Raw genomic sequence first — 57671 nt, forward strand, 5'->3', positions numbered from 1 at the left:
AGGAGATGGTGTTCCCGTAGCGTCCGAGCCAGGTCTCGCCGCGCTCCTTGGCCACCTCGACGATGCGCGTGGCCTGCTCCTGGCCGCCGTGGTGCTTCCACAGCTTGACCCAGGCGTGGGGCCGGTTGCGGAACTCCTCGAGCGTGCACAGCGGGGTGCCGTCCTCCTTGGCGGCGACGACGGTCGCGGAGGTGAAGTCGATGCCCACCCCGACGACCTGGTCGGGCGTGATGTCGGCGTCGTTCATGGCCGCGGGCACGGCCTTCCTGAGCACGTGGATGTAGTCGTCCGGGTCCTGCAGCGCGAACTCGGGCGGGAGCTTCGAACCGTCCGCGGCGTCGAGCGTGCGGTCCATGACCGCGTGCGGGTAGTCGACGATGATCGAGGAGCCCTTCTCGAGGCCGTCGCTGACCCGGATGATGCTCGCGCGTCCGGAGAGCGTGCCGAAGTCGATACCGATGACGAACTTGCTGTCCTTGGTCACGATGATGCCTTCCTCCCGGCGCTCAGGATGACGCCGACGTGGGTGGCGGGAGCGGACGAGCGCGGTCGGCGGGGCCCGGCTCCCGCCGGTCCGGGCCCCCGACCGTTCAGCGTGCGTCGTCCCGGGCCCAGTAGCCGTCCGGCCCGAAGAGCTCCTCGACGCACTCCTCGAGCAGGCCGACCTCGAGCAGGAGGTCGAGGATCGTGTAGCGCGAGCGGATCGTCTGCGCGCGGTAGTAGGTCAGCCGGAACCGCTCCATGTCGATGTCGATCTGCTCCGGGTGGTAGACCGCCCCGACGGCCCGGAGCATCTCGCGGGCCTCGGCGGCCGGGACGAGCTGCTCGCGGCAGCGGCTGACGATGGTCGGCCACTGCTCGACGACGAGCTCGAGCCGCGCGCGCAGCTCCTCGGGCTCGAGGTACTTCTTCAGCGTCTGCTCCACGGCCGGCTCGACGAGCGGCGCGGCGCGCTCCGCCGTGTGCATGGCGCGCACCCGGGCCTCCATCTCCTCGCGCGAGGGCCAGGCGGTGACCAGGGCGTCGATGTTGATGCCGGGAACGTCCTTGGTGAGCGCCACCTCGAACAGGGCGCAGATGGCCACCGTGCCGAGGCCGACCTTGAACCCGTGCGAGAGGGGCGGCTCCCAGTCCAGGCCGTGGCCCTCCATCTCCCAGGTGTGGGAGAACTGGTGGCCCGCGCCGGAGGCCGGCCGTGAGCTCTGGTGGGCCTGCATCGCCAGACCGGACATCAGCAGGCCCTCGGCGAGGCCGGCGAGCGCGTCGGGGTCGGAGGTGGCCAGGTCGGCGGGACGCGAGAGGGACTCGCGCAGCGGGCCCTGGACCAGGCCCCACACGTACTCGTCGACGGGCTCGACCCCGAGGATGTCGGAGACGATCCAGTCGGCGCCGGCGGGGACCTTCTCGACGAGGTCGCCGAACCCGGTGGCGGTGAGGCGCTGCGGGGCCGTCGCCATGAGGTCGAGGTCGGCGACCAGGGCCGTCGGTGCCGGGCAGTTGCGGGTGATCTTGAAGCCGTCCTTGGTGATGGACGAGCCGAACGCCGCGTAGCCGTCCATCGAGGCGGCCGTGCAGACGTTCATGTAGGGGCGCTCGAGCTCGCCCGAGGCGAGCTTGACGATGTCGTTGAGCGTGCCCGCGCCGATCGAGCAGGCGACCGCGTCGGTGCCCCGCAGGTGCTCACGGATCAGCTCGACGTTCTCGTAGCCCGCGTACAGGGTCGGGACGCCCGGGAACACGTAGGGCTCGTCGAGGTCGATACCGGCGGCGCGCAGCGACGCCGTCACCGCCTCCCCGGCGAGGTCCCACGTGTTGCCGTCGGCCACCACGATGCCGCGCCGGCCCGGGAACTGCTCGGCGAACACGTCCCCGGTCCGGTCCACCACCCCTCGTCCGTGGACGATCGCCTTGGTGTCGGTGGCGGTGCTCAGTGCGGTGGCGATCAGGTCCTCGGTCATGACAGCTTCTCCTTCTCGGCGTGGGCTTGGTGGTGCGCGGCGGTTCAGCCGGCGACGTGGTCGACGGTGTCGTGGATGAGCCCCTGCAGCGCCGGGTACTGCTTCGCGTACTGGTCGACGTAGAAGGAGTACTCCTCGTGGCGGGCCTTGTTCGGCTCGAGCCGCGCGCGCGTGTGCACCATCGCCTCGGCGGCCTCCTGGACCGAGGGGTGCAGGCCTGCGCCGGTCGCGGCGAGGATGCAGGAACCGAGGGTGACGGCGTCGCCGACCTCGGTGAGCGTGATCGGCACGCCGGTGACGTCGGCGTGCATCTGGATCCAGTCCCCGGACTTCAGCGCGCCGCCGGCGGCGACGAACTCCTCGACCTCGAGGCCGCCCTCGCGCAGCCCCCGCATGTTGAGCTCGACGCCGTAGGCGACCGACTCCTGGACGGCCTTGTACAGGTGTGCCCGGGTGTGGGAGAGCGACAGGCCGGAGACGGTGCCGCGCGCCTTGGAGTCGGAGTACGGCGTGCGGTTGCCCTGGAAGTACTCGGTGAAGATCACGCCGTCGGACCCGGGCGGGATGTCGCGCGCCTGGGCGTTGAGCACGTCGTAGGGGTTGAGGCCGGTGCGCTCGGCGGCGTCGACGATGTCCTGGCAGAACTCGTCCCGGAACCACTTGAGGACGGAGCCGGAGGACGTCAGCGAGGTCTCGACCGTGTACTGGCCGGGGACCACGCCGTCGACGTACCCGCCGAAGAACCCCGGTCCCGAGATCGGCTCGGCGCTCTGGCCGGACATCACGTGGCTGGAGCCCGTCACGAGGGTCATCTTGCCGGGGCTGAGGACGCCCAGGCCGATCTGGCCGTGCCAGGCGTCGCCGCCGCCCTGCGCGACGGGCGTCCCCGGCGTCAGCCCGAGCTCCTCGGCGGCGTGGGAGGTGAGGCCGCCGACTGCCACGCCCAGGTCGTTGACGGTCTCGGGGAGCTTGTCGAACACGTCGCCGGCGCCGGCCGCCTCGTAGAGGTCCACCGGCCAGCCGCCGTTGTCGCGGTCGTAGTAGGACCGGTGCGCGGCCGTGTTGATGTTGAGGGTCCACTGGCCCGTGAGCTGGTAGGTCAACCAGTCGGGCGCGTCGATGAGACGGTACGCGGCGTCGTACGTGTCGGGCTCGTTCTCCTTGAGCCAGGCCGCCTTGAACGGGTACCACTCGGCGGTCGGCGGGAGCGTGCCGTCACCGGTGTACCGCGTGGCCGGCGAGGGGTGCCCGACGACGCGCTGGGCCTGCTCGGTGGCCCGCACGTCCATCCACATGATCGCGGGGCGCAGGGCCTTGCCGGTCCGGTCCATGGCGACGACCGTCATCGTCGTCGCGTCGTAGGAGATGCCCTTGATGTCGCGACCGGCCAGGCCGGACTCGCGCATCGCCTTGGCGGTCGACGCCTTGAGCGCCTCCCACCAGTCGGTCGGGGACTGCTCCGCCCAGCCCGGGCGGGGGTGGGTCGTGCGGTAGGTCGTCGCCGCGAAGACGACGGGCCGACCGACGAGGTCGAATATCCCGACCCGGCAGCTCTCGGTGCCGAAGTCGATGCCCATGACGAACGGGCCGGTGGGGGTACGAGCAGACATCGTCGCCTCTCTTCGCTGGACGTCCTCCCGCGCGACCTCGCGCGGGCGGTCGGTGGGGGTCGGCGCGGCCGCGCCGGATCTGGTCGGTCGGTGCCTGGTCAGTCGGTGTCGTCGTCGGTCCAGCCGAGCGCCTCCCGTTCGGCGGCGGGGATCAGGTGGTCGATGCGGCTCAGCGCGAAGGTGGGCTGCTCCTCGGCCGGCAGCGCCTCGGCGTCGTCGAGGGTGTTGTCACCGGTGAGGACGAGCGTGGACGCCATCGACGTGCGCACGGCCATGCCGATGTCGGTCGCGAGGCGGTCGCCGACCATCATGCAGCGCGACGGGTCGACGTCGAGGCCCACGAGGGCCGCCTCGAGCATCGCTCCCTCGGGCTTGCCCATGTTGGCCTGCAGCGTGGCCCCGGTCGTCGCCTCGATGGCGGCGACGATGCCGGCGGCGTCGGGCTCGCCACGGCCGCCCGGGAACGGGCAGTAGCGGTCGGGGTTCGTCGTGATGAGGAACGCCCGCTCGTGGAACCAGATCGCGTCGAACGCGATCTGCAGCTTGCGGTAGTCGAAGGTCCGGTCGTAGGACGCGATGACGATGTCGATCTCCGCGGGATCCTCGGATCGCCGGATCCCGGCGGCGTCGAGCGCCCGCAGGAGCGGGGGCTCCGCGATGGGGAAGACGGTCGCGTCGGGGTGGTGGGCCTGGAGCCACCGCACGGTCGTCACGACCGTGTTGGCGATCTCGTCGACCGGGGTCGGCAGCCCGAGGCCCTCGAGCTTGGTCGCGTACTCGGCGGGGTCCTTGGTGGGGTTGTTCGACAGGAACCGGACCGGGAGCTCGCGCCGGTGGAGCTCCTCGATGAGTCGCTTCGCACCCGGGAGGAGGTGGTCGCCCAGGTAGATCGTCCCGTCCATGTCGAAGACGTAGGCCTCGTAGAAACCGGTGGGACCGGCCTGGTCGATCATGTGGTGCTGCCCTTCTGCGTGTGCGGTACGGCGGACGTGGCCCGGCGGCGCGCGTCCCTGCGGTGCCGGGACGACTCCGGGGCGAGGGCCTCGGCCCCCGCCCCGGAGCGGTGATCAGATCGTGGTGACCAGGTAGATGAGCGTGGTCCCGATGAAGATCGCACCTGCCGGCGGGTCGATGTGCGTGTCGCCGCGGGCGTTGAAGATCCGCGAGAACGCCTCACCGAGGACACCGCCGAAGAGGCCGGCGAGACCACCGACGACGACGGCGACCCATGGGTCCGTGCCGACGACGGTGAGCAGCTGGACGGCCGCGAGGCCGGCGAGGATCGTCATGTGGTGCGTGACCGGGGTCTTCAGCCCCAGGCTGAGGAAGATCAGCGAGATGGCCGAGATCGCCCAGCCGATGAGGAACACCTGGCTGACGATGTTGGTGTAGGCCGGGTTGTCCGTGGGGACGTTGCCGATGAGCCACACGGCGACGAACGCGAAGAGCAGACCGGAGGTCAGGCCGTGCAGGGCCGACATGCTCCACTTCTCCTGGTGCTCGACCCAGTGCGTGCCGTCCTTGAGCGAGAGCGGGCTGTGCCCCTTGAACGGACCGACCAGCGAGCGCGACTTCACGCCGAACACGAGACGGGCGACGACGGCGACACCCACGACCGACAGGGCGACCGTGTCCGTGGTGAACAGCAGTCCCTCGCCCTCGGGGGCCCAGAGGCCGAAGAGCCAGATGAAGAACTGGTTCATGACGTAGCCGAGGATGCCGAAGACACCACCGACGATGAAGATGTCGGCCTTCGGGTAGCCGGCGAGCGGCGTGACGATGTCGCGGCCGTTCACTCCCTCGGGGAAGTATCCGCGCTTGGCCGCGTAGGCCGCCGCGGCCGCACCGCCGGCGAAGGCGATGTGCGGGCCGAAGACCGGGCCGAACGCGAACACACTGATGAAGTCCTGCGCCACCGGCACGCCGCCGAGCAGGGCGGAGAACCCGAACAGGAAGGCGAAGCCGGTGAAGATGAATGCGGTCTGCCCGCCGATGGCGGCGCCGAACGCACCTCCGGCAAAGGCGACGATCAACCAGACGATGTCGATTTCCACGTCGGTGGTACCTCTCTCTTCCCCCACGGCGTCGTGGGGAGTGTCGTGACTGCGGTGTCGGACCGCCGACGTCGGACGATGACGATGGCGGATCCGGGCCGCGCGGGGGGACCCTGCGACCCGAGGTCCGCGCCCCGACCGGTATACCGGTCGGGGCGCAGGGGTCAGGAGGCGGAGGAGCCCGCCTGCTGGTTCTTGCTCTCGTAGTCGCTGAGCACGGCGACCTTGTCGGCGGACGCCGAGCTCTCGTCGAACTCGTGGCCGAGCCACTCGCCGGCGAGCTTGCGCGCCAGCTCGAGACCGATGACGCGCTGGCCGAAGGTGAGGACCTGCGCGTTGTTGGACTTGATGAGACGCTCGACGCTGAACGAGTCGTGGGCGACCGAGGCCCGGATGCCCGGGACCTTGCCCGCGGCCATCGCCACGCCCATCCCGGTGCCGCACACCAGCAGCGCGCGGTCGGCCTCACCGCCGGCGACCTTCTCGCCGGCCGCCGTACCGATGTTGGGGTAGGGGTTCGCGTCGGCGTTGTCGCCGACGCCGACGTCGATCACCGAATCGACCCTGGGGTCCGCCTCGAGGTCGGCCTTGAGGGCCTCCTTGTACTCGTACCCGGCGTTGTCCGAACCGACAACTATCCGCCAGCCCATGTCGCCTCCCGTTCCGGCGCCTGCGCGCCTCTCGGGTGACGGTTCTCGGGCTCCGTCACCCGTCGCACCCGTGCGGCGCGATCTGCTTCGGGACCCTACCAAAGGGCTCGACAGATGCTCACCCATGGTGAGCGGAAGTGCACGGGTGTCGTCGATGCGTGCGAATCTGCGCGTGCCCCGTCCCTTCGGGGGTGCGGTTCGTGCCCGTCGGACCCCTCCCTCACACCGGGGGCAGCGGCCTGCCGCGCGCCAGCCCGGACCTCGAGATGCGCTCGGCGAGCGCCCGCAGGGTCGGCTCGTCGATGACGAGGTCGGTCACGGCACCCGCACGCAGCGCCCCGAGCGTGGGGCGGACCTTCGCACTGCCGGAGACCACGCACACGCGGCGGCCGATGCGCCGCAGCGCCGCGGGCGACGGCCCCGACGCGCGGGCGTTCGTCGCGATGTCCGCGTACGTACCGTCCTCCCGCAGCAGCACGGTGCAGATGTCGCCGACGACGCCGGCCGCCTGCAGGCTCGCGATCTCCGTCTGGTCGAGGTAGCCGCCCGCGTAGACCTGGGAGCTGAGCGACCCGGTGAAGGCGCCGACGCCGAACAGCGCGACGTCGGTCCGTGCCTGGAGCGCGCGGACCGCGGCGAGCGACCGTTCGCGCCACATCGCGAGCTTGGTCTCCGGGTAGTCGAAGAAGGCCGGCACCGGGAAGTGGTGCACCGAGGACTCGAAGGCCCGCGCAGCTGCCTCCATGATGGCGCCAGCGTACGGAATGCCCGTCGTCGTCGGGTTGGCCGCGCCGTTGAGCTGGACGACCGCCGACCGCGGCGCGGCGCGGGCGACGAACTGCGCGACCACGGCGGCGATGGTGTTCCCCCACGCGATGCCGAGCACCGAGCCGGGCTGCATCCAGCCCGACACCAGCCGGCCGGCCACGCGGGCCACCTGCTCGAGCCGCTGCACCTCGGTGGACGCCGGCCGCACCGTCACCACGTGCGTCTGCACGCCGAACAGGTCGCGCAGCACCATCGACTCCCGCGTCCCCATCTCGGCGGGCGGGTGCAGCTCGATGCGCACCATGCCCGAGGCGCGCGCCTGCTTGATCAGTCGCGAGACGGTCGAGCGCGACACGCCCGTGCGCCGAGCGATCGTCTCCATGGTCTCGTCCTGCAGGTAGTACATCGAGGCAGCCTCGAAGACCTCCCGCTCGCGGTCACGCTCGTCCACCGGTCCTCCGTCGTCGTGCACGTCCGCCCACCTGAGTTGTGCGGATGTGCGATGGCGACCATCCTAAGGATCAACACGACGCGGTGGACGCGATCCTCAGGCGTCGACGCACGAGCCGATGGAGGAGCGAGCACGTGAACACGACAGCACTCACACCCGAGTCGCGCCAGGACGCTCTGGAGCAGATGGCCACCAAGGAGCTCGACGTCCTGGTCATCGGGGGTGGAGTCACCGGGGCGGGTGTCGCCCTCGACGCCGCGACCCGCGGCCTGACGACGGGCATCGTGGAGATGCGGGACTGGGCGTCGGGCACCTCGCAGTGGTCGTCCAAGCTCATCCACGGCGGCCTGCGCTACCTGTACCAGCTCAACTTCGCCCTCGTGTCGGAGGCGCTGCGCGAGCGCGGCATCCTCCTCACCACCACGGCCCCCCACCTCGTCTCGGCCCAGCCGTTCCTCTGGCCGCTCAAGCAGCGCGTCATCGAGCGCGGCTACTCGGCGGTCGGCGTCGGCATGTACGACGCGTTGTCGATCATCGGCAACCGCGGCGCGACCGTGCCCATGCAGAAGCACTACTCGCACAAGGGTGCCCTCGACCTCGTCCCGAGCCTGGACCCCGAGACCCTCATCGGCGGCATCCGCTTCTACGACGCCCGCGTCGACGACGCCCGCCTGGTCATGACCCTCGTGCGCACGGCGCAGGGCTTCGGCGCCCACGCCGCGAGCCGCTCGCAGGTCACGTCGATCGTCACCGACGCCTCCGGGCGGGCCACCGGCGCGATCGTCCGTGACCTCGAGACCGGCCGGGCGATCACCGTCCGCGCCAAGCACGTCATCGGTGCGACCGGCGTGTGGACCGAGGAGACCGAGAGCCTCGGGGGTGCCGAGGGCGGGCTGCAGGTCCTCGCCTCGAAGGGCATCCACATCGTCGTGCCCAAAGAGCGCATCAAGGGCCGGACCGGTGTCTTCCTGCGCACGGAGAAGTCCGTCCTGTTCATCATCCCCTGGCAGCGCTACTGGGTGATCGGCACGACCGACACCAAGTGGACGGAGCAGGTCGACTCCCCCGTCGCGACGTCGGAGGACATCGACTACGTCCTCGAGCAGGCCAACGCCGTGCTCTCCGACAAGCTGACGCGCGAGGACATCATCGGCACCTACGCCGGCCTGCGGCCGCTGCTGCAGCCGGTGGACAAGGGCGACGGCGAGTCGACCAAGGTCTCCCGCGAGCACACCGTGACGAACCCGCAGCCAGGGCTCACGGTCATCGCGGGCGGCAAGCTCACCTCCTACCGGATCATGGCCGAGGACGCGGTCGACCACGCGCTCGGCAAGGCCCGCGCGAAGGCGAAGCCGTCGATCACCGCGACCACCCCGCTGGTCGGCGCACCCGGCCTGGAGGCCACCCGCCGCCAGCTGCCGCGCCTCAGCGCCCAGTACGACCTCAGCCGCGAGCGCGCCGAGCACCTCGTCTCGCGCTACGGCTCCGAGCTCCCGGACGTCCTCGCGACGATCGACGCGGACCCCACCCTGGCCACGCCCCTGGAGCACGCGCCGGACTACCTGCGCGCCGAGGTCGCCTACGGCGTCACGCACGAGGGCGCTCTCCACCTCGAGGACATGCTCCTGCACCGGGTCCGGCTCGACTTCGAGCTTCCGGACCGCGGAAAGGCGGCGGCCCCCGAGGTCGCCGAGGTCATGGGCGCCCTGCTCGGCTGGGACGACGCCCGGCGCGAGCGCGAGGTGCAGAGCTGGGTCGACCAGGCGGACGCGATCCTCGCCGCCCAGCAGACCGACAACGACGCGGCGGCCTCGGCCACGCGCACGGCGGTGCCCCAGCTCGTCCCCGTCGTCGAGATCGATCCGGCACACTGACCCCAGAGCGGGCGGGCGAGGGCCCTCCGGCCCCCGCCCGCCGTCGAACCCCCGAAGGACCGGTCGCCGGAAACCGCCGACGACCGGAAGCACATCGACATCGCCGTCGAAAGGAAACGCCCCCACCATGAGCGACCAGAAGTACGTCCTTGCCATCGACCAGGGCACGACGTCGTCCCGGGCCATCATCTTTGACCACTCGGGCCAGATCGTCTCGGTCGGCCAGCTCGAGCACGAGCAGATCTTCCCCCGCGCGGGCTGGGTCGAGCACGACCCCAAGGAGATCTGGAACAACGTCCGTGAGGCCGTGGGACTCGCCCTGTCCAAGGCCTCCCTCAACGCCGGCAACATCGCCGCCGCCGGCATCACCAACCAGCGCGAGACCACCGTCGTGTGGGACAGGAAGACCGGGGAGCCGGTCTACAACGCGATCGTCTGGCAGGACACCCGGACCGACAAGATCATCAAGGAGCTCGCCGGGGACGAGGGCGAGGAGAAGTACAAGTCGCGCGTCGGCCTGCCGCTCGCGACCTACTTCTCCGGCCCGAAGATCAAGTGGATCCTCGACAACGTCGACGGCGCCCGCGAGAAGGCCGAGGCCGGTGACCTCGTCTTCGGCAACACCGACGCCTGGGTGCTGTGGAACATGACGGGCGGCGTCGACGGCGGCCTGCACGTGACCGACGTGACCAACGCGTCGCGCACCATGCTCATGGACGTCACGACGCTCACGTGGGCCGAGGACATCGCGGCCGACATGGGGATCCCCGTCTCGATGCTCCCGGAGATCCGCTCCTCCTCCGAGGTCTACGGCAAGGGCCGCCAGCAGGGTCTGCTCGCCGACGTGCCGATCTCCGGCATCCTCGGCGACCAGCAGGCCGCCACGTTCGGCCAGGCCTGCTTCCAGGTCGGCATGGCCAAGAACACCTACGGCACCGGCAACTTCATGCTCATCAACACGGGCACGGAGCCGGTCTTCTCGGAGAACGGGCTGCTGACGACCCTCGGGTACAAGATCGGCGACCAGCCGGCCGTGTACTGCCTCGAGGGCTCGATCGCCGTCACCGGCTCGCTGGTCCAGTGGCTGCGGGACAACCTGGGGATCATCTCCTCGGCGCCCGAGGTCGAGGAGCTCGCCAAGACGGTCGAGGACAACGGCGGCGCCTACTTCGTCCCGGCGTTCTCCGGCCTGTTCGCGCCTTACTGGCGGTCCGACGCCCGCGGTGCCCTCGTCGGCATGACCCGGTTCGTCAACAAGGGGCACATCGCCCGCGCGACCCTGGAGGCCACGGCCTTCCAGACGCGCGAGGTCCTCGACGCCATGAACGCCGACTCCGGGGCCGAGCTGGCCGAGCTCAAGGTCGACGGCGGCATGGTCGCCAACGAGACGCTCATGCAATTCCAGGCCGACATCCTCGGCGTGGACGTGGTCAAGCCGGTCGTCGCCGAGACCACCGCCCTCGGCGCGGCCTACGCGGCCGGCATCGCCGTCGGGTTCTGGAAGGGCGAGCAGGACGTCATCGACAACTGGGCCGAGGACAGGCGCTGGAAGCCGCAGCTCGACGAGGCGGAGCGCGAGCGCACCTACCGCCTGTGGAAGAAGGCCGTGACGAAGACCTTCGACTGGGTCGACGACGACGTCAGCTGACCTCTGGCGAGCGACCCCCGCTCGACGAGTGAGCGGAGTTCTGCTCGACGGTGAGCGGAGTTCTGCTCGACGGGTGAACGCACTCGTCCAACGTGCGAGGGGCGCGCGGTCTTCACGGCCGCGCGCCCCTCGTGCGTGTTCGACCCGACCTCGTCGTGCCGGTCTCAGCCTCCTGAGACGGACAGCTCGGCCTGGGCGAGCACGGCGGCCCAGGCGTCGTCGACGTCGCGCGAGGCGAGCCAGGCGTCGGGCAGGTGGGCGCGCTTCGGCCCCCCGGCGCGGCCTCGCTGCCCCTCCGCGCCCTCGCCGGGATAGGGCGAGTCGAGGTCCAGCTCGGCGACCAGGGCGTCGAGCTCGGCGAGGGTCGAGACGAGGGCGAAGGCGCGCCGGGCGTCGCCGCCCACCGGGTAACCCTTGAAGTACCAGGCCACGTGCTTGCGCATCTCGCGCAGCGCGCGGTCCTCGTCGCCGAGGTGCTCGACCATCAGCTCCGCGTGGCGGCGCAGCACGCCCGTCACCTCGCGCAGCCCCGGTCGCACCCGGGCGGGCGAACCGGTCGCGGCCGCGACGAGGTCGGTGAACAGCCAGGGACGGCCCTGGCAACCGCGTCCGACGACGACGCCGTCCGCCCCGGTCGTCGCCATCATCTGCGCGGCGTCCTCGGCGGACCACAGGTCGCCGTTGCCGAGCACGGGCACCGTCCGCACCGCCTCCTTCAGGCGCGCGATCGCCTCCCACCGCGCGCTGCCCGAGTAGTGCTGCTCGAGCGTGCGCGCGTGAAGTGCCACGGCGGCGGCGCCGGCCGACTCGGCGGCCCGCCCGGCGTCGAGGTAGGTGAGGTGGTCGTCGTCGATGCCCATCCGCATCTTCACGGTCACCGGCACCTCGTGGCCGCGCCCCCTGCTCGCCGTGCGTGCGGCGTCGACGGCGCCGCGCACGATGTCGGTGAACAGGTCGGCCTTCCAGGGCAGCGCCGCTCCCCCGCCCTTGCGCGTGACCTTGGGGACCGGGCACCCGAAGTTGAGGTCGACGTGGTCCGCCCGGTCCTCCTCCACGAGGATCCGCACGGCGGCCGCGACCGTCACCGGGTCGACGCCGTAGAGCTGGACCGAGCGGACCGGGTCGGTGGGGTCCGGGGTGATCATGCGCATCGTGTCCGGCGTGCGCTCGACGAGCGCCCTGGACGTGATCATCTCGCAGACGTACAGGCCCGCGGGAGCATGCGTCCCGACGGCGTCGCTCACCCGGCGCTCGGGCGCCAGCGCAGCCTCGCCCGCCTCGCGGCACAGCTGCCGGAACGGCGGCAGGGTGACGCCGGCCATGGGGGCCAGGACGACGGGCACGCCGACGCGAACCTCCCCCACCTGGAGTCCCACCCCCTCGTCGAGGGTGCGGTTCGTCGTCGTCGACCGTCGGGTCCCCGACGGGGCACCCCCACCTGCCTCGGTCACCGTGCCGGTCATCCGCCCGCTCCTGCTCGTCCGTCCTCCGGGTCCGTCGCGCCCGACGGGCTCTCCATTGTGCGGCACCCCGCCGGCGCCCCGGGTGGGACGGTGCTCACGGCTCGTTGCTCACGGCTCGGTGCCCACGGCCACGCGGTCCTCACCTCGGTGCCCACGGCCGCGCGGTCGTCACCTCGGGTGGACGGCCACGCGGTCGTCGCGTCGCGCCGACCGCAGCCGGTTCGTGGGGCCGGGGCGGCACCCGGCGCTCATGTGCTCGTGGCCGCCGCCCGCCCGGCGTCGGGTGCGGCCAGGAGTGCGCGCAGCGCGGCGTCGAGCACGGCCTCGGGGTCGACCGCAGCGCGGTCGTGGTGGCGCGCATACGTCGGGGCGGCATCGTCGTCGACGGGGGTCGTCGGCTCCGTCCGGGCAGCGCCCGCGGTGAGGGCGCTGCCCAGCACGAGATTCGACACCGCGTAGGCGAGCGCGAGCGGGTCGCCCCGACCGCTGCTGCGCAGCCGGCGTACGAGCTCCTCCGACAGGGCCAGGTACGCGGGGCCCCGGGGCGGGCGGGCGGCGAGCACGTGGATGGCCCACGGGTGCCGCAGCAGGTGCCGGTAGAGCGCCAGCGCGAGCTCACGTACCTCGCCGGCGCCATCGACGGCCTGCCGCACCTGACCGGCGCCATCGACGGCCTGCCGGACGTCGGCGTCACGGGCGAGGGCGTCGTCGAGGGCGAGATCGTGGGCGTCGGCAAGCCCGTCGAGCCGCGAGTACAGGCTCGCGGGCGCCACCCCGAGCGCCCCGGCGAGCCCGCGCAGCGTGAAGCCGGCGAGGCCCGACTCGTCGAGCAGCCGGACCGACGCGGCCGCGATCGTGCCCGGGTCGATCGATCTGCGCCGCTGCACCGTGCGGACCTGATCCCAGTAACCCATCTCACCCCTTAACCATCGCGTGTTAGTTTAGCAGGATGATCGACGCACGGACCCTCCCCCTGGGCGACGGCTCCCGCACCCTGCGACCGCTCGCCGAACGGGACGCCGCGCGTTACGCGGAGGGCACGCGCGACGAGGCGGTGATCAGGTGGGCGCACCTGCCCGAGCCCACCTACACGACGACGTCGGTGGCCCGGATCGCGCGTGACGTCGTCCCCGCGGGACTCGCCCGCGGGGACCTCGCCCTCCTCGCCGTCGTCGACCAGGACGACCTCCTGGTCGGCAGCCTCGTGCTGTTCGGCGTCACGTCGACGACCGGCGAGGTGGGCTTCTGGCTCCGCGCGGACGCCCGCGGAACGGGGCACGCGGCGGGCGCACTCGCGCTGGCCCGCACCCTGGCGGTGCGCTGCGGTCTGACGACGCTGACGGCGCGTACCTCGCCGGACAACGCCGCTTCCGGCCGTGCGCTCGCACGCGCGGGGTTCATTCCCGTGCGCACGGACGTCGACCGGGCTCCGTCCGGCGCGTCGGTCCCCCTGATCCACCACGAGCTGAGGCTGACGGCGTCGTCGGACCAGGCACCGTCCGACGACGTCGCGGGATGAGCGCCGGGGTTCACTCGCCGGGCATGGGCAGAACCCCGCTCACTCGTCGGGCAGAACCCCGCTCACTCGCCGGAACGTGCGTCAGGCGCCGACGAGGCGCTGCGCGAGGTAGCCCGCGACCTGGTCGAGTGCGACCCGCTCCTGGGTCATCGTGTCGCGGTCGCGCACGGTGACCGCCCGGTCCTCGAGCGAGTCGAAGTCGACGGTGAGGCAGTAGGGCGTACCGATCTCGTCCTGACGGCGGTAGCGGCGCCCCACGGCGCCGGCGTCGTCGAAGTCGACGTTCCAGCTCTGGCGGAGCTCGGCCGCGAGGTCCCGCGCCATCGGGGACAGGTCGGCGTTGCGGGACAACGGCAGCACGGCGGCCTTGACGGGCGCGAGCCGGTGGTCGAGGCGCAGCACGGTGCGCTTGTCGACCCCGCCCTTGGCGTTCGGGGCCTCGTCCTCGGTGTGCGCCTCGACGAGGAAGGCCATGAGCGAGCGCGTGAGCCCCGCCGCCGGCTCGATGACGTAGGGCGTCCAGCGGGTGTCCTTCGTCTGGTCGAAGTAGGACAGGTCCTTGCCGGAGTGCTCCGAGTGCGTCGAGAGGTCGAAGTCCGTGCGGTTGGCGATGCCCTCGAGCTCGCCCCACTCCCCGCCGGCGAAGCCGAACCGGTACTCGATGTCGACCGTCCGCTTGGAGTAGTGCGAGAGCTTCTCCTCGGGGTGCTCGTAGTGCCGCAGGTTCTCCCGGGCGATGCCGAGGTCGGTGTACCAGGCGGTGCGCTGCTCGATCCAGTACTCGTGCCAGTCCTCGTCCGTGCCGGGCTCGACGAAGAACTCCATCTCCATCTGCTCGAACTCGCGGGTGCGGAAGATGAAGTTGCCGGGCGTGATCTCGTTGCGGAAGGACTTGCCGATCTGGCCGATGCCGAACGGTGGCTTGCGGCGCGCGGAGGTCATGACGTTGGAGAAGTTGACGAAGATGCCCTGGGCGGTCTCGGGCCGCAGGTAATGCAGGCCGGACTCGTCCTCCACCGGGCCGAGGTGCGTGCGCAGCATCATGTTGAAGTCGCGCGGCTCGGTCCAGCGCCCGCGGGTGCCGCAGTTGGGGCAGGGCAGGTCGGTGATCGCGACGTCGTCGGGGTTGTCGATGCCCTTGCGCTGCGCGTACTCCTCCTGCATCTGGTCCACGCGGTAGCGCTTGTGGCACTCGAGGCACTCGGTGAGCGGGTCGGTGAAGGCGCCGACGTGGCCGGAGGCGACCCACACCTTGCTCGGCAGGATGATCGACGAGTCGATGCCGACGACGTCGTCGCGGGACGTCACCATGCGGCGCCACCACTGGCGCTTGATGTTCTCCTTCAGCTCGACGCCGAGAGGTCCGTAGTCCCAGGCGGAGCGGGTACCGCCGTAGATCTCGCCGGACTGGAACACGAAGCCCCGTCGCTTGGCGAGGGCGATGACGTTGTCGAGTGCGGTGGCGGCCATGTGGTCTCCGTACTTCTGCCGCGCCGTGCGCGACGGTCGAGCCGCACCCGGGTGGTGCGGACGGGGACCACCGTAGACGCCGGGGCCGGGTGGGGCGACGCGCGTCCGGGCATCGCCGTCCCGTCCGTGCGTCACGCGCGGCAGCGCACCCGCCGCGTGCAGCTCCGGCGCGGGTAGAACCGCGCGGACGCGGATCGGACCGCCGCTACATGTCCTGGTACATCGACGGCACCTCGTCCGGGACGGCCAGCACCCGTCCGTCGCCGATCGCCAGCGTCGCGGGCCCACCGTCGGTCGAGGTGAAGGCGACCTGGAGCACGTCGACACCGGTCACGTCGAGCTCCAGCTCGACCGCCTCGCTGAGCGTGACCTCGCCGCTCCACAGCGTGGCGCCGTCGCCGATGACCTGGACACGGACGACGCGGGCGTCGAAGGCCGCCTCCTCGTCGGGCAGGACGTTCTCGTCGTCCCACCGGCCGATCGTGCCGATGAACGTGCGGAAGCCGCCGTCGAGGTCCCAGGCCAGCGTGTCCGCATCACGGCCGGCGCTCGTGAGGATGCCGTACGGGAAGTTCTCGCCGGCGATCTGGACAGCATCCGTCCTGGGGTAGCCGTAGCTCTCGCCGTCGGCGGGCTCCTCGAGCGACTCGAGGTAGAGCCGCGTGCTCGGCTGCGCCACCTCGACCTCCACCGTGCCGTGGTGGGTCTCCCCCGCCGCCGGCTCCTGGCCGACGATCGTGCCGACCGCCTGGCCGTCGGCCAGCACCTGGGTCGGGACGATGTCTGCACCGCCGAGCTCGCTCTGCGCCTGCTCGACCGTCTGACCCGTGAGGTCGGGCGTCTCGCCACCGCGCAGGAACACCAGCCAGACCACCAGCACGACGACGAGGAGCGCCACCAGAGCGCCACCGATGATCACCGGCATGCGCGACCGGGTGGCGCCCCCGGAACCACCGGTGCCCGTACCGCCCGCCGCACCCGGTCCGCCGTATCCGGTCGCGCCGTAGCCCGCGGCACCGCCGGGTCCGCCGGGTCCGCCGGGTCCGGACGGACCGCTCGTGCCGTACACCTGGCCGGTCGTGCCGGGTCCCGGCCCGCCGTACGGGGCCGATGCCGGCGAGCCGGCACTCGTGGCTCCCGGGCCCACCCACGGCTGGCCCGCCGCGCCCGGACCGGCCTGCCACGGCGCCGCCTGGCCGGGCATCCCCTGGGCCGGCCCACCCTGCGCAGGCTCCCCCTGGCCGGGCGTCCCGTGGCCAGGCACCCCGGGTCCGGGCGCGGCCTGAGCAGGCATCCCGGGCCCTGGAGCGACCTGCCCCGCGGGCGCGATGCGAGTCTGCCCCTCGCCCACCCGCTCCACGAGGGCGGGATCGACCTGCCTGGTCTCGTCGCCCCCGGTCGCCGCGGCGGCGGTGCGCCGGCCGAGGTCCGTCGTGCCATCCTCCTGCGGCCGCCGCGGGGCGGTCGGTCCGGGCGGTGGGGCGTCGAGCTTTCCCAGCGCAGGCAGGCCGCGGAGCTCCTCGGCCAGGTGTCCGAGCTCCTCCGCCACGTCGGCGGCGCCCGGCCGGTCGGCCGCGTCCTTGGCGACCATCCGCCCGACGGCGGTCCACAGCTGGTCGGGGAATCCCTCGGGCCGCCCCGGCAGGTTCTCGGAGTGCCGGCGCAGCACCCCGTACGTCCCGCCGGGCCCGGCGAACGGCGTCACGCCGACCACCATCTCGTAGAGCATGACGCCGAGCGCGTAGACGTCGGTGGCCGGGCCGGGCGGCTCCTCCTCGATGATCTCGGGTGCCATGTACAGCGGGGTACCGAGCATGGCGGTGGAGGTGGTGGCGTGGAGGGCCTGCGTGACGCGGGCGACGCCGAAGTCCGACACCTTGGGCACCATCGTCCCGTCCGCGCCGCCCTCGGCGAGCAGCACGTTGCCGGGCTTGACGTCGCGGTGAATCACGCCGCGCCCGTGGATCGCCTCGAGGCCGCGGGCGATGAGCCGGCCGTACCAGCAGGCCTCGCCGGGTGGGAGCGTGCCGCGCTCGTCGAGCAGTCCGCGCAGGTCCCCGCCGGGGACGTACTCCATGACGATCGCGAGGGTGCTGCCCTCGACCACCAGGTCGTGGACCTGGACGACGTTCTCGTGCAGGACCCGGACGAGGAAGGAGCGCTCCTGGATGAAGCGGTGGACGATCTCGGCGTCGTCGGCGTACTCGGAGCGCAGGATCTTCACGGCGACCTGCTTGCCGTCCTCGTTGCGGTGCCCCGCCCACACGGCGCCCATCGCGCCCTTGCCGACCTGCCGGTCGAGCGTGTAGCGGCTGCCGAGCGGCCGTGACGTCATGGATCCTCGAGTCTCGCTGGAGTGGGTCGGGTTCAGGCGAAAGGGTACCGATGCGCCGCTGCGGTCGCGGCGCGCCGCCACGGCGCGGCTCAGCCGTCGCCGTACCGCGCCGGCAGCTCGCCGGGCGGGGTGAGCACGCGGCCGTCACCCACGGCGAACGCCGCCGACGTCGAGTCGCCCCCGCTCGTCAGCGACCAGCTGATGACGAGCTCGTCGACCCCCTCGACGTCGAGGGTCACGTTCCTCGGCTCGTCGACGGTCACGGAACCGCTCCACAGGATCTCGCCGTCACCCGTGACCTCGACGGCGACGACCCGCGACTCGAACCTCTCCTGCTCCTCCGGGTCGGAGAAGCTCGCGGGCCACCGCCCGAGGGTCGCACTGAAGACGTGGAAGCCGGAGTCGAGGTCCCAGCCCCAGCTCCCCGACGGCTCGCCGGGCTCGGAGGTCACGCCGTGCAGGAACGAGTCGTCGCCGATGTCGACGGCCTCCTCCTCGAACCCGGAGTACTCCTCGCCCGTGAGCGGGTCGAGGTCCTCGACGCCCCGGCGGGCGCTCTCCCGGGCGATCGTCACCTCGACCTCGCCGTCGTGCTGCTCGTCGCGACGGGGCGACTGACTCATCACGGTGCCGACCTCGTGAGAGTCGGCGAGACCGTCCTCCACGACGACGTCGACGTCGCCCAGCTCCTCCTCCGCCTCCTCGAGCGTCATGCCCCACAGGTTCGGCGTCGGGCCCGGCTCGGGCTCGTCGAGGTACCGGGTGAGCCAGACGGCGCCCAGCGCGACGATCGCGACGACCACCAGAGCGAGCACCGCCGGCATCACGAGGCGTCGGCGGCTGCGCACGGGCGCGTCGTCGGGCGCCTGCACCACCGTGCCGCGCACCGGAAGGCGCGTGGCTGCCGCGGGGACGGACCCGGACGGCTCCCGCAGGACCGTCGCCTCGTCCGCGTCCTCGGGGACGGGCTCGCGCATGCCGCTCGCCGACGAGGTCCGGGCCAGGTCCGTGCCGGGCGACGGCGCACCGGACGGACGTGAGCCGGACGACGGCGTCCCCGTCGGCGGGTGCACGAGCCGCGTACGGGCAGGAAGGTCGGCGAGGGGGGCGACCAGGCCGTCGAGCTCGTCGGCGAGCCGGGCGGCGTCCGGCCGGCTCCCGGGCTCCTTGGCGAGGGTCCGTTCGATGACGTGCCACAGCTCGTCGGGCAGTCCGTCCGGACGCCCCGGCATCATCTCGGTCTGGCGCCGCATGACCCCGTAGGTCCCGCCGTCGCCCGTGAACGGGGTGATACCGGTGAGCATCCGGTAGAGCAGGATCCCGAACGAGTAGACGTCGCTCGCCGGGGTGGGCGTGCGCTCGTGGATGACCTCGGGCGCCATGTACAGGGGCGTCCCGACCACCATCGTCGCGCTCGTGGCCTCGGTGATCTCGCCGTGGGTCACGCGGGCGACGCCGAAGTCCGTCACCTTCGGCACCACCTCGTGCTCGGTGCGCTCAAGGAGGATGTTGGCCGGCTTGACGTCACGGTGGACGACCCCGCCGTCGTGGATCGCCGCCAGCCCGCGCGCCACGCCCGCCCCGTACGCGGCGGTGTCAGCCGGCGTCAGCGTCCCGCGCCGGTCGATCTCCTGACGCAGGTCTCCCCCGTCGACCAGCTCCATGACGATGGCGAGCGTGCTGCCCTCGGCCACGAGGTCGAGCACCCGCACCACGTTCGGGTGCACGACGTTCGTCAGCAGGGTCCGCTCCTGGATGAAGCGGCGGACGATCTCCAGGTCCTCGGCCACCTCCGCCCGCAGCCGCTTGATCGCGACCACAGTCCCGTCGTCGGTGCGGTGACCTCGCCAGACCGATCCGACGGCCCCGCGGCCGATCTCCCGATCGAGCGTGTATCGGCTGCCGAGCGGCCGACCGGACATGCAGCCTCTTCTCCGTGCTCCGAGGGCGCCCGCGTGCGCGGGCGATTGAATCGTGGACAGGGTAGCGACCAGGTCCGCAGGTCGCAGGCGGGGAGGTCGGGCGGCAGGGCCCGTGGGCGGGTGGCATGTGGCGGCGACGGGGCCCGATCGGTGCGGCGGCCGGAGGCGGAGAGGTCGGACACACGACGGTCCGTCAGATTGACACCCGTTCTCGAGCCTCATGAGAATGAGTCTCATGCTCCGTCCCTCCCGCGTGGTTCTCGCGTCCGCCGCGGCTGCGCTCGTGCTCGCCGGCTGCTCCGGCGCGGACCCCGACGACGACGCGGCGGTCGAGGTCGGCACCGCCGCGTACGCCTTCGAGTGGCTCGTGGAGCAGGTCGGCGGCGAGCGCGTCGCGGTGACGAACGTGACCCCGCCGGGCGCGGACGCGCACTCCCTCGAGCTCGCACCCGCGCAGGTCGTCGATCTCGAGCAGGCCGACCTCGTCGTGCACCTGCCGCAGTACCAGGCGGCCATGGACGACGCCGTCGGCCAGCTCGGAGAAGGCGCCGTGCTCGACGCCGCAGGCCCCACCGAGCCGCTCGCGCCCGAGGAGCTCGCGGAGCAGGGCGGCGACGACGCCCATGACCACGACGACGAGGACGAGGGCCACGACCACTCCCACGCCGACGCGGCCGACGACCACGCGGCCGACGACCACTCCCACGACGCCGAAGGTCACGACCACTCGGACCACGGCGCGGCCGACGACCACGCGGGCCACGACCACGGCGCGCTCGACCCGCACGTGTGGCTCGACCCGGAACGGATGATCGCACTGGCCGAGACCGTCGCGGACCGGCTGACGGAGATCGACCCCGACGGCGCCGACGCCTATGCGGACGGCCTCGACGCCGTGGTCGCCGACCTCGAGGACCTGCGCGAGCAGATCGCCGACCGGCTCGGGAGCTGCTCGGTGGAGACCGTCGTCGTCGGGCACCAGGCCTACGGGTACCTGCTCGCCCCGCACGGGTTCGTCGAGACCGGCCTCGCCGGGATCGACGGCGGCACCGAGGTCAGCCCGGCCCGCATCGCCGAGCTCTCGGCGCTCGTCGAGGAGTCGGGTGCCACGGCGATCTACCGCGACGCCAACGCGCCCGACGACGCCGTGCGCGCCGTCGCCGAGCAGACGGGCGCGGACGTCCAGGTCCTCGATCCGCTCGAGATCGCGCCCGCCGACGGTGACTACCGTGACGCCATGCAGGCGAACATCGACGCCCTCGCGACCGGACAGCAGTGTGGCTGAGGCGCCCCCCACCTCCGTCCGACCCCTCGAGGTCGACGACGTCCGCGTGACGATCGACGGCCAGCGCATCCTGCGTGGCGTGTCCCTGACCGTGGCAGCCGGTGAGTGCGTCGCCCTCATGGGGCCCAACGGGTCGGGCAAGTCGACGCTCGTCCGATCGATCGTCGGCGTGCGCCGACCGACGTCCGGCGCGGTCCGTCTCTACGGCCGGGACATGGCCGGACGCCGGAGCTCCGTCCCGTGGCCGCGCCTCGGGTACGTGCCGCAGCGCGCCTCCGCGGGCTCCGGCGTGCCGGCCACGGCGCGCGAGGTCGTCGCCGCCGGCGACCTCGCGGGCTGGCGCTGGCGACCGCGCAGCGGTGCGGACGCGCGTGCGCGGGCGGCCCTCGCACGCGTCGGCCTCGACGACCGCGAGAACGACCCGGTCCACGTGCTCTCCGGCGGCCAGCAGCAGCGGGTCCTGGTCGCACGGGCGCTCGTGCGCGACCCGGACCTGCTCGTCCTCGACGAGCCGCTGTCCGCGATGGACTCCGCGTCCCAGCGGGCCACCACCGACCTCCTCGCCGACTTCACCGCCCGGGGTGGCGCCGTCGTCGTCGTGCTGCACGAGCCCGGCCCGCTGGCCCCCCTCCTCGACCGGGCCGTCGTCCTTCGCCACGGGGCCGTCGTGCACGACGGCGCTCCACCACCGCCGGCCCCCGGGCACGACGAGCCCGACCACCGTCACCACCACCACGAGGACACCACGGAGGACGCACCTGCAAGGGCCGTCCTCGAGCCGGGTGCACCACTGCCCGCACCGAGAGGGGCGATCTGATGGGGATCGTCGAGACGCTGAGCGAGATGCTCGGCAGCCCGCTCATGCGCCGGTCGCTGGTCGTGGCGGTGCTCGTCGGGGTCGCGGCCCCGGTCATGGGCACCTACCTCGTCCAGCGCCGGCTCGCGCTGCTCGGCGACGGCATCGGTCACGTAGCGCTCACGGGCGTCGCGCTCGGCTGGCTCGTCGGGTCGCTCACCGGCGTCTCCCCGATCGACCGGTTCGCGGTACCGGGGGCGATCGTCGCCTCGGTCGCCGGGGCGCTGCTCATCGAGCTGGTCCGGGCCCGCGGCCGGACGTCCGGCGACGTCGCGCTGGCCATGCTCTTCTACGGCGGCATCGCGGGTGGCGTCCTCATCATCACGATCTCGGGCGGGTCGAGCTCGACCCTCACCGGCTACCTGTTCGGCTCGATCGCGACGGTGTCCTCGCTCGACATGTGGCTCGCGCTCGTGCTCGCGGTCGTCGTCATCGGGGTCGGGGTCGGGCTGCGACCCGCCCTGTTCGCCCTGTGCCACGACGAGGAGCTCGCCAGGTCGTCGGGCCTGCCCACGTGGCTGCTGTCCGCACTCGTGTCGGTGATGGCAGCCCTCACGGTATCCGTGTCGATGCGCGTGGTCGGCGTCCTGCTCGTCTCCGCGCTGATGATCGTGCCGGTGGCGGCCTCGCAGCAGCTCACGCGGTCGTTCGCCGGCACCATGCGCCTCGCGATGGGGATCGGCCTGGTCGTCACCGTCGCCGGGCTCGTCGTCACCTACGTGCGGCCGTGGTCGCCGGGCGCCACGATCGTCGTCCTCGCGATCGGGGCCTACGCCCTGGCGGCGGTCGCGCACCCCGTGGTGGAGGCGCGCAGGCGCCGCCGCGAGGCTCCGCGGGACCCGCACCCCGAGCACGACGACGACGTCACGGTCGGCGACGCGGCACCGGCTGCCGGCTGACCGGGTCGGCGACGCGGCACCGGCTGCCGGCTGACCGGGTCGGCGTTGCGGCGGTGGATCTCCTCACGTCGGCGTCCGGTGGGCGGCTCGACGGGTGACAATGACCGGGTGCCCGACTTCCTCAGCGGATGGCCCTTCTGGGTCGTCTTCGCCTTCCTCTACGCGGGGGCGACGCTGCGCGGACAGTCGATCTACTGGCTCGGCCGGTGGGCCACCCACCTGACGGTGAACCACACCCGCCCGACGAAGGGCTGGCAGCTGCGGGCGCACGGCTGGCTCTCCGGCGAGGGGCCGCAGCGAGGGATCGATGCCCTGCGCCGCTGGGGCCTCGTGATGGTCCCCCTCGGCTATCTCACCGTCGGTTTCCAGTCGATGATCATGGCCGGCGCCGGAATCCTGCGCATCGCCTGGTGGAAGTTCTCGCTCGCACAGATCCCCGGCTCGCTCGCGTGGGCGGCGATCTACTCGACGATCGGATTCGCCGTCTGGGGCGCCGTCATCGCCGCCGCGGCCGGATCGCCGCTCGGGATCGCGGTGATCGTCGCCGTTGTCGTCCTCCTGGTCGCGACGTTCGTCGCCCACAGGCTGCGGCGGCGGACAGCGACTCCGACGACCGGGGCGACGCTCGAGACCGAGGCCGGCACCGTGGTGAGCGCACCGGCCGCTCGGACCGAGACCACGGCCCTGGACGGCGCCGTGGCGAGCACGCCGGCCACTCGGAACCAGACCACGGACCTGGACGGTGCCGAAGCCGTGGTCGACGTCGACGAGAACGCCGCGGCCTCCTGACGCAGCCGCCCGCGCGCCTTACTCAACCTTGTGGTTGACAGCGGCCCCTGCACACCCCTAGCGTCTTCTTCAACCATACGGTTGACAAAGGAGTGCACGTGCAGGACGACAGGCTCGACAAGGTGTTCGCGGCGCTGGCGGACCCGACCCGGCGCGAGATGGTCGCCCGGCTCGCGGACGGCGACGCCACGCTCACCGAGCTCGCCGAGCCCCACGCGGTCTCGGTCCAGGCGATCTCCAAGCACCTCAAGGTGCTCGAGGAGTCCGGACTGGTCTCGCGCACCCGTGAGGCGCAGCGCCGACCGGCCCACCTCGAGGCGGAGGTCCTCTCCCTCATGACGAAGTGGATCGAGCGCTACCGCCGAGCGGCGGAGGAACGATTCCAGCGTCTCGAGGAGGTGCTGGCTGCCATGGACGACGACACCACCCGACACGCAGCAACCACGAAGGAGCAGGCATCATGACCACGCAGATCCACCACCCCGAGACCACCATCGAGGCGAACCCCGACCTGCCGACGATCCGGATCGTCCGCGAGCTCGACTTCCCGGTCGAGAAGGTCTTCCGCGCCTACACCGACCGCGAGCTGTTCGCGCGCTGGATCGGCCCCCGCTCGCTCACCACCGAGATCGAGCACTGGGACTGCACCACCGGCGGCGCCTACCGGTACTCGAACGCGGACGGTGACGAGAGGTACCGCTTCTACGGCTCGTTCCACGAGGTGCGCAAGGACGAGCGCATCGTCCAGACGTTCACCTTCGAAGGCTTCCCGGACGGGGTCTCGCTCGAGACCGGCACGTTCGAGGACATCGGCGACGGGCGCACGCGTCTCACGCTGCTCTCGGTCGTCGACTCGATGGAGATCCGGGACGCCATGCTCGCCTCCGGCATGGAGGTCGGGGTCGTCGAGGGCTTCGAGAAGCTCGACGAGCTGCTCGCCGAGGGCGCCACGTGAGGGACGACGATGCTCCCGCGGACCTTCACCGACAGGTGGCGGCAGGCTTCTCCGCCGTGGTCGACGGCGTCGCGCCGGGCGCGTGGGATGCGCCGTCCCCGGTGGAGGGCTGGGCCGCGCGCGACGTCGTCGGGCACCTGACGACCTGGTTGCCGACCATGCTCGCCGCGTCCGGCGGTCCGGCGCTGCCGGAGGGCCCGGACGCGGACATCGACCCGGCCGGCGCGTGGCACCACCAGCGCCGGGCCGTCCAGGCGATCCTCGACGACCCGGCCTCGGCCGACCAGGTCCTGATCAACCCCAACTTCGGCGAGGTCCCGCTCCCAGGGGCGATCAGCCGGTTCTACGTCGGCGACGTCTTCATGCACACGTGGGACCTCGCTCGGGCCACCGGCCAGGAGCCCGGGCTCGACGCGGAGCTGTCGGAGTCGCTGCTCGCCGGCATGGCGCAGATGGAGGACGTCCTGCGCTCGTCGGGCCAGTACGGCCCCCCGGTGCCGGTGCCGGGCGACGCCTCCGCCCAGGACCGGCTCGTCGGGTTCATCGGACGTGACCCGGCGTGGGAGCCGCCCGCCGACCGGTAACGGATTGCCGCCGACGCTCCCGTTCGCCCACCTGGACCGTGCCGGGTCGAGCTCGACGTCGCACGGTCATGCTCGACGTCGCACGGTCGTGCTCGACGCCGCACGGTGCGTGACGCTCAGGCCGACAGCTGCTCCGGACCGTTGTGGTGCCGGCCGATCGGCACCATGAGGGGCCGCCCGGTCACCGGGTCGGGAACGATCGTCGAGCCGATCCCGAACACCGACTCGACGCACTCCGACGTGAGCACCTGCTCCGGGCTTCCGGCGGCGTGCACGCGCCCGCCGGCCACCGCCACGAGGTGGTCCGCGTAGCGGGCGGCGAGGTTGAGGTCGTGCAGCACCATGACGATCGTCGTGCCGCGCTCGAGGTTGAGGTCCGTGAGCAGGTCGAGGACCTCGACCTGGTGGGAGACGTCGAGGAACGTCGTCGGCTCGTCGAGGAGGAGCACGTCGGTCTCCTGGGCGAGCACCATGGCGATCCACGCGCGCTGACGCTGGCCGCCAGAGAGCTCGTCGACGGGGCGGTCGGCGAGCTCGACGGTCTGCGTGGCGGTGAGCGCACGGGCGACGGCCCGGTCGTCGGCCTCGCTCCAGCGCGCGAGCATGCCCTGGTGCGGGTGCCGGCCACGACCGACGAGATCGGCCACCGTGATGCCCTCGGGCGCCACGGGGGTCTGCGGGAGCAGGCCGAGGACCTGGGCGAGGCGGCGGGCGGGGATGCGGTGGACGTCCTTCCCGTCGAGCACCACCTGGCCGCGGCTGGGGGCGAGCAGCCGGGACATCGCGCGCAGGAGGGTCGACTTGCCGCAGGCGTTGGCGCCGACGATCGCGGTGATCCGCCCCGGCGGGACCGCGAGGCTGAGGTCCTCGATGACCCCGCGGTCGCGGTACCCGACCCACACGTGGTCGGCGGTGAGCTGTCGGTCGGTCACAGGGAGCCTCCGGCCCGGTCGGTGCGTGCGATGAGATATACCAAATACGGCGCCCCGAGGACGCCGGTGATGACGCCGGCGGGGAACCTCGTGCCGAACGCGTACTGCCCGGCGAGGTCGGCGACGAGCACGAGGACCGCGCCGACGAGTGCGGCAGGGACGAGCAGGGAGCGCCCCGGCCCCACCACGCGCGCCGCGATCGGGCCGGACAGGAAGGCGACGAACGCGATCGGGCCGGCCGCGGCGGTCGCGAACGCGATGAGGCCGACGGCCGCGACGACCAGGGTCAGGCGCGTGCGCTCGACCCGCACGCCCAGGGCGCGGGCCGCGTCGTCACCGAGCTGCAGGGCGGAGAGGTTGCGGCCCCGGGACAGCAGCACCGGGCCGAGGACGGCCAGGGCGATCGCCACGGGGACGACGGCGGACCACGTGGTGCCGTTGAGGCTGCCGACGAGCCAGCGCATGGCCTCCTGGAGGTCCCACTGGGCCGCGTTGTCCAGCAGGTAGCTCGTCACGGAGTCGAGCATCGCCGCCACGCCGATGCCGATGAGGACGAGCCGGGTGCCGGCCACCCCGCCGCGGTAGGACAGCAGGTAGATGAGCACCGCGATGCCGAGACCCGCAGCGACGGCCACGACCGACACCTGCCCGCCGTCGAGGTCGAGCACGATGATCGCGAAGGCTGCGGCCGCGCTCGCGCCGGCGCTGATGCCGATGATGTCCGGGCTCGCGAGCGGGTTGCGGAGCATGGTCTGGAAGGTGACGCCGCCCAGTCCCAGGCACAGGCCGGCGACGACGGCGAGGGTCGCCCGCGGCAGGCGGAGCCGTCCGACGGTGAAGCTCGCGCCCTGGACCTCCTCCCCCGTCAGCACGCGCCACACGTCGGCGGGCGGGTAGAACGTACGGCCGACCACGAGGGACGCGCACCACAGCCCGACGACGACGGCGAGCAGGACGAGCGCCACGACGAGCCCACGGCGCGCGCGACGTCGGCGTGCGGCGGCGAGCGCTGCCACGGCGTCGTCGGACGGCGGACGGGTCGGGTGGTCCGCAGAGCCGGTCCGGCGTGCGGTCCGGACCTCTGCGTTCTCGGCGAGGGCGCTCATAGCTCGCGGATCCTCGTGCGGCGGACGATGGCGATGAAGACGGGGCGCCGACGATCGCGGTGATGATGCCGACGTCGATCTCGCCGGGGCGGGCGACGATGCGGCCGAGGACGTCCGCGGCCACGAGCAGCCCGGCCCCCGTCAGGGCGGAGAACGGCATGAGCCAGCGGTGGTCGACGCCCACGAGCAGCCGGCACAGGTGCGGGACCACGAGGCCGACGAACCCGATCGGTCCGGCGACGGCCGTCGCCGCCCCGGTGAGCACGACCGCGCCCACGGCGGCCACCAGTCGCGTGACGCCGACCCGGACGCCGAGGCCCGCCGCCACGTCGTCGCCCAGGGCGAGCGAGTTGAGGCTGCGTGCCGAGGCGAGGCACACGAGCAGGCCGACGACGAGGAACGGCAGCACCTGCGCCGTGGCCTCGTGGCTGGCCCCGCCGACGCCGCCGACCTGCCAGGAGCGGATGCTGCCGGCGATGTCGCCGCGCGGCAGGGCGACGGCGGTGATGAAGGAGGCGAGGGCCGCGGAGGTGGCCGCGCCGGCCAGGGCCAGGGTGAGCGGCGTGGCGCCGCCCCGGCCGACCGAGGCGACGACGTAGACGAACACGGCCGCGAGGCCGGCCCCCAGGATGGCGGTCCAGATCATGCCCGTCCGGGTCCACAGGCCGAACCAGGCCATGCCGACGACGACGGCGAGCGAGGCACCCATCGTCACGCCGAGGATCCCGGGGTCGGCGAGCGGGTTGCGGGTGACGCCCTGCATGGCGGCGCCCGCGACGCCGAGCGCGGCCCCGACGAGCAGGGCGAGGAAGGTGCGCGGCACGCGCGTGTAGACGGCGGCCTCGCCGATCGAGTCGGTCGAGCCCATGATCCCCGCGACGATCTCGGGCACCGTCACGCTGCGCGAGCCGATCGCGACCGACGCCATCGTCAGGACGACGACCGCGCCGAGCACGACCATGAGCCAGAGCAGGCGCGTCCGGGCCGGACGGCGGAGGACGCCGACGTCCGGCCCGGCACCGGGTGAGGAGGATGGAGTCCCCCCGGCCTCCTCGCGGGCGGGGGCCTGGGTCACTGGGACCCGGCTGCGGCCTCTGCGAGAAGCGCGACATAGTCCTCGAGGACCCAGGAGATGGACAGCGGCGTGGGGTTCGCCGCGGTGCCCATCGGGCCGGATCCGTCGAGGAAGACGATGGCACCGGACTCGACGGCCGGCATCTGCGACAGCAGGGGGTCGGCCTCGAGCGTGTCGACGAGCTCCTGGTCGCCGTAGGTGACGATGAGCTCGACGTCCTCGAACATGTCGACCTGCTCGGCGCTGATCGAGCCGGAGAACTCACCGGAGGCGGAGGCCTCCTCGACCGCGGCCGGCGTGCTCAGGCCCAGGTCCTCGAAGAAGGCGGCGCGGGTGTCGTTGGCCGTGTAGAAGTTCACGGTGCTGAGGTCGGAGACGTCGACGTGCGTCATGAACATGGTCGAGACGCCCTCGAGCTCGGGGTGCGCGGCGACGGTCTCGTCGATCTCGCCCTGGAGCTCGGTGATGAGCTCCTCGCCCTCCTCGACCATGCCGAGGCCCGCGGCGTTGTAGGTGATGACGTCCTGCCAGGAGGTGCCCCACGCGGTCTCGGGGTAGGCCACGACGGGCGCGATCTCGGTGAGCGTGTCGTAGTCCTCCTGCGTGAGCCCGGAGTAGGCGGCGAGGATGACGTCCGGCTGGGTGTCGGCGACGGCCTCGAAGTCGATGCCGTCGGTCTCGTCGAACAGGACGGGCGGCTCGGCGCCGAGGGTCTCGAGCTCCTCCTCGACCCAGGGCAGCATGCCGTTGCCGTCGTCGTCGCCGAAGTCCGCGGAGGCCATCCCGACGGGCACGACGCCGAGGGCGAGCGGCACCTCGTGGTTCGCCCAGTTGACGGTGGCCACGCGCTCGGGGACCTCCTCGATCACGGTGGTGCCGAAGGCGTGCTCGATCTCGATCGGCAGCTCGGCGCCGGAGATACCAGTGGCGCCCGCATCGCCGGAGTCGTCCGCGGCGTCGTCGCCGCCGTCGCCGGACGCGCTCTCGGAGCCGGACTCGGCGTCGTCGGAGGCGGACTCCGAGCCGGACTCTTCGTCGCCCACCGCCGGCCGGTCATCACTCTCTTCTGTCGTCGGCTCGCCCGTCGCGTCGTCGGAGGACTCGTCGGAGCCGCCGCAGGCGGCGAGGGTCAGTACCGCGACCGTGGCAGCAGCAAGGACGCGGAATCGGTGGTGACGCAAGTGGACCAGCTCTCGTTCGGGGCGGGCGCGGTGCCTGACGACGCCACGCCCGCGCATTACGCTAGGTTTGCGTGTCGAAAAGTTACCGACGCACAGTAGATCAGGCAAGCCTTACCTGCGTGATCCACCCCATAGGCGGGGGGCCGAGCCGGCGATTCACTCGGCCCGGTCCTGCGCTCGGAATCCCACAGCCCGGGCGCCCATGCTCCCCGAACGATTGTCAGCCGCCGGGCCGGGCCGCCGCGTCGACCGCCCCGCCCCACCGCCGGTCGCGGCGCGCATACTCCTCCACGACGCGCCACAGCGAGCGTCGGTCGACGTCGGGCCAGGCCTCGTCGGTGAAGACGAGCTCGGCGTAGGCGGACTGCCACAGCAGGAAGTTGCTCGTCCGCTGCTCCCCGCCGGTGCGCCACAGGAGGTCGACGTCCGGGACGTCGGGCTCGTCGAGATAGCGGGCCAGGGTCCGCTCGGTCACCCGATCGGGGTTGACCCGCCCCGCCGCGACGTCCCGGGCGAGGCCCGCGGCGGCGTCCGCGAGCTCGGCGCGGCCACCGTAGTTGACGCACATCGTCAGCGTCGCGGTGGTGTTGCGTCGGGTCATCTCCTCGGCGGTCTCGAGCTCGCGGATCACCGAGCCCCACAGTCGCGGCCGGCGTCCGGCCCACCGCACCCGCACGCCCCAGGAGTGCATCTCGTCGCGTCGCCTGCGGATGACGTCCCGGTTGAAGCCCATGAGATAGCGGACCTCGGCGGGCGAGCGCTTCCAGTTCTCTGTGGAGAACGCGTAGGCACTGATGTGGGTCACGCCGATCTCGATCGCACCCGCCACGACGTCGAGGAGCGACGCCTCCCCCGCCGCGTGCCCCTCGGTCCTGGGCAGCCCGCGGGCGTTCGCCCACCGGCCGTTGCCGTCCATGATGACCGCGACGTGCGCGGGCACGAGCTCGCGCGGAATCGCGGGCGGACGGGCACCGGACGGGTGCGACGGCGGCGGGACGGGCGAGGTCATGCGCGCTCCACGAACGGCAGGGAGCGCAGCCGGCGCTCGAGGTGGTACTGCAGGTGGGCGGCGACCAGGCCGGACGCCTCGGTGCGGTGGCGTGACACGGAGGCGTCGGCGACGGGCCAGTCGCCGGAGAGCAGGGCACCGAGCAGGGTCATCGTCTCCTCCGCGGGCGAGGCCGACCCAGGGGGCCGGCACGAGGAGCACATCGCACCGCCCATCTGCGTGGACCAGGCGCGGTGCGGCCCCTCGGTCCCGCAGCGGGCGCAGTCGTAGCAGCTGGGGGCCCACCCGGCGACCGCCAACGAGCGCAGCAGGTAGGAGTCGAGGACGAGGGTTGCCGCGTGCCGGCGCATGCTCATCGCGTGCAGGGCGCCGACGAGCAGGATGTACTGCTGCGGCGCCGGGACCTCCTCCGCCTGCGTGAGCTGGGTCGCGGTCTCGACCATCACGGTCGCGGACGTGAACAACGAGTAGTCGGCGGCGAGCGAGCGCCCGTAGGGAGCGATCGTCTCGACCTGCGTGACCGTGTCGAGGTTGCGGCCGCGGTGCAGCTGGACGTCGACGACCGTGAACGGCTCGAGCCGCGCGCCGAACCGCGAGCTCGTGCGCCGCACGCCCTTCGCGACGGCGCGCACCAGGCCGTGCTCGCGCGAGAGCATGGTGACGATGCGGTCCGCCTCCGACAGGTCGTGGGAGCGCAGGACCACCGCCTCGTCCCGGTAGAGCCTCACCGGTCCATTCTCCCCCCTCGGCCCGACATACCGGAGGACCACCACGGCACGCACCGCGCGTATCGATCACGCGAGGTGCATGGCTGGGGGTATGGCGCGTACAACGTTCGACCTGGACGACGACCTGATCGCTGAGGTCATGCGCAGGTACGACGTGCGGACCAAGAGTGAGGCGGTCGATCTGGCACTTCGCCGGCTCGTCGGACCGGTGATGAGCCGCACGGAGATGCTGTCGCTCGAAGGAACCGGCCGGGAACGTGACCTCCGGCCGATGCGGACCGACCGCGTGGCTCGTCAGTGATTCTGGTGCTGCGTGCAGGGTCGCCACGATCGGCGCCCCTGCACGCGGCACCGCGAGTCAGGCGGTGTGCCCACCCAGCTCCCGCACGTCCGCCACGATCGGCGACACCTCCGTGATGCCGCCGTCGACCGGGATCACGTGGCCGTTGACGAGCGCGGCCTCGTCGGAGGAGAGGAACACGACGACGTCGGCGATGTTCTGGGGTTCCGCGCCGCTCGTAGAGACCATGTGACGGAGATAGACGTCGGCGAACTCCTGCGAGGCGTACTGCTTGTTGTTACGCGTGTTGACGAAGGCAGGCGCGATCGCGTTGCAGCGGATCCCCTGCTTCCCGTACTGCACGGCCACCTGCTTCGTGAAGTGGATGACCGACGCCTTCGACATGCCGTACGCGCTCAGCGACGACTCGCCCGCCATACCGGACACGGACGCCATGTTGACGATGCTGCCCGCGCCCTGGTCGAGCATCGTCGGGAGCCCGTGCTTGGTCACGAGGAACATGCCGACCAGGTTCGCGCGGAACGTCTCCAAGAGGACATCGGGGTCGAGGCTCGAGATGTCCGCGTCGTTCGCCGTCAGGTCGAGGCCCGCGGCGCGGATCTCGGACTCGACGAGCAGCGAACGCTCCGCACGACCGACCGCCCACCCGGGTCGCACCTCCCGACGCCCGGACGCAGGATGGAGGAGGACCACCGAACGACGGCCACGAGAGGCGGCACCTCATGACCGAGACCATCGCCGGTATCGAGATCCCCGACAGCACGATGACGAAGGACGCCACCCAGCTCGTCCGCGACGTCGCCACTCCCGTCGTCTACCACCACTGCCGACGCGTGTTCCTCTTCGGCTCCCTGCGCGCCCAGGACCAGGGACTGAACCACGACCCCGAGCTGCTGTACGTCGGGGCCATGTTTCACGACCTCGGCCTCACCGAGACCTACCGCCGGACGGATCAGCGCTTCGAGATCGACGCCGCCGACGAGGCCCGCCGCTTCCTTCGCGGGTACGGCGTCGACGGCGAGGCCGCGGACCGGGTATGGACAGCCATCGCGCTGCACACCACCCCGGAGATCCCCCTGCACATGGCTCCCGAGATCGCGCTGGTCACCCGCGGTGTCGAGCTCGACGTCCTGGGTGTCGGCTACGACGCGATCACCGACGAGCAACGCGCGGCCGTCGTGGCGGCCCACCCGCGCCCGGACTTCAAGAACCAGATCCTGGCCGCGTTCACCGAGGGGCTCCAGGACCGGCCGGAGACCACGTTCGGGAACGTCAAGGCCGACGTGCTCGCCCACTGCCTGCCCGGTTTCGAGCGGATCGACTTCGTGGAGACCATCCGCGGCTTCGCCTGGCCCGAGTGACCGCGATCCGGCCCTGACGATCGAGCAGCCGCCGGTCGAGGAGCGCGCTCACCGACGCTCCGCCAGTTCGACCGTGTAGCGGCGTTCGATGTGGGCCGTGGCTCGGCCCCACTCGCTCGCCGCCGCACGCTCCTGATGGCCGGCGAACCCGGCCTCGTCGGCGAACAGCTCGACGACCTGCCAGACGAGTGGATCGCTGGTCGGGCGTACCTCGAACGAGAGGCAGGCGGGCCCGGACCGGGTGAGCGCCGTGTGCCCGGGCAGGTACCGCTGCACGAGCTCCGCCTCACCGGCGGACGCGCACACCAGCAGACCGCTCAGGCGCACCTGCGCCGTTCCACGCACCCGTTCCGTTCCGCTCACACCGTCGCGATCCCCCCGCCCGGCTCCGCCCGGACACTCGCGTGCGCCCCGTCCCCGCCCCGTCAGCGCGGCTCGCCGTCGACCGGGACTCCGCCCGTCACCCCGCGTGCCGCGCGGTTGACCGCGGAGATGATCGCCTGGAAGGAGGCGGTCATCGTCGACGGGTCCACGCCGACGCCCCACACCACCTGGTCGCTCGTCTCGACCTCGAGGTAGGCCGCCGCCATCGCATCGCCGCCCGCGGACAGGGCGTGCTCGGCGTAGTCGAGGACCTCGACCCCGACGTCGATGGTCGCCAGTGCGTGGACGAACGCGTCGATGGGGCCGTTGCCGCGGCCGGAGAGCAGCCGCTCCTCCCCACCGTCGTCGAGGACGACCGTGAGGTCGGCGTCCCCGCCCTCCCCGTGGGAGGTCAGCGAGGTGCTGCGGAGCGTGTAGCGGCCCCACGGCGCCAGGCCGTCGGTGGTGGTGTAGGGCAGGTACTCGTCGACGAAGATCGACCACAGCCGCTCGGCGTCGATCTCGCCGCCGTAGGCGTCCGTGTGCTTCTGGACGATGCCGGCGAGCTCGATCTGCAGGCGCCGAGGCAGGTCGAGGCTCCGCGTGGAGTGCAGCAGGTAGGCGACGCCGCCCTTGCCGGACTGGCTGTTCACTCGTACGACGGCCTCGTAGGTGCGGCCGACGTCCTTGGGGTCGATCGGCAGGTAGGGCAGGTCCCATACGACGTCGGCGTCCGCGCCGCCGGCCTCGGCGACCTTGCTCTCCCGGACCTGGAATCCCTTCTTGATGGCGTCCTGGTGCGAGCCGGAGAACGAGGTGTAGACGAGGTCGCCGCCGTAGGGGTGGCGGGCGTGCACGTCCATCTGGGTGCAGCGCTCGACCGTGCGTCGGACCTCGTCGATGTCGGACAGGTCGATCATCGGGTCCACGCCCTGGGAGTACAGGTTCATCGCGAGCGTGACGAGGTCGACGTTGCCGGTGCGCTCGCCCTGGCCGAACAGACAGCCCTCGACCCGGTCGGCGCCGGCGAGCATGGCGAGCTCGGCGGCGGCCACGCCCGAGCCGCGGTCGTTGTGCGGGTGCACGGACAGTGCCACGTGCTGACGGCGGGACAGGTGCCGGCTCATCCACTCGATCTGGTCGGCGTAGACGTTGGGCGTGGCCCGCTCGACGGTCGCCGGCAGGTTGAGGATGATCTCCCGGCCGTCCTCGGGCTGCCAGACACCCATGACGGCCTCGCTCACCTCGAGCGCGAAGTCGAGCTCGGTGTCGACGAAGATCTCCGGGCTGTACTGGTAGCCGAACACGGTCTCCTCCCCGAGCACCTTCTCCGCGTGGGCGAGGACCTCGCGGGTCCCGTCGACGGCGAGCTCGCGCGTCCCCTCGCGGCCGGAGCGGAAGACGACGTCGCGGAACACCGGGGCGGTCGCGTTGTACAGGTGCACGGTGGCCCGCGGGAACCCGACGAGCGACTCGACCGTGCGGTGGATGAGCTCGGGCCGCGCCTGGGTGAGCACGGAGACGGTGACGTCCTCCGGCACGGCGTCGTCGTCGACGAGTGAGCGGACGAAGTCGAAGTCGGCCTGCGAGGCGGCGGGGAAGCCGATCTCGATCTCCTTGTAGCCGAGGCGGACGAGCAGGTCGAACATCTCGCGCTTCTTCTCGGGGCTCATCGGCTCGATGAGGGCCTGGTTGCCGTCGCGCAGGTCGGTCGAGAGCCACCGGGGAGCGACCGTGACCTGCTTGTCGGGCCAGGTGCGGTCCGGGAGGTGGACCGGATTCGTCTCGGCGAACGACCGGTACTTGGTCACCGGCATGCCGGAGGGGCGCTGGAGGTTCGTGGTGCCGCGGGTCTTCATCGTCTGGGTCTCCTCGTCTGGGTCACGTGCGGCCAGCACGACGTCTCCCGCGACGAGGAGCCGGCCTCAGGAGGCCTCGCCGCGGCAGATAAGGAGCAGGAGCCCGGTGCGCACGGTCGTCACCCTACTCCTTCGGACGGCCGGTGGTCGGCGCGTGCCGGTGCCGCGCGGATGCGTGCCGGCGCCACACGGATGTGCACCGGCGCCGCGCACCCGGCCGCGAGGGGTCGCTCGGCGGGTCCCGCTCCCCTGGCCTGTCGGCCCGTCCGCCCATAGCCTGGCGGGCATGCCTTCGGAGTTCTCCCCGTCCGCGCGTGGCCCCTGGGGCCCGCTCACCGTGACGGTCGGCGCCGTCGCCGCCGGTGCGGTGGCCGCCTGCGGGGCCGCGGCCGCCTACCTGCAGCAGCGCGGGATCGTCAGCCGCCAGGTCCCGGTACACCGCGAGTACTGGGCGCGGCGCACGCACGAGGTGCGCGCCTCCGCCGTGCCGCACGCCTTCCACCTCGTGGTCGTCGGCGACTCCGCGGCCCAGGGCGTCGGCGTCCCGGACCCGGAGCACGGCTGGGTCGCCCGGGTCGAACGACGCCTCGCCGAGCTGCTCGGCCGGCCCGTGGTGACGACCAACCTGTCGGTCTCCGGCGCGACGACGAGCGACCTCATCGACGACCAGCTCCCCCTGCTCGAGGGTCTCGAGCGTGAGCCGGACCTCGTGATCTGCGAGATCGGTGCCAACGACGTCGCGCGTCGCCAGGTCGCGCTCCCCGGGTTCACCGAGCGGGTCGGGGCGATCGCCGACGCTCTCCCCCACGGGAGCGTCGTCGCCGACGTGCCCAGCTACGGGTACGGCCCGCACGAGATGTGGGTGCGTCGTGCCAACACCGCGATCCGGGAGACGGCCGAGGCCCACGACCTGCACGTCGCGCCGCTGCACGCGGCCACGCGCCCGCTGTGGCCGAGGATCGTCTTCACGCACATGGCGCAGGACCTGTTCCACCCGAACGCCGCCGGCTACGAGGTGTGGGCGGACGCCCTGTGGGAAGGCGTCGCGGAAGCGCTGCACGACCGTGGGCTGGTCGGCGCGGACCGGCTCCGGCACGACGCCGAGGAGCGTGCGCGGGCGCTGTCGGCCTGACCGCGCACAGCCGACCGCCACCGACCGCCACCACCGGTGCCGGGTCGTCTCCCACGGCCCCGACTCAGCGCCGCTCGAGCACCCCGCGGACGAACGCCGCCTGGCCGGCGTGCTCGAGGCAGTCGTCGATGACGCTGACGAGCCGCACGCCCATGGTGGTCGGCGGGTCCCAGCTCTCGTCGACGACCGTGCCCAGGTCCGCCTCGGTGAGCCCGCGGACGCACCGGAGCGTCTGCTCGTGCACGGCGTCGTGGTAGGCGAGCACGAGGTCGGCGTCGAAGCCGACGACCTTCGCGACGTCGTCAGCGGAGTGCCCGTAGCCGATCCCGGACACGTCCAGGCCGAAGCGGTCCGCCCAACCGCCGCTCGTCCACAGCTCGTCGACGCCGAACGCGCCGGCGACGTGGTCGTCCTGCACGCGCGTGAGGTGCCACAGGAGCCAGCCGATCGAGTTGGCGCCGGGGTCGAGGCGGGCCTCGAGCTGCTCGCGGGTCAGCCCCTCCCCCGCCCGGTGGACGGAGCCCGACACCCGTGAGAACGCGTCGAGCAGGAGATCGTGGACGGCGGCCATCAGCTTCCTCCCAGGTCGTTGTCGGCGAGCCACTCGGTCGCGATGGTCGCGGAGTCGAGCTGCTCGTCGACGCTGCGGGCGTTGAGCTCGATGAGCTCCTCGGTGGTGAGCACCTCGCTCACCGGGTCGAGCACCTCGCCGAGCTCGCCGGCGAGGTCGTCGGTCACGAGCGGGACGACGTTCTGCGCGAGGATCATGTCCTCGGGGTCCTCGAGCGTGACGAAGTCGCCGGACGCGAGGTCGGGGTCCGCGGTGTAGATGTCGCCCATCGTGATCGTTCCGTCGAGGATCGCCCCCTTGGTGAGCGGGCCGCCGCTGTCGCCGATCGCGACGAACTCGACGTCGACGCCGTAGAGCTCGGCGAGCCCGTCGGGCCCGTAGGGGCGGCTCTCGAGCTCGGCGTTGCCGCCGATCGTGATCTCGCCGTCGTGGTCCGCGAGGTCGGCGAGGCTCGTGATGCCGTGCTCCTCGGAGAACTCGGTGGTGACGTTGTAGGAGTCCGCATCCTCGGCGTCGGCGTACTCGAGCACGGCCATGCCGTCCGGGAGCGCGTCGGCGAGCTCGGCGGCGACGTCCCCGCTGGACCGCGCCTCGGTGTCCGGCGCGTAGAACTGCAGCAGGTTGCCCGTGTACTCGGGCAGGACGTCGATCTCGTCGTTCTCCATGGCCTGGAGGTAGACGTCGCGCTGCCCGATCTGGAACTGCCGCTCGACCTCGTAGCCCGCCTCCTCGAGGACCTGGGCGTAGATCTCGGCGACGATCTCGTTGGAGTAGTAGGCCTGCGAGCCGACGACGACGCTCCCGCCGGAGTCGTCGGAGCCCGACTCCGCCCCGTCACCGGCCGAGCCGGAGGTCTCGTCCTCCCCCTCGTCGAACGGGTCGTCCGACCCGCACGCGGTGAGCGCGACCGCGGCGACGAGGGACAGTGCCGCGGCGCGGCGGGTCGAGGAACGCATCAGGTACGTCCTTCCGTCGGGGATGTGGCCCCCAGTGTGCCTCGGCCTCCGCTCACCCGCAGCGCGAGCCGGGCGAGGAGCGCGAACACACCGTCGACGGCGAGGGCGAGGGCGACGATCGCGATCGCCGCGCCCAGCATCTCGTCGTAGCGCTGCAGCGAGATGCCCCGCTGGATGTAGATGCCCAGCCCGCCGAGCCCGACGTAGGCCGCCAGGACCGCGGTGGCCACGATCTGCAGGGCGGCGCTGCGCATCCCGCCGACCAGCAGCGGGAGGCCGAGCGGCGCCTCGACCCGGGTGAGGACCTGCCAGCGGGTCATGCCCTGGGCGCGGGCGGAGTCGACGACGGCGTGGTCGACGTTCTCCACCCCCGCGTAGGCGCCCGCGAGCACGGAGGGGACGCCGAGGACGACGAGGACCGCCGTCGCGGCGAGGGCGGCGTCGCCGACGCCGACGAGCAGCGTGAGGACGGTGAGCAGGCCGAGCGAGGGAAGCGCGCGGCCGGCCCCGGACAGGGCGACGACGAGCTGCCTGCCCCGGCCGGTGTGCCCGACCAGGTAGCCGAGCGGGACGGCGACGACCGTCGCGATCGCGAGCGCGAGCAGCGTGAGGACCAGGTGCTCGCCGAACCGCTCGGGCAGCGCCCCGGAGCCGGACCACTGCTCGGGCGCGGCCAGCCAGGCGAAGGCGTCGGCGAACAGGTTCATGCGCCCACCTCGGCCGGCCGGTGGGCGTCCGGGCCGACGCCCCCGCCGGCGCCCCGCTCGTCCTCGCGGCCCGCCCCCTTCGGCAGCCGGAGCGCGCGTCGCACCGAGCCGCCCCGGGCACCTCCCGACCGGTGCCACGGCATGAGCAGGCGACCGAGCACGACGAGCACGAGGTCGAAGAGCAGGGCGACGACGACGGTCGCCACGATGCCCGCGACGATCGAGGCGACGATCCCGCGCTGCAGTCCGTCCATGAACAGGTCGCCGAGGCTGCGGATGCCCACCAGGACGCCGACGGTCACCATGCTCACGGTGCTCACGGACACCACGCGCAGCCCGGCCAGCAGCACGGGACCGGCCAGCGGCAGCTCGACCGACCAGAAGCGCCCCGCGGTCGAGAACCCCTGGGCGGTCGCTGCGGAGCGCACGGCGGGATCGACGGCGTCGAGCGCGTCCGTCACGGAGCGGGTCATGAGGGCGACGGCGTAGATCGTCATGGCGATGACGACGTTGAGCTCGCTGAGGAACCCGATGCCGAGGACCGGCGGCAGCAGGACGAACAGGGCCAGCGACGGGATCGTGTAGAGCAGCCCGACAGCGGCGAGCACCGCACCGCGTGCGGCCGGGTAGCGCCACGCGAGGACGCCCGGCGGGAGCGAGAGGAGGAGTCCCGCCACCACGGGGATCACGCACAGGAGCGCGTGCCGCAGGGACAGGTCGACGATGAGGTCGATGTTCGCGGCGACCCAGGTCATCCGGCGCCGCCGTCCTGCACCGCGCCGTCGTCCAGCACCCCGGCGGGGCGGCCCTCGGCGTCGACGACGAGGCGCCGCCCGCCGCGGTGTTCGATCCGCAGCGCGCGCCTGCCCCGGTCCGCCCCGATGAACGAGGCGACGAAGTCGTCGGCGGGCTCGGCCAGCAGGTCGGCCGGGCTGCCCTGCTGCACGATGCGCCCGCCGTCGGCGAGGATCACCACGTGGTCGCCGAGGCGGAAGGCCTCGTCGATGTCGTGGGTGACGAGGACGATCGTCTTGGCGAGCGTGCTCTGCAGCCGCAGGAGCTCGTCCTGCAGCTCGGTGCGGACGATCGGGTCGACCGCCGCGAACGGCTCGTCCATGAGCAGGATGTTCGGGTCCGTCGCGAGCGCCCGGGCCACGCCGACGCGCTGCTGCTGGCCGCCGGAGAGCTGCGCCGGGTAGCGGCCCGCGAGGGTCCGGTCGAGCCCGACGGTGTCCATGAGCTCGAGCCCTCTCGCGGACGCGGCCGCCCTCGGGGTGCCGGTGAGCCGCAGGACCGTGGTGACGTTGTCGAGCACGCGTCGGTGCGGGAGCAGGCCGGCGCTCTGCATGACGTAGCCGATGCTGCGGCGCAGGGGCACGGGCGACCGGGTCGCGACGTCGGTGCCGTCGATCGAGACGGTGCCCGACGTCGGCTCGACCATCCGGTTGATCATCCGCAGGATCGTCGTCTTGCCGCACCCCGACGAGCCGACCAGGACGGTGATCTCGCGGGGGCGGATCACGAGGTCGAGGTCGTCGACGGCCCGGGTACCGCCCGGGAAGGCCTTGTCGACCGACCGGAACTCAATCATCGCGGCGGCCTCGTGCGTGTGTCATCTCCCGAGCGTAGGCTCGTGACCACCTCCCCGTCCCGACGAAGCGAGGGCCCCGTGTCCGATCCGCACCGGTCAGAGCAGCACCCGCCACCGTCGACGGCCCCCGACCCTCCCGCGGCCGGGCCGCACGGAGCCGGGGAGCACCCGGGCCTGGACGACCACGCCGACACGTGGGACGTCGTCGTGCTCGGCGCCGGCCCGGTCGGTGAGAACGTCGCCGACCAGGCCGTGCGGGGCGGGTTGTCCGCGGTGGTCGTCGAGGCCGAGCTCGTCGGCGGCGAGTGCTCGTACTGGGCGTGCATGCCCTCGAAGGCGCTGCTGCGCAGCGGGGAGGCGCGCCGGGCCGCCCTGGCCGTCGACGGTGCGCGGCAGGCCGTCACCGGAGGGCTGGACGTCGAGGCCGTCCTGCGGCGGCGGACCTCCTTCACGTCCGACTGGGACGACGCCGGGCAGGTCGACTGGCTGCGCTCCGCCGGCATCGACCTCGTGCGCGGCCGCGGGCGGCTCAGCGGCGTGCGGGAGGTGACGGTCGCGGCGCCGGGCGGCGAGGAGCGCGTCCTGCGCGCCCGGCACGCCGTCGCGCTCGCCACGGGCTCACGCCCGCACCTCCCGGACGTGCCGGGCCTGGCGGCGGCGCGGCCGTGGACCAACCGCGAGGCGGTGTCGGCGCAGGAGGTCCCGGGCAGTCTCGTCGTCGTCGGCGGGGGCGTCGTCGGTTGCGAGCTGGCGGTGGCATTCACGGACCTGGGGGCCGAGGTGACGGTCCTCGCGCGCTCCGGCCTGCTCGGCGGCTACGAGCCGTTCGCCGGTGAGGCCGTGGCCGAGTCCCTCGCGGAGCTCGGGGCAGACGTCCGCACCGGGGTCTCGGCGACCGAGGTGAGCCGCGGGTCCGACGGCGTCACGGTCCGGTGCGACGACGGGCGGACCGTGACCGCGGAGCAGATCCTCGTGGCGACCGGGCGCGAGCCGCAGCCGGACCTGGGTCTCGACGTCGCCGGCCTGCCCGAGGGCTGGGTGGAGGTCGACAGCACCCTCCGCGCCCTGGGTCCGGACGGCGACCCGCTGGCGTGGCTGTACGCCGTGGGGGACGCCAACCACCGCAGCCCGCTCACCCACCAGGGCAAGTATCAGGCCCGTGCGGCGGGCGCGGCGATCGTCGCTCGCGCGGCGGGCGTCGCGGTGGAGGACGAGCCCTGGGGCATGCACGCCGCGACGGCGGACGACGCCGCCACACCGCAGGTGGTGTTCACCGACCCCCAGGTGGCGAGCGTGGGCCGGACGGCGGCGCAGGCCGAGCGGGACGGGGTCCCCGTGCGCGTGGTGGACCAGGACCTCGGCACGGTCGCGGGGGCGGCGCTGCACGCCGACGGCTACGCCGGGCGGGTGCGGATGGTCGTCGACGAGGAGCGGGAGGTGATCGTCGGCATGACGTTCGTCGGTCCCGACGTCGCCGAGCTCCTGCACGCCGCCACGATCGCGGTGGTCGCCGAGGTGCCGCTGGACCGGCTGTGGCACGCCGTGCCCGCCTACCCGACGATGAGCGAGGTCTGGCTCCGGCTGCTCGAGGCCTGGTGAGACGGCTGCCGGGCGATCAGCGCAGGATCGTCTGCCCGGCCTCGTCCTCGTCCTCCGACCACGGGTCGTCCCACTCCAGGAGCGACTCGCCGACGCGCAGCACGGCACCCTCCGGCACCACGACCTCGCGCCACGGCTCGAGCCTGCTCACCGACCCGTCCTCGGCCACGTAGAAGGTGCCGTTCGTGGAGGCCCGGTCGATCGCGTGGAGGCCCGCGCCGGTGAGGCGGACCGACAGGTGCGTCTTGGACATCGACGGGTCCGGGACGACCATGAGGTTGTCGACGAGCTCCCCCGCCCTCGGCTCCGGGTCGCGGCCGACCAGGGTGATCCCGCCGTCGAGGAGGTAGCCGCCGACGCGCACGTCCGGCACCTCCTCCCACTCCCCCGTCTCCCGCCACGCCGGCGCGGAGTGCGCGCCGAGCGCGGCGTGGGTGCCCGTGGTGCGCGGGCCGGGCTCGGCGGTGACCGGCGCTGCGTCGGGGCTGACCGCGCCGGGCGGGGTCGCCGCGCGCGGCTCGCCCATCGGGCCACCGACCGGAGGGCCCGGGTACGGGTGGCCATGACCGTGCCCGTCGTAGGACGCGGCGGCGTGCGCGCCGGACGGCGAAGGGTCCTGCGCGCCGTGGCGCGCGGGGGCGTGCGAGCCGCTGCCCGGCGGGGTGACGTGCGGCTGCGGGTCGTAGCCTCCCGCGGGCGGCCACCCGGTGCCGGAGCCCGGGCCGCCGTGTTCCGCCGGGCCGCGGCCCGGTGCGCCGTAGCCGTCCGCGCCGTACCCAGGTGCGTAGCCGTGCCCGTGGTCACCGGGCCCGCCGTACCCGGCCGCGTAGCCGTGCCCGTGGTCACCGGGCCCGCCGTACCCGGCCGCGTAGCCGTGCCCGTGGTCACCGGGCCCGCCGTGATGGCGCTCCCCGTGGCCCTCGACGCCCGAGACCGGCGGCGCCAGCACGGGCGCGTCGTCCGACCACCGGTCCCCGGCACCGTCCTCGCGGGCGGAATCCCCGGCCCCGGTCACGTCGATGCCCGCGCGGCGCAGGGTCCACACACGGGCGCCCTGACCGCCCGGACCGAGGCCGCCGTTGCGAGCCACGGTGAGCCGCCATGCGCCCAGTCCTGCCGCGACGGCGAGCCACCAGCAGGCCACCGCGCGCACCAGCGCGGCCACCATGGCACCGAGGATGGCCTCGTTGGCGTAGGGGCGCGTCTGCTCGACGACCGGACCGATCGCCATCGCCGTGGCTGCCACGGTCGCGAGGATCGCCAGCCCCGCCCCGACCTGGCGCAGCCGCACCGGGCCGGGAGGCAGCAGCCGGCCGACCTCCTCGACCGCCTGGTGCTGCCGCGCGGTGAGCGGCCCGGCGCGCCGTTGGCGCCGGCCGTCCTCGGTCACCACGGTCGGGAGGACCGCCCAGGCGAGCGTGCCGGCGATCGCCGGGTTCCCGGCCCGCATGAGCAGGATCGCCAGGACCGCGGCGGCCAGGACGAGGACGATCCCGACGATCACGAGGACCGGTGCCTGGAGCGGGCCCCACGGCTCTCCGGCGATTCCCGGGCGCAGCATGAGGCTCCCGACGACGGCGAGCGCCAGCGCGAGAAGCCCACCGAGCGCGCGCGGGACCGACGTGGCGGCCGGGTACAGGTCTCGCAGCGCCGTCTGGCGCTGCATGAGGACCGAGCTGAAGGTGGCCCAGTCGCGCCGGACGGCGGACGGGTGGGCGGCACGGCGGACCGCCGACGTGGAACCAGGCATGGGATCAGTGTGCACCGACCTGCCCGCGTGCACGGTCAGGGCCTGGACCCCGGCTGCCGCCGGCCGCGACGCCGGCGCAGCGAGCGCGTGGACAGCCGCGAGCGCCACCAGCGCCGACGCCCCGCCGCCGCGCGCATGCGCTCGAGGGTCTCGTCGACCTCCGCCCACAGCTTCTCGACGTCGCGGTCGTCCGGCTCGCGGTACCCGAAGGCCTGTGCGTCCGTCCGCCTGGCCAGGCCGCGAAGGTCGACGGCGCTGAGGTCGATCGGGTTGGCAACCGCGGACCCGTCGCCGGCCGCGCTCCCGGGTTCTGCGTCGCCGTCCGGTGCGGTCTCGCCGCCGCCCGGGGCGGTCGACCCCGGGGGGCGCACCCGGTCGGGGTCCTCCCCGCCGCGACGTCGCGCGCTGCGACCGGGGTCCGAGACGGGCCGTCCCGTGCCCCAGGCCGCTCCCCCGGGACCGGTGGCGGTCCGACCGACGCTCGACGCCGCACCTGCGGAACCGGCTCCGACGCCGCCTGCTCCCGCCGCGGCAGCGCCCGGGCCGGTCGAGCCGGCGGGACCGGCTCCACCCGACCCCCCGAGCGAGCGCTCGACGGCTCCGGCCGCGACGGACCGGGTGGCGCCACCGGGCACGAGGGCACCGAGGTCGCGGGTGACGTCGACGATCTCGGACCACCCCCCGACCGCGCGGTGCGTGGTCGTGCCGCGGGTGCGACGGCGCCTGCGCCGCGTGGCCTTCCACGCGAGGATGACGACGACGGGCGCCAGCAGCAGGAGCAGCAGTCCGCCCCCGGCGGCGGCGACGATCACCCAGACGATCGACAGCCGGCTCTCCCGCTCGTCGGGCTCCTCGCGCACGTCGACGTCCTGGCGGGCGGCCGGCGGGGCGTCGGGCGGCTCGAGCACGGGCGGCGGCGGCTGGAGGACCTGCGGCTGGGGCTGCTCCTGCGGCTCGAGGTTCTGCTCCTGCCAGATGCGGTCCTCGTCCGGCGTGGGGAAGAAGGGCACCCAGCCGTACTGCTCGAACGGCACCTCGACCCAGGCCGTGACGTCCTCGCCGGCGACCTGGATCGCGCCCGTCCCGTTCGGCACCTCGAAGCCGATGACCACGCGCGCGGGGATCTGCATCGAGCGCAGCATGAGCGCCATGAGCGCGGCGTACTGCTCCTGGTCGCCGACCATCGCCGGCCCGGTGAGCATGGCGTCGAGCCGCGCGGCGCCGTGGCCCGCGAGCGACGGCGTGTCCCCCTCGAGCCCGTGGCTGAAGTAGCCCTGCCTAAGGCCGGACTCGACGGCCTGGATGCGGGCGAGTGTCGTCGTCGCGTCGGCGGCGAGGATCGAGGCCTCGGTGGCGATCGAGTCCGGCACCGTCACGGGCGGCAGGGCCCGGTCGTCGACGGGGGCGGCCGAGAGCGCGCCCAGGTCCGGCCGTTCGACGGGCGCCGCCAGGAGCGTGTACCGGTCCCCCGGGCGCAGCCCGGCCTCGACGAGCCCGACGCCGGCGACCGGGTTGACGTACAGCGACCGCGCGAGGTCCGTGGAGCGCTCGGAGGTGAAGGTGATGTCGGAGATCCGGCCCGCGACCGGCACCCACACGTCGCGGTACTCCCCGATCGTCACGTCGATCTCCTCCGCGCCGGGCAGTCCCTCCTCGACGGCGGCGCCGATGCGCTGGAACTCCCCGGTGCCCGCCTCGCCGCCCGGGGCCACCGTGAAGGCGGTGCCGTCGTAGGAGTCCATCGCGGCGAGCCGGACGAGCTCGCCGGGCTCGAGCCCGTCGACGGTGAGCACCGTGTCGGTGAGGTGGTCCTTGAGGTAGGCGCGGAACCCGGCGAGCGGGCTCGGGTAGTCGCGCAGATCCGGCGGCGGGGCCACGTGGTCCCGGACGACCGTGCGCCGGTCCTCGTCCTGCCAGAGCAGGCCCGTGACACCGCCCGCGACGAGCGCGACGACGAGGAGCACCGCCGTGGCGACCGGCCGCTCCGTGTGCAGCCGGTTCGACCGGCGCGACGCCCACACGAGCGCGACGACGGCGAAGGCGAGTCCGACCGGGACCGCGAGCCCGGTGTCCCGGGTGCCGAGCAGGACGCTGCCGGGCAGCACGGCCAGCGGCACGAGCGCGGCGAGCGTGGGCCGCCGGGTGCGTTGCGCGATCGTCATCGCGAGCGCCGAGCCGACCACGCCGACCACGAGCGGGACCGTGAGGACGGCCCCGGTCGCGCCGACGGGCGCGAGGATCGTCACCAGGTCCTTCCAGGAGGTGACGACGCCCTGGCCGACGGCCCCGATGCTCGCCGGGGTGGGCAGCCAGCCGACGAGTGCCTCCACCGGCGCGGCCACCCCGGTGAGGAGCACGAGGGCCAGCAGCACGGCGAGGAGCGTGACGAGCGCGCCCCAGCGCCGCCACGCGGACAGCAGGGCGATCCCGGACCCGGCGGCGACGGCCAGGAGCGCGAGCACGACGAACCGGCCGACCCCGTAGGCGGGCCAGAGCGGCGCGAGCGCGAGCAGCATGAGCAGCGGGACCGCGACGGCGTCCCATACGCGCATCCGGGCCCGACGCCGAAGTGCCGCACGGGTCGGTGCGTCGCCCCGGTAGGCGAGCGCCTCGCTGGCCTCCCGGGTCCGACGGCCCTCCTCGAGGGCGGAGGGGGCGTTCACAGCGCCGCCATGTGCAGCCCGCGGGTGAGCTCGTCGAGGTGGGGCACGGTGACGACCGTGACCGGCCCGACGGCGGCCACGCTCGGCTCGACGTAGGGGTCGGCGCGCACGGCGAGGGCCCGCATGCCGACGGGCAGCACGGAGCCGGCGGCCCGGATGTCCCGCAGCGGCACGGGCGAGCCGCACACCAGGACGGCGAGCGTGGCACGCGCGTGGGACAGGGCGATCTCGCGGGCCATGTCGACGACCTCGGTGCGGGTCGGCGTCATCGTCAGCCGGGTCAGGGCGTCGAGCAGCGCGCGCGGCGACACCGTCGGCAGCGGGCTGCCCGTGGTGAGGACGGTGAGCTCCTTGTCCTCGGTGATCGCCTGGAGCCCGAGCGAGCCGACGGTGGACACGACGGTCTCGAACTCGTCGGGCTCGTCGTAGTCGGCGGCCGAGGTGCTCAGGGCCACCACCACGTGGCTGCGCCTGGACTCCTCGAACTGGCGGACCATGAGCGTGCCGGTGCGGGCGGAGGTGCGCCAGTGGATGTAGCGCCGGTCGTCGCCCGGGGCGTACTCCCGCAGCGCGTGGAACGACAGGTCGGACTCGGTGAGCTCGGCGGTGGGGCGCCCCTCGAGGTCGTGCAGGAGTCCCGCCGACGCCGGCGCGAGGCGGACGGTGCGCGGGTGGACGTACATCTCGAGGACCTCGGTCCACGTGCGCGCGGAGCGCACGAGGCCCAGCGGGTCGCCGCGGACGGTGCGGGCCGGACCGATGTCGACCACTGAGCGCCGCTGCGTGGGCACGGCGAGGAGCTCCTCGACGGAGTCCCGCGCGGCGAGCCCGGGCAGCGGGATGGCGACCTGGCCGGGGCCGACGGGGATTTCCAGGCGCGCCGCCGAGGTGGAGCGCGCGCCGGTGTTGGTGACGATGACGCCGGCCAGCGCCCGGTCCCCCACCGTGACGCGGCGGTCCGAGAGCCGCAGGTCCACCGAGTAGCTCTGCCGTCCCACGGTGAAGGCGACCGCGACGGCGAACAGCGCCAGCAGCGCCACCCCGCCGGCCATCGCCTCGCCCCAGCCGAGCACGAGGGCGACGACGAGTCCGGCCAGGCCCAGGCCGAGCGCCGTCCAGCCGAGCGCGGAGACGCCGCCGAGGACGCGGGCGACCTCCCGGCGCGGGCCGATGGTGCGCTCGAGCGCCGTCGTCAGCCCGGGGATCGCGCCCACCCGGGCGCGGGCTGACGTGCGCCAGCGGCCCGTGGTGGAGCCGCCGGAGGTCATCGACCCGATCGAGTACGGCGAATGGGCCGAACCGGGCGAGGGACCGGTGGGCGGCAATCCGGTGTACGGGGAGGCCGCGGAGCCGGGACGTTCGGCGGGGTCGTGGACGACCGCGTGCCGCTCGACCGCCTCCGGGACGTCGGGGCGGGAGTCGTTCACGAGCGGTCGTGGTCCCCGGCGACCTGTCGGTGGGCGGGCGGCTCGACCTGCTCGAGGACCGTGCCGAGCGCGCCGGCCGCCGTCGCCCCGTCGAACTGGGCCTCGGCCTCCATCACCATGCGGTGACCGAGCACGGGCTCCGCGAGCTCGCGGACGTCGTCGGGCAGGACGTAGCCCCGGCCCTGGGAGGCGGCCCAGGTCTTGGCGCAGCGCACGAGCGCGAGCGCGCCGCGCACGGAGACGCCGACCTCGACGCCGGGGGCCGTCCGGGTCGCGGTGACGAGTCGGGAGATGTAGTCCGCGATCGCGGGGTCGACGTGGACCCGGCCGGACATCCGCACCATCTCGGTGACGACCTCGGCGGTGACGACGGCGCGCAGCTCGGCGGCCCGGTCGCGCACCGAGGCGCCCGTGAGGATGGCGACGGTCGAGTCGTGGTCCGGGTAGCCCACGGACGTCTTGATGAGGAAACGGTCGAGCTGGGCCTCGGGCAGGGCGTACGTGCCGGCCTGCTCGATGGGGTTCTGGGTGGCGAGCACGATGAACGGGTCGCCGACCTCGTGGGTGCGGCCCTCGGCGGTCACGCGGCCCTCCTCCATGACCTCCAGGAGTGCCGACTGGGTCTTCGGGGAGGCGCGGTTGATCTCGTCCGCGAGGACGACGTTGGCGAAGATCGGTCCCGGGTGGAACTCGAAGGTCTTCTTCTCCTGGTCGTAGATCGACACGCCCGTGACGTCGGACGGGAGGAGGTCGGGCGTGAACTGGATGCGCGAGCTCGTGGCCCGCAGCGTCTGGGCCAGCGAGCGGGCGAGCTGGGTCTTGCCCGTGCCCGGGTAGTCCTCGAGCAGGACGTGGCCGCCGGCCAGCAACGCGGTGACGACGAGCCGGACGACGCCGGTCTTGCCGACCACGGCCCGGCCGACGTTGTCGACGACGCGGTCGAACGTGCTCGCGTACCAGGCGGCCTGCTCCTCGGAGAGCTGCTCGAGGGTGACGGCGGTCATGGGGTCCTCTCGGTGGTGCGGGGAAGGGACGGACGGGGCGGCGGGCGGGTCAGCGGGTGGCGATGCGGGACGACCCGCGGCCGCCCGCTAGGGGACGACCCGGTGGGTATCTCGCGCCACCACGGCGCCGCTCGCGTTCTCGATCTCGAGCGTGAGGGTGACCGGGTTGCCCTGGTAGCGCTGGGAGTTCTCGCGCCCGCTGTCCCCGCTCGGGGTCCACTGCGACGGGTTCGGCCAGCCGTCCGTGGGCCTGATCGGGCCGTAGCTGCCGTCGTCGTCGTACCAGGTCACCGTGTACGGCGCCTCGTCGCCCCAGTGCTCGAACCCGTCGAACGTGAAGTCGAGGAACGCGCAGTCGTTGTTGTCCGGGAGGCACGGCGGCGTGCCCGGTTCGCCGCGGGCGTCCCGGTCGCGGACGATCGTCACGGTGCGGGTGGGCCGGTCCGGCTCGGCACCGGTGCGGGCGTTCGCGGTCGCCTCGCGCGTGGTGCGGGAGCCGTCGTCGCGCACGACCGTGATCGTCGCCCGGTAGTCGGTGCTCCAGTCGGCGGGGTTGATCGTGATGCTCGTGCGCTGGCGCGCGTCGATCCGGCTCTGCCCGGTGATCTCCACGTAGGCCTCGACGATCGGCCGGCCGTTGCCGTCGGGGACGCTCCAGCTGACGTCGACGGTGGCGGGCGTGCCGTACTGGGAGGGGGTGCTCGCGCTCGCCCGGATCGTCGGGTCAGCCATCGGCCCGAACGGGACCGCCGAGGACGAGGCGCCGGACGGGTCGCCGCAGTACGTGTTGCAGGCGCGCACGCGGAAGGTGTAGCTGCTGCCGTTGGTCAGGCCGGACACCGAGTCACCGGACAGGGTCTCCCAGCCACCGCCGTTCATCGAGTACTCGTAGCGCGAGATCTCGTCGCCGCGCGGGTCGGCGGCGCCGTAGTCGAGCGTGACCTGGCCGTCGCTGCCCGTCGCGGTGACGGTCGGGGTCCCCGGGGCCGTGGGCTGGATGAACGAGCGGACGGTGCCGGACCGGGGGCTCGCGGGCCCCTGGTCGACGTCGTTGGTCGCGGCGACCGCCACCGAGTAGTCGTGGCCCTCGGGCGCGTCCTGCGTGAAGGAGGTGTCCTGGGTCGTGAACCGGGAGAACTCCGCGCCGTCCTGGTAGATGACGACCTCGTAGCCGGTGATCGGCGAGCCGTTGGCGTCGGCCGCGCCGAACGAGCCCGTGATCTGGGCGGCGACGGGCGAGTCGACGCGCTGCACCTGCGGCGTCCCCGGCGCGCTCGGCGGGCCGGCCGGCACGACGGCCTGCGACCACGGCGACCATTCCGACGGCTCGTCGGCGCCGTTGTGCGCTCGGACCCGGAAGGTGTAGCTCGTCCCGTTGCTCAGCCCGCTCCACGTGTGGCTCGTCGAGGTGGCGGACACCTGGCCGCCGCCGGTCGACGGCGTCACCTGCACGTCGTACCGCTCCACCGGTGTGCCGCGCGAGACCGGGGTCTCCCAGGACAGCTGGACCTGGCCGTCGCCGCGCTCGGCGGACGGTGCCGCCGGCCGCTCGGGCCGCACGTCGGGGATCGCGGGGCCCGACGGCGCCGACGGCTCGGAGTCGCCGACGGCGTTGGTCGCGATGACCGTGAACGTGTACTCCTGGCCGTTGGTCAGCCCGGAGACGGTGCACGTCGTCGTCGCGCACTCCTGCCGCTGGCCCGCCGTGTCGACGGTGTACCCGGTGATCGGCGAGCCGTTCGCGACCGGGGCGGCCCAGGTGAGCACGACGGCCCCGTCCTGGGACTCCTGGACGCGCGGCGGCGCGGGCGTGCCCGGGACGCCGACGACGTTCATCGAGATGCGCGCCTCGGCCTGCCTGGTCGGCAGGCCCGTGGCGTCCTCGACCGTGACCCGCACGGTGAGCGGCCCGACGAAGTCCTCGCCCGGCGTCACCGAGACGTCGGTGAGCGAGTGCTCGACGCGCGCCACGCCCTGCTCGGCGGCGGCGGAGACCACGGTCAGCGGCTCGCCGTCCTCGGCGTACGGGTTGAACGCGCCCTGGAGGATGTCCACCACCTCGGTCTCGCCCTGCTCGACCTCGCCGAGGTCGACGTCGGGCACCGACGGCATGTCGCGGTTCGACGCGGTGACCTCGACGCGCACGACCCCGGGGACGGGATCGTTGACGGGGTCGGAGACGGTCATCGGCAGGTCGAGCGTCTGGCCGGGCACGACGTCGACGTCGGCCTCCACCGTGAGCGTGTGCCCCTCCACGGTCGCCGTCAGGCCGTCGGGCACGCCGTCCTCGACGACCTCCAGGCGCAGCGCGGAGAAGTCCTCCGGGTCGTCGATCGCCGAGCGCAGGTTGACCGACTCCGGGTCCTCGCCGGGGACGACCTCGATCTCGCCGCCGCGGAAGGTCGGCGGGATGTTGACGCCGTCGGGCACCACCGTGATCGGCAGCGTGAGCCGCGAGCTGAGGCCGTCCTGGGCGGTCTCGCCGTCGGTGACCTCGAACGTGATGGACGCGGGCCCGTAGTAGTCGGGCGCGGAGGTGAACTGCAGGGTCGTCGCGTCGACGACCGGGCTCGAGCCGTCCGAGCTCGTCGCCGTCACCTGGGTCTCGTCGGTCAGCCGGATGTCCCGGCCGGACGGGGCCACGACGTAGTGCTCGAGGTCGATCTCGATGCGCTCCCCGGAGTGCACCTCGATCGGGTCCACGTTCGTCCGCAGGACCGGACCGGTGTCCTCGGAGCCGGGCACGTCGATGAACGCGTAGCCCTCGAGGCCGTCCGGGTCCGTCACCCGGTAGGTGACGACCTGCCGGGTGGGCAGGACCGGGACCTGCACGTCGTTTCCCGCCACGCGCGCGCCCTCGGGCGGGTCGACGAGGGAGACGGTCAGCGCGTCGGCCGTGCCGTCGGGGTCCTCGTCGTTGGCGAGGACGGGGACGGTGACGATGTCGTGGCCGATGATGTCGGCCGGCGCGACGAGGTCGTCCCGCGCGAGCGGCGGCAGCAGCGGCGCGTCGGGCGTGACGTCGATCGTCGCCACCCCGGAGTCCAGCCCGCCGCGGCGGTCGGAGACCCGGTAGATCAGCGAGAACGTGGCCGGATCGGCCGGCGTGGACACGCGCACGCGCTGCTGCTCGGTGGCCTGCGGCGAGAGCTCGGGGACGTCGTCGAAGGGCCCGCCGTCGGGGTCGTCGGCGAGGTAGAGCGGGTCGCCGTCGGGGTCCGTGTCGTTGGACAGGACGTCGACGTCGACGGTGCGGCCGGGGCGCACCTGGACGGAGTCGTCCTGCGCCTGGGGGCGCGAGTTGCTCATGGGCGGCGGGACGACGGCGACGCGCACCTGCGCGGAGCCCACGGCGCCGAGCCGGTCGCGCACGGTGTAGGTGAAGGTGTCGGTGCCCGAGGACTGGCCGTAGGCCTCGTAGTCGAGGTAGCCGGAGCCGACCTCGACGATGCGGCCGAGCTGCGGGGCGGTGCCGGCGCCGAGGAGCTGGACCGAGTCGCCGTCCGGGTCGATGCCGTACATCGGCACCTGGATGCGCACGCGCTCGCCGCCGAAGGCCCTGGTCTCGACAGGCTCGGGCAGGGGCGCCGAGTTCGCGTCCGAGGCCGCCTGGACGCGGACCGTGATGAGCGCCGACGCCGAGTTCCCGTTCTCGTCGGTCACCGAGTACACGGCGTTGACGGTCTGGGGGGTCTCGGGTGCCCGGAAGCGGACCACCTGGTCGGAGGTGAAGAAGTGGCCGCGGGAGGACTCGGGCTCCTCGGACAGCTCGGCGTCGAGGGTGTACTCCAGGCCCTGCGGGTGCGAGTCGTTCTGCAGGACCGGGATCGTCACGTAGTCGCCGGCGCGCACGTCGACGACGTCGGGCTCGGCCACCGGCGGCTGCGGGGCCACGTCGGACATGATCGGCAGGACGACGACCTCGCCGGTGGCTGTGGCCGTGCCGTTGGAGACGGTGTAGGTCAGTCGCTGCGGTCCGGTGAGGGTCTGCGCGGCGGAGATCCGCAGCATCCGGTGCTCGAGCACGGCGACGACCAGCGGCGAGTCCTGCGGGACCTCGATCTGCTGGACCGCGAGCAGGCCGCCCGCGGGGTCCTCGTCGTTGGCGAGGACGTCGACCAGGACCGAGCCGCCGGCCGGCAGCAGCGCCGTGTCCCGCACGGCCACCGGGGGCGCCTCGGTGTCCGGGGCGACGACGTCGACGCGCACGAGGCCGGTGGTGTCCTGGCCTCCCGAGTCGGCCACCACGTACTCGAGGTAGTTCGTCCCCTCCGAGAGTCCCGTGAGGTGGACCTGCCCCGTGTCGTAGTCGGGGCGGACGTCGGCGACCTCGGCGGGGGTGACGGAGCCGAGCCGCAGCGGCTCCCCCTCGGGGTCGACGTCGTTGGCCAGCACCTCGACGACCGTCTCCTCGCCCACGCTGAGGGATACGTAGTCGTTGACCGCGCGGGGCGGGAGGTTCTCGGCGTCGTGCACCTCGACCGGGACGATCACCTCGGTGACGTCGGTGCCGTCCGAGACGGCGACGGTGACCTCCTTGACGCCGGAGCTCGTCCCGGTGTCGACGAACGTCAGCCGCCCGTCGGGCGTGAAGTGGACGACGTCGTCGGAGTCGGTCTCGGCGCGGGCGAGCAGCATCTCGTCGCCCTCGGGGTCGATCATCGACGCCAGGACGTCGATCTCGCCGGTGCCGCCGAGCGCGAGGTCCATGCGCGGGTCGCGGTCCTCGCGCACCTGCGGCGCGCTGTTCTCGGTGTCCGGGACGACCCGCAGGGTGATCGTGCCCTCGGCCTCGCCGTTCTCGCGGCCGTCGGTGATCGTGTACGGCACCGAGACCTGGCCGGTCGCCGTCTCGGGGACGGCGATCTGGAGCGCGCGGCCGCCCATGATCGAGGACAGCACCCCGGTCTCCTCGGGGACGTCGCCGAAGTCGGTGACGGTGAGCAGGTCGCCGTCGGGGTCGGTGTCGTTGGCCAGGACCTCGAGGACGGTGACCGACCCGGGTCGCACGCCGAGCGCGTCGTCGACCGCGCGCGGTGGCCGGTTCTCCTCCTCGCGGTCGAGCGGCTGGTCCTCGAGGCGGTCGTCGGTGGACTCCGTCTCCTCCTCGGACTCGCCCTCGGGCGGGGTGGTGTCGTCCCAGTTGTCGACCATCATCATGTCCTCCTGCGGGAGGTACACGGTGCCGGTGAGGGTGTCGTTGAGGACGACGAGGTCGTGGTTGGTGCGCAGGCGCAGCTCGTTGTCCGAGCCCTGCAGCGGGACCTGGGCGTCGACGGCCTCGGCGTCCCCGCACCGGACGAGGTAGGAGCCCTCGGCACCGGCCCACGCGCCGTGGACGCAGTCGCCCACGGCGATCGGCTCCGCGGGGACGCCGGCCATCTCCGAGCGGATGATCGTGGGCTCGTCGCCGTCGACCGGGAGGAGCACGAGGGCGTCGCGGGTGGCCAGGGCGACCTGTCCGGTGGCGGCGGACGGCTGCTGGAGGGCCACCTCGGTCAGGTCGAGGTCGTAGGAGGTGAGGTCGAGGGGCTCGCGGTCGGGGCGCAGGACGAGCAGCTGGGCGTGGTCCTCGGTGACGACGGCGCCCATGGGCTCCTCGCCGACGGCGGTCAGCGCCACGTGCTCGGCCTCGGCGAGCCGGTCGGGGCCCACGCCGAGGTCCACGGTGGGCAGTGCCTCGGTCGTCTCCTCCTCGCCCTCCTCGGCCTCGGGGGGCCCGGGCTCGTCGCTGGGTGCATCGCTGCCGGACTCGGCCGGGGCGGGGCCGCCGCCGGCGGGCTCGGTGCCCGCCGGGATCGTCACGACCGTGCCGTCGGTGACCGACATGCCGTGGACGGCGCCGTCGCGCCCGACGGCGAGCTGCCCGTCGGCACCGACGTGGGCGTTGGGGGCGGCCTCCGCGTCGCCGAGGAGGCCCACCTGGTCCACGGGGACCGAGCGCAGGGCGCCCGAGCCGGGCTCGAGCATGCCCACCGTGTCCCCGCCGAGGCCGAGCTCGGCGCCGCGCGGCAGGGTGACGGCGCCCGTCCCGGTGGACACGGTCGCGGGGTCGAGGGTCTGGAGGAGCGCGGCGCCGTGGTCGACGACGAGGACGGTGCTGCCCTCCTGGAGCACGTCGACGTCGGCGGAGGCGGCCGTCACCGAGCCGTCGAGCTCCTGGACCGGGTAGTTGACGCGTCCCACGAGCAGCTCGTCGGAGTTCGTCACCCACACGCCGCCGTCGTGCAGCTCGATGTCGGCGACGGGCTCGCCGTCGTAGGCGAGGGCGGCGGCGACGATGCCCGTGGAGGCGACCGCGAGGGCGGCACCGGCAGCGACGGAGCGCCGACGACGCCGCACCCGTTCGGTGCGCCGCGCGTCCGCGTCCGCGGCCTGCGAGGCGACGCCGCCGGTGGCACCCGCTGCGCGGGCGCCCGCTCGGCTGGTACCCGCTCGGGTGGTGCCGGCCGCCCGCCTGGCGGACCGGGTGGCGGGTCGGTGGGCGGGGCCGCCGTCGGTCTCGGCGGCCATCGTGGCCTCCGGCTCGGCCGCGGCCGACCCGCTCGCAGGGGCGGTGCGGTCTGCGGCCTCGGGACCTCGGGTGTCCCGGGCACGACGACGCCACCACGCCATGCCGGAGCCTCCCCGTGTCCGCCTCGTCGACCGGGCGCGAGGGCGCGCCGGACCGTCCTGGCGCAGACTATCGCCGGACCGCCGGCCGCGGCGCGGGGTGGACGACCTGCTCCGGTGAACCTGCCCACCTCGATCCGACCGCATGGGTCCGGACGGACAACACCGGGTGAACGCCCGGGATGGCCGGTGCCGTGGTCGCGAGAGCCGGCGTCACGACGGTCGACGTGGCAGGCGCCGATGTCAGGAGGGGCAGGGACGACGACCGGCCCCGGCCGTCACTCCGCGGCGGCGGCGTCCGCGTCCTGCGGTGCGTCGAGGAGCTCGAGCTCGTCGACCGTCACGAGCCGGGAGGCGACCGCGTGCTCGACGAGCCGGGCGCGACGGTTGACGGCCAGCTTGCCCTGTCCGCCGCGCAGCCCGCGCACTCCGTAGCGGGCGAGCTTGTCGCAGACGTTGTCGAGCTTGCGGTTGAACCGGGTCAGGGTCCAGCCGAGCCGGTTGGCGGCCTCGGCGGAGGTGGGGATCGACGTCGTCGTGCCCCGGCCCGACAGGACGGGCTCGGACAGGGCGAGGACGAGCAGCCGCTGCGAGGGCGTGAGGGAGACCGGACCGATGGTCGTCTCCCCCACCTCCATCTCGTCCTCGGGCCGGGTCGGGAAGTACGCGGGGTCGTCGTTGGCGACGAGCACCTCGTAGGTGGTCGGGCCCGCGGTGAACATCAGGGTCGTGCGCGCGTACACGAGCGGCAGCCGGGCACCCGGCGAGAGCCAGGCCTGCGTGTTGCCGTCGGGGTCGGCGACCGTCGCGGTCAGCCGCGTGCCGACGTTGGAGACCCACCACAGACCGCCCGACCGGGCGATCGTGAGGAACCGGCGGTGCAGGTAGGGGTTGTCGTCGAGCTCGAGCGGCCCCTCCCGCCCGACGACGAACGGCTCCTCGTCGTCGACCGGGAACCAGTCGCCGCAGAACTCCACCTGGATACCCATGGGTCATGCCTCCTCGTCGACGCACGTCGTCGCCGGCTCGTTCGACGTCCGGCCGTTCGTGAGCCGGATCTTCACCTCGATGCAGACCTCGCCCGGCTCCTCCACCGATGCTACGGGCTCCTCGGCCGAGGCGAGCGGGAACGATCCGTCCGTACGTTGCCACACGTAGGTCACGTCCTGCCCGTCCAGCTCGTCCGGGGCCGCCCACGTGAACTCGACCGTGGAGCCCGCACGGGTGCCGACCAGGTCGACCGGGGTAGGCACGAGGTCGGGGACGTCGATCGTCGTGGGGCCCGAGGCGTCCGCCGTGACCTCGCCGTCGCCGCTGCTCGTGTCGTCCCCGGTGAGCGTGCCGAACGCCCAGATCAGGGCGACGACGACGGCCATCACGCACGCGACCGCAGTGATGACGACGCCGGAACCGGCCCGTCGGGAGCCCGCCGGACCCGGCTGCGTGCCCTGACCGTGGCCGGGCGGGTGCATCGGCCCGCCGACCCCCGCGCTCGCCGGGCTCCCGGCGCCGGGGCTCATCGGCGCGCCGACGCCCGCGCTCGCGGGGCTCCCGGCACCGGGGAAGGCGCCGCCCGGGTGGCCGCCCTGGTCCGCGCCCTGCATGCCGGCCTGGAGACCGGTCCGGTGGCCCGCCCAGGCGGCGGCGCCTGCGTTGTCCGCCGACGCCGCCGCCGGGGGCCGGGCATCGGTCGACCGCGCGGGCGGCGCCTGCGGCGGCACGGCCCGGATGGAGTTCACCCGGGTGGGTTCCGCGGGCGGACGCGCCGCACCCTGCTGGGGGGTGCCGGCTTCCGGGCGCCCCTCGGATCCTCCGGAAACGGTCCCGCCGGCACCGGTCCCGGGCCCTGGTGGCGCAGAGGCACCTCGATCGCCCGAGGTGCTCTCGGGCGCCGAGGCTGCGCCCGCGGCGCGGCGCGAGCCGGTCGAGGGACGCGAGGACCCGGAGGACGTGCCTGCCGACGAGTCGGCGGAGGCCCCGGAGGCGTCGTCGGCGCGACGCGAGCCCTCCCGGTTCTCCAGCGCCGCCCGCGGTGCCTTGCGGCGGTCCTGCGGGTCGGGTGCCAGCCACGAGGTGTCCGGCATCTCGATCTCGGTCATCGGCAGGCGCATCTCCTGCTCGACGATCTGCAGCGCTCGACCGAGGTCGGCGGCGCTGCGGTAGCGCTGCGCGGGCTGCTTGGCCATCGCCTTGTCGAGGACGCGCTGCAGCGAGTCGGGCAGGTCCTCTCGCTCGATGCGCGGCACCGGGTCGCGCCGGATCCGGGTCGTGTAGTCCAGGCGCGTGTTCGGTCCCCCCGGGCGGGTGAACGGCGAACGGCCGACGAGCAGGGTGAAGATCGTGGCGCCGAGCGAGTAGACGTCTCCCTCGACCCCGGTGACCTGTCCGTCGATCGCCTCCGGGGGCGCCCAGGGGATCGACAGGCCCGCGGTCTCGGTGAGGGTGTTCGAGAGCAGGCCGGCGATGCCGAAGTCCGTCAGCGCCGGTCGGCCGTACTCGGTGGTCAGCACGTTGGCCGGCTTGATGTCGCGGTGGACGATGCCGGCGCGGTGCGCGGTCTCCAGCGCGCCCGACAGGCGCACGCCGATGCCGACCGACTCGGCGACCCCGAGCGGGCGGCGGCGGGTGCGCTCGGCGAGGTTGGGCAGCGGGCA

The 57671-nt window shown here is 73.3% G+C and carries 46 protein-coding genes and 1 pseudogene (2 of these 47 cut by a window edge); 14 read left to right on the forward strand and 33 right to left on the reverse strand.

Translation table 11 applies throughout. The features are described 5' to 3' along the window. The 7 genes from ACPYO4_RS09660 to ACPYO4_RS09690 all read right to left on the reverse strand — a co-directional run. Nucleotides 1-484: the start of a ribulokinase gene (locus ACPYO4_RS09660; protein WP_425709019.1), read on the reverse strand. Its footprint begins 1199 nt before the window's first position; only the first 484 of its 1683 coding nucleotides appear in the window; it begins with the start codon at nucleotides 482-484; the stop codon falls past the left edge of the window. 106 nt (nucleotides 485-590) lie between these two features. Continuing rightward, a complete protein-coding gene (locus ACPYO4_RS09665) occupies nucleotides 591-1958 on the reverse strand; it encodes a sn-glycerol-1-phosphate dehydrogenase (RefSeq protein ID WP_425709020.1) in 1368 nt (455 codons plus the stop codon). A gap of 44 nt (nucleotides 1959-2002) precedes the next feature. After that, nucleotides 2003-3568 (reverse strand): FGGY-family carbohydrate kinase, encoded by a 1566-nt coding sequence (locus ACPYO4_RS09670; RefSeq protein ID WP_425709021.1) that lies wholly within the window; start codon nucleotides 3566-3568, stop codon nucleotides 2003-2005. 98 nt (nucleotides 3569-3666) lie between these two features. Further along, the gene (locus ACPYO4_RS09675; protein ID WP_425709022.1) at nucleotides 3667-4521 is read right to left on the reverse strand and encodes an HAD-IIA family hydrolase; all 855 of its coding nucleotides are present in this window, start codon (nucleotides 4519-4521) and stop codon (nucleotides 3667-3669) included. Between the two features lie 114 nt (nucleotides 4522-4635). Continuing rightward, nucleotides 4636-5622 carry a hypothetical protein gene (locus ACPYO4_RS09680; protein ID WP_425709023.1) on the reverse strand — a complete coding sequence of 329 codons (987 nt, stop codon included), beginning with the start codon at nucleotides 5620-5622 and terminating at the stop codon, nucleotides 4636-4638. A 164-nt stretch (nucleotides 5623-5786) separates the two neighbouring features. Continuing rightward, the gene (locus ACPYO4_RS09685; RefSeq protein WP_425709024.1) at nucleotides 5787-6272 is read right to left on the reverse strand and encodes a ribose-5-phosphate isomerase; all 486 of its coding nucleotides are present in this window, start codon (nucleotides 6270-6272) and stop codon (nucleotides 5787-5789) included. 220 nt (nucleotides 6273-6492) lie between these two features. Next, nucleotides 6493-7491: a sugar-binding transcriptional regulator gene (locus tag ACPYO4_RS09690; RefSeq protein WP_425709025.1), complete on the reverse strand. Its 999-nt coding sequence runs from the start codon at nucleotides 7489-7491 to the stop codon at nucleotides 6493-6495. Between the two features lie 185 nt (nucleotides 7492-7676). On the opposite strand from ACPYO4_RS09690, the gene ACPYO4_RS09695 reads away from it, so the two are divergent. Then, nucleotides 7677-9365 carry a glycerol-3-phosphate dehydrogenase/oxidase gene (locus tag ACPYO4_RS09695; protein ID WP_425709124.1) on the forward strand — a complete coding sequence of 563 codons (1689 nt, stop codon included), beginning with the start codon at nucleotides 7677-7679 and terminating at the stop codon, nucleotides 9363-9365. 127 nt (nucleotides 9366-9492) lie between these two features. Beyond that, nucleotides 9493-11013, forward strand: a complete 1521-nt coding sequence (glpK, locus tag ACPYO4_RS09700) for a glycerol kinase GlpK (RefSeq protein WP_425709026.1) — start codon at nucleotides 9493-9495, stop codon at nucleotides 11011-11013. A 164-nt stretch (nucleotides 11014-11177) separates the two neighbouring features. On the opposite strand, the gene dusB is transcribed toward glpK, so the two are convergent. After that, the gene (gene dusB, locus ACPYO4_RS09705; RefSeq protein ID WP_425709027.1) at nucleotides 11178-12476 is read right to left on the reverse strand and encodes a tRNA dihydrouridine synthase DusB; all 1299 of its coding nucleotides are present in this window, start codon (nucleotides 12474-12476) and stop codon (nucleotides 11178-11180) included. A gap of 248 nt (nucleotides 12477-12724) precedes the next feature. Further along, a complete protein-coding gene (locus ACPYO4_RS09710) occupies nucleotides 12725-13390 on the reverse strand; it encodes a TetR/AcrR family transcriptional regulator (RefSeq protein ID WP_425709028.1) in 666 nt (221 codons plus the stop codon). A gap of 35 nt (nucleotides 13391-13425) precedes the next feature. Here ACPYO4_RS09710 and ACPYO4_RS09715 point away from each other — a divergent pair, with 35 nt between their 5' ends. Beyond that, the gene (locus ACPYO4_RS09715) at nucleotides 13426-13995 is read left to right on the forward strand and encodes a GNAT family N-acetyltransferase (RefSeq protein ID WP_425709029.1); all 570 of its coding nucleotides are present in this window, start codon (nucleotides 13426-13428) and stop codon (nucleotides 13993-13995) included. 81 nt (nucleotides 13996-14076) lie between these two features. On the opposite strand, the gene ACPYO4_RS09720 is transcribed toward ACPYO4_RS09715, so the two are convergent. The 3 genes from ACPYO4_RS09720 to ACPYO4_RS09730 form a co-directional block, all read right to left on the reverse strand. After that, nucleotides 14077-15465, reverse strand: coding sequence for a glycine--tRNA ligase (locus ACPYO4_RS09720; RefSeq protein ID WP_425709030.1), 1389 nt, complete (start codon nucleotides 15463-15465; stop codon nucleotides 14077-14079). Nucleotides 15466-15670: 205 nt separating this feature from the next. Then, nucleotides 15671-17800, reverse strand: a complete 2130-nt coding sequence (locus ACPYO4_RS09725; RefSeq protein WP_425709031.1) for a protein kinase domain-containing protein — start codon at nucleotides 17798-17800, stop codon at nucleotides 15671-15673. An 89-nt stretch (nucleotides 17801-17889) separates the two neighbouring features. Further along, nucleotides 17890-19722 (reverse strand): protein kinase domain-containing protein, encoded by a 1833-nt coding sequence (locus ACPYO4_RS09730; RefSeq protein ID WP_425709032.1) that lies wholly within the window; start codon nucleotides 19720-19722, stop codon nucleotides 17890-17892. Between the two features lie 235 nt (nucleotides 19723-19957). Here ACPYO4_RS09730 and ACPYO4_RS09735 point away from each other — a divergent pair, with 235 nt between their 5' ends. The 7 genes from ACPYO4_RS09735 to ACPYO4_RS09765 all read left to right on the forward strand — a co-directional run bounded on the left by ACPYO4_RS09735 (nucleotide 19958) and on the right by ACPYO4_RS09765 (nucleotide 25090). Further along, nucleotides 19958-21007, forward strand: a complete 1050-nt coding sequence (locus ACPYO4_RS09735; protein WP_425709033.1) for a metal ABC transporter substrate-binding protein — start codon at nucleotides 19958-19960, stop codon at nucleotides 21005-21007. Continuing rightward, a complete protein-coding gene (locus ACPYO4_RS09740) occupies nucleotides 21000-21824 on the forward strand; it encodes a metal ABC transporter ATP-binding protein (protein ID WP_425709034.1) in 825 nt (274 codons plus the stop codon). Before ACPYO4_RS09735 ends, ACPYO4_RS09740 begins: the two co-directional genes overlap by 8 nt. Beyond that, nucleotides 21824-22762: a metal ABC transporter permease gene (locus ACPYO4_RS09745; RefSeq protein WP_425709035.1), complete on the forward strand. Its 939-nt coding sequence runs from the start codon at nucleotides 21824-21826 to the stop codon at nucleotides 22760-22762. Before ACPYO4_RS09740 ends, ACPYO4_RS09745 begins: the two co-directional genes overlap by 1 nt. Nucleotides 22763-22870: 108 nt before the next feature. Further along, nucleotides 22871-23551, forward strand: a complete 681-nt coding sequence (locus ACPYO4_RS09750) for a DedA family protein (RefSeq protein WP_425709036.1) — start codon at nucleotides 22871-22873, stop codon at nucleotides 23549-23551. Nucleotides 23552-23649: 98 nt separating this feature from the next. Continuing rightward, on the forward strand, nucleotides 23650-24015 hold the full coding sequence (locus ACPYO4_RS09755; RefSeq protein WP_425709037.1) for an ArsR/SmtB family transcription factor: 366 nt from the start codon (nucleotides 23650-23652) through the stop codon (nucleotides 24013-24015). Continuing rightward, nucleotides 24012-24506 (forward strand): SRPBCC family protein, encoded by a 495-nt coding sequence (locus tag ACPYO4_RS09760; RefSeq protein WP_425709038.1) that lies wholly within the window; start codon nucleotides 24012-24014, stop codon nucleotides 24504-24506. Before ACPYO4_RS09755 ends, ACPYO4_RS09760 begins: the two co-directional genes overlap by 4 nt. Next, nucleotides 24503-25090, forward strand: a complete 588-nt coding sequence (locus ACPYO4_RS09765; protein ID WP_425709039.1) for a TIGR03086 family metal-binding protein — start codon at nucleotides 24503-24505, stop codon at nucleotides 25088-25090. Before ACPYO4_RS09760 ends, ACPYO4_RS09765 begins: the two co-directional genes overlap by 4 nt. A gap of 116 nt (nucleotides 25091-25206) precedes the next feature. Here ACPYO4_RS09765 and ACPYO4_RS09770 read toward each other — a convergent pair whose 3' ends face one another. The 6 genes and pseudogenes from ACPYO4_RS09770 to recO all read right to left on the reverse strand — a co-directional run bounded on the left by ACPYO4_RS09770 (nucleotide 25207) and on the right by recO (nucleotide 31121). Then, complete coding sequence (locus ACPYO4_RS09770; protein WP_425709040.1) at nucleotides 25207-26022, reverse strand: ABC transporter ATP-binding protein; 816 nt, start codon at nucleotides 26020-26022, stop codon at nucleotides 25207-25209. Beyond that, nucleotides 26019-27128 carry a FecCD family ABC transporter permease gene (locus ACPYO4_RS09775; protein WP_425709041.1) on the reverse strand — a complete coding sequence of 370 codons (1110 nt, stop codon included), beginning with the start codon at nucleotides 27126-27128 and terminating at the stop codon, nucleotides 26019-26021. The genes ACPYO4_RS09770 and ACPYO4_RS09775 overlap by 4 nt, the downstream gene beginning before the upstream one ends. After that, nucleotides 27125-28089, reverse strand: a pseudogene (locus ACPYO4_RS09780) (FecCD family ABC transporter permease). Before ACPYO4_RS09780 ends, ACPYO4_RS09775 begins: the two are co-directional and overlap by 4 nt. Before the next feature lie 110 nt (nucleotides 28090-28199). Further along, nucleotides 28200-29384 carry an ABC transporter substrate-binding protein gene (locus tag ACPYO4_RS09785; RefSeq protein ID WP_425709042.1) on the reverse strand — a complete coding sequence of 395 codons (1185 nt, stop codon included), beginning with the start codon at nucleotides 29382-29384 and terminating at the stop codon, nucleotides 28200-28202. Between the two features lie 220 nt (nucleotides 29385-29604). Further along, on the reverse strand, nucleotides 29605-30393 hold the full coding sequence (locus ACPYO4_RS09790; protein WP_425709043.1) for an isoprenyl transferase: 789 nt from the start codon (nucleotides 30391-30393) through the stop codon (nucleotides 29605-29607). Then, entirely contained in the window at nucleotides 30390-31121 is a 732-nt protein-coding gene (recO, locus tag ACPYO4_RS09795) for a DNA repair protein RecO (RefSeq protein WP_425709044.1), read from the reverse strand. The genes ACPYO4_RS09790 and recO overlap by 4 nt, the downstream gene beginning before the upstream one ends. Nucleotides 31122-31212: 91 nt before the next feature. On the opposite strand from recO, the gene ACPYO4_RS09800 reads away from it, so the two are divergent. Next, on the forward strand, nucleotides 31213-31422 hold the full coding sequence (locus ACPYO4_RS09800; protein ID WP_425709045.1) for a type II toxin-antitoxin system VapB family antitoxin: 210 nt from the start codon (nucleotides 31213-31215) through the stop codon (nucleotides 31420-31422). A 57-nt stretch (nucleotides 31423-31479) separates the two neighbouring features. Here the strand turns inward: ACPYO4_RS09800 and ACPYO4_RS09805 are convergent, their stop codons facing one another. Continuing rightward, complete coding sequence (locus ACPYO4_RS09805) at nucleotides 31480-32079, reverse strand: SDR family NAD(P)-dependent oxidoreductase (protein ID WP_425709046.1); 600 nt, start codon at nucleotides 32077-32079, stop codon at nucleotides 31480-31482. A 65-nt stretch (nucleotides 32080-32144) separates the two neighbouring features. Here ACPYO4_RS09805 and ACPYO4_RS09810 point away from each other — a divergent pair, with 65 nt between their 5' ends. Next, nucleotides 32145-32783, forward strand: coding sequence for an HD domain-containing protein (locus ACPYO4_RS09810; protein WP_425709047.1), 639 nt, complete (start codon nucleotides 32145-32147; stop codon nucleotides 32781-32783). A 48-nt stretch (nucleotides 32784-32831) separates the two neighbouring features. On the opposite strand, the gene ACPYO4_RS09815 is transcribed toward ACPYO4_RS09810, so the two are convergent. Together ACPYO4_RS09815 and leuA are read right to left on the reverse strand one after the other, a co-directional pair. After that, on the reverse strand, nucleotides 32832-33146 hold the full coding sequence (locus ACPYO4_RS09815) for a putative quinol monooxygenase (protein WP_425709048.1): 315 nt from the start codon (nucleotides 33144-33146) through the stop codon (nucleotides 32832-32834). A gap of 62 nt (nucleotides 33147-33208) precedes the next feature. Continuing rightward, a complete protein-coding gene (gene leuA, locus ACPYO4_RS09820; RefSeq protein WP_425709049.1) occupies nucleotides 33209-35005 on the reverse strand; it encodes a 2-isopropylmalate synthase in 1797 nt (598 codons plus the stop codon). Nucleotides 35006-35291: 286 nt separating this feature from the next. On the opposite strand from leuA, the gene ACPYO4_RS09825 reads away from it, so the two are divergent. Beyond that, a complete protein-coding gene (locus ACPYO4_RS09825; RefSeq protein WP_425709050.1) occupies nucleotides 35292-36137 on the forward strand; it encodes an SGNH/GDSL hydrolase family protein in 846 nt (281 codons plus the stop codon). 64 nt (nucleotides 36138-36201) lie between these two features. On the opposite strand, the gene ACPYO4_RS09830 is transcribed toward ACPYO4_RS09825, so the two are convergent. From ACPYO4_RS09830 to ACPYO4_RS09850, 5 genes are read right to left on the reverse strand one after another with little or no spacing between them, the layout of a single operon-like run. Beyond that, nucleotides 36202-36708, reverse strand: coding sequence for a mycothiol transferase (locus ACPYO4_RS09830; protein ID WP_425709051.1), 507 nt, complete (start codon nucleotides 36706-36708; stop codon nucleotides 36202-36204). Further along, entirely contained in the window at nucleotides 36708-37664 is a 957-nt protein-coding gene (locus tag ACPYO4_RS09835; RefSeq protein WP_425709052.1) for an ABC transporter substrate-binding protein, read from the reverse strand. Before ACPYO4_RS09835 ends, ACPYO4_RS09830 begins: the two co-directional genes overlap by 1 nt. Beyond that, nucleotides 37664-38371, reverse strand: a complete 708-nt coding sequence (locus ACPYO4_RS09840) for an ABC transporter permease (RefSeq protein ID WP_425709053.1) — start codon at nucleotides 38369-38371, stop codon at nucleotides 37664-37666. Before ACPYO4_RS09840 ends, ACPYO4_RS09835 begins: the two co-directional genes overlap by 1 nt. Next, a complete protein-coding gene (locus ACPYO4_RS09845; protein WP_425709054.1) occupies nucleotides 38368-39126 on the reverse strand; it encodes an ABC transporter permease in 759 nt (252 codons plus the stop codon). The genes ACPYO4_RS09840 and ACPYO4_RS09845 overlap by 4 nt, the downstream gene beginning before the upstream one ends. Then, a complete protein-coding gene (locus tag ACPYO4_RS09850) occupies nucleotides 39123-39962 on the reverse strand; it encodes an ABC transporter ATP-binding protein (RefSeq protein WP_425709055.1) in 840 nt (279 codons plus the stop codon). The genes ACPYO4_RS09845 and ACPYO4_RS09850 overlap by 4 nt, the downstream gene beginning before the upstream one ends. A 174-nt stretch (nucleotides 39963-40136) precedes the next feature. Here ACPYO4_RS09850 and ACPYO4_RS09855 point away from each other — a divergent pair, with 174 nt between their 5' ends. Continuing rightward, nucleotides 40137-41561, forward strand: a complete 1425-nt coding sequence (locus tag ACPYO4_RS09855) for a dihydrolipoyl dehydrogenase family protein (protein WP_425709125.1) — start codon at nucleotides 40137-40139, stop codon at nucleotides 41559-41561. Nucleotides 41562-41577: 16 nt separating this feature from the next. Here ACPYO4_RS09855 and ACPYO4_RS09860 read toward each other — a convergent pair whose 3' ends face one another. From ACPYO4_RS09860 to ACPYO4_RS09890, 7 genes are all read right to left on the reverse strand, one after another. After that, on the reverse strand, nucleotides 41578-43311 hold the full coding sequence (locus ACPYO4_RS09860; RefSeq protein WP_425709056.1) for an FHA domain-containing protein: 1734 nt from the start codon (nucleotides 43309-43311) through the stop codon (nucleotides 41578-41580). Between the two features lie 35 nt (nucleotides 43312-43346). Continuing rightward, nucleotides 43347-45974, reverse strand: a complete 2628-nt coding sequence (locus ACPYO4_RS09865; RefSeq protein WP_425709057.1) for a transglutaminase-like domain-containing protein — start codon at nucleotides 45972-45974, stop codon at nucleotides 43347-43349. Continuing rightward, the gene (locus tag ACPYO4_RS09870; RefSeq protein WP_425709058.1) at nucleotides 45971-47401 is read right to left on the reverse strand and encodes a DUF58 domain-containing protein; all 1431 of its coding nucleotides are present in this window, start codon (nucleotides 47399-47401) and stop codon (nucleotides 45971-45973) included. Before ACPYO4_RS09870 ends, ACPYO4_RS09865 begins: the two co-directional genes overlap by 4 nt. Next, nucleotides 47398-48405, reverse strand: a complete 1008-nt coding sequence (locus tag ACPYO4_RS09875) for an AAA family ATPase (protein ID WP_425709059.1) — start codon at nucleotides 48403-48405, stop codon at nucleotides 47398-47400. The genes ACPYO4_RS09870 and ACPYO4_RS09875 overlap by 4 nt, the downstream gene beginning before the upstream one ends. An 87-nt stretch (nucleotides 48406-48492) precedes the next feature. Next, nucleotides 48493-54918 (reverse strand): Ig-like domain-containing protein, encoded by a 6426-nt coding sequence (locus ACPYO4_RS09880; RefSeq protein ID WP_425709060.1) that lies wholly within the window; start codon nucleotides 54916-54918, stop codon nucleotides 48493-48495. A gap of 377 nt (nucleotides 54919-55295) precedes the next feature. Next, nucleotides 55296-56006 carry a hypothetical protein gene (locus tag ACPYO4_RS09885; protein ID WP_425709061.1) on the reverse strand — a complete coding sequence of 237 codons (711 nt, stop codon included), beginning with the start codon at nucleotides 56004-56006 and terminating at the stop codon, nucleotides 55296-55298. A gap of 3 nt (nucleotides 56007-56009) precedes the next feature. Then, nucleotides 56010-57671, reverse strand: partial view of a protein kinase domain-containing protein gene (locus tag ACPYO4_RS09890; RefSeq protein ID WP_425709062.1) — the 3' portion only. Its footprint extends 288 nt past the window's final position; 1662 of the gene's 1950 nt are visible here — the last part of the coding sequence; its start codon lies beyond the right edge, outside the window; its stop codon occupies nucleotides 56010-56012.

It is taken from the genome of Georgenia sp. Z1491 (assembly GCF_049856175.1).
Classification (GTDB): Bacteria; Actinomycetota; Actinomycetes; order Actinomycetales; family Actinomycetaceae; genus JB111.

Excerpts from the sequence above, each read along its gene's own strand:
- ACPYO4_RS09800 (WP_425709045.1), top strand. The coding sequence starts at position 31,213 with ATGGCGCGTACAACGTTCGACCTGGACGACGACCTGATCGCTGAGGTC.
- ACPYO4_RS09775 (WP_425709041.1), bottom strand. The coding sequence starts at position 27,128 with ATGAGCGCCCTCGCCGAGAACGCAGAGGTCCGGACCGCACGCCGGACC.
- ACPYO4_RS09860 (WP_425709056.1), bottom strand. The coding sequence starts at position 43,311 with ATGCCTGGTTCCACGTCGGCGGTCCGCCGTGCCGCCCACCCGTCCGCC.
- ACPYO4_RS09810 (WP_425709047.1), top strand. The coding sequence starts at position 32,145 with ATGACCGAGACCATCGCCGGTATCGAGATCCCCGACAGCACGATGACG.
- ACPYO4_RS09845 (WP_425709054.1), bottom strand. The coding sequence starts at position 39,126 with ATGACCTGGGTCGCCGCGAACATCGACCTCATCGTCGACCTGTCCCTG.
- leuA (WP_425709049.1), bottom strand. The coding sequence starts at position 35,005 with ATGAAGACCCGCGGCACCACGAACCTCCAGCGCCCCTCCGGCATGCCG.
- ACPYO4_RS09715 (WP_425709029.1), top strand. The coding sequence starts at position 13,426 with ATGATCGACGCACGGACCCTCCCCCTGGGCGACGGCTCCCGCACCCTG.
- ACPYO4_RS09710 (WP_425709028.1), bottom strand. The coding sequence starts at position 13,390 with ATGGGTTACTGGGATCAGGTCCGCACGGTGCAGCGGCGCAGATCGATC.
- ACPYO4_RS09880 (WP_425709060.1), bottom strand. The coding sequence starts at position 54,918 with ATGGCCGCCGAGACCGACGGCGGCCCCGCCCACCGACCCGCCACCCGG.
- ACPYO4_RS09850 (WP_425709055.1), bottom strand. The coding sequence starts at position 39,962 with ATGATTGAGTTCCGGTCGGTCGACAAGGCCTTCCCGGGCGGTACCCGG.
- ACPYO4_RS09830 (WP_425709051.1), bottom strand. The coding sequence starts at position 36,708 with ATGGCCGCCGTCCACGATCTCCTGCTCGACGCGTTCTCACGGGTGTCG.
- ACPYO4_RS09840 (WP_425709053.1), bottom strand. The coding sequence starts at position 38,371 with ATGAACCTGTTCGCCGACGCCTTCGCCTGGCTGGCCGCGCCCGAGCAG.
- dusB (WP_425709027.1), bottom strand. The coding sequence starts at position 12,476 with ATGACCGGCACGGTGACCGAGGCAGGTGGGGGTGCCCCGTCGGGGACC.
- ACPYO4_RS09760 (WP_425709038.1), top strand. The coding sequence starts at position 24,012 with ATGACCACGCAGATCCACCACCCCGAGACCACCATCGAGGCGAACCCC.
- ACPYO4_RS09720 (WP_425709030.1), bottom strand. The coding sequence starts at position 15,465 with ATGGCCGCCACCGCACTCGACAACGTCATCGCCCTCGCCAAGCGACGG.
- ACPYO4_RS09875 (WP_425709059.1), bottom strand. The coding sequence starts at position 48,405 with ATGACCGCCGTCACCCTCGAGCAGCTCTCCGAGGAGCAGGCCGCCTGG.
- ACPYO4_RS09745 (WP_425709035.1), top strand. The coding sequence starts at position 21,824 with ATGGGGATCGTCGAGACGCTGAGCGAGATGCTCGGCAGCCCGCTCATG.
- ACPYO4_RS09735 (WP_425709033.1), top strand. The coding sequence starts at position 19,958 with ATGCTCCGTCCCTCCCGCGTGGTTCTCGCGTCCGCCGCGGCTGCGCTC.
- ACPYO4_RS09835 (WP_425709052.1), bottom strand. The coding sequence starts at position 37,664 with ATGCGTTCCTCGACCCGCCGCGCCGCGGCACTGTCCCTCGTCGCCGCG.
- ACPYO4_RS09725 (WP_425709031.1), bottom strand. The coding sequence starts at position 17,800 with ATGACGTCACGGCCGCTCGGCAGCCGCTACACGCTCGACCGGCAGGTC.
- ACPYO4_RS09670 (WP_425709021.1), bottom strand. The coding sequence starts at position 3,568 with ATGTCTGCTCGTACCCCCACCGGCCCGTTCGTCATGGGCATCGACTTC.
- ACPYO4_RS09790 (WP_425709043.1), bottom strand. The coding sequence starts at position 30,393 with ATGACCTCGCCCGTCCCGCCGCCGTCGCACCCGTCCGGTGCCCGTCCG.
- glpK (WP_425709026.1), top strand. The coding sequence starts at position 9,493 with ATGAGCGACCAGAAGTACGTCCTTGCCATCGACCAGGGCACGACGTCG.
- ACPYO4_RS09730 (WP_425709032.1), bottom strand. The coding sequence starts at position 19,722 with ATGTCCGGTCGGCCGCTCGGCAGCCGATACACGCTCGATCGGGAGATC.
- ACPYO4_RS09825 (WP_425709050.1), top strand. The coding sequence starts at position 35,292 with ATGCCTTCGGAGTTCTCCCCGTCCGCGCGTGGCCCCTGGGGCCCGCTC.
- ACPYO4_RS09685 (WP_425709024.1), bottom strand. The coding sequence starts at position 6,272 with ATGGGCTGGCGGATAGTTGTCGGTTCGGACAACGCCGGGTACGAGTAC.
- ACPYO4_RS09695 (WP_425709124.1), top strand. The coding sequence starts at position 7,677 with ATGGCCACCAAGGAGCTCGACGTCCTGGTCATCGGGGGTGGAGTCACC.
- ACPYO4_RS09885 (WP_425709061.1), bottom strand. The coding sequence starts at position 56,006 with ATGGGTATCCAGGTGGAGTTCTGCGGCGACTGGTTCCCGGTCGACGAC.
- ACPYO4_RS09665 (WP_425709020.1), bottom strand. The coding sequence starts at position 1,958 with ATGACCGAGGACCTGATCGCCACCGCACTGAGCACCGCCACCGACACC.
- ACPYO4_RS09675 (WP_425709022.1), bottom strand. The coding sequence starts at position 4,521 with ATGATCGACCAGGCCGGTCCCACCGGTTTCTACGAGGCCTACGTCTTC.